The sequence below is a fragment of the Parabacteroides sp. AM17-47 genome, from assembly GCF_003434625.1.
GTDB lineage: Bacteria > Bacteroidota > Bacteroidia > Bacteroidales > Tannerellaceae > Parabacteroides > Parabacteroides distasonis.
The window spans coordinates 1-48,558 of sequence record NZ_QTLI01000028.1; the positions used below are offsets into that span (position 1 = coordinate 1).

44 protein-coding genes are annotated in these 48,558 nt (G+C 45.8%); 16 read left to right on the top strand and 28 right to left on the bottom strand.

What is annotated here, in order from left to right; translation table 11 throughout:
- Nucleotides 1-340: 340 nt before the first annotated feature.
- From DW205_RS19225 to DW205_RS19270, 10 genes are all read right to left on the bottom strand, one after another.
- Nucleotides 341-1,273 (bottom strand): site-specific integrase, encoded by a 933-nt coding sequence (locus DW205_RS19225; RefSeq protein ID WP_005857356.1) that lies wholly within the window; start codon nucleotides 1,271-1,273, stop codon nucleotides 341-343.
- A 107-nt stretch (nucleotides 1,274-1,380) separates the two neighbouring features.
- On the bottom strand, nucleotides 1,381-2,850 hold the full coding sequence (locus tag DW205_RS19230) for a M56 family metallopeptidase (RefSeq protein WP_005862761.1): 1,470 nt from the start codon (nucleotides 2,848-2,850) through the stop codon (nucleotides 1,381-1,383).
- 8 nt (nucleotides 2,851-2,858) lie between these two features.
- Complete coding sequence (locus tag DW205_RS19235) at nucleotides 2,859-3,224, bottom strand: BlaI/MecI/CopY family transcriptional regulator (protein ID WP_005862764.1); 366 nt, start codon at nucleotides 3,222-3,224, stop codon at nucleotides 2,859-2,861.
- Nucleotides 3,225-3,384: 160 nt separating this feature from the next.
- Complete coding sequence (locus DW205_RS19240; protein ID WP_005857362.1) at nucleotides 3,385-3,840, bottom strand: hypothetical protein; 456 nt, start codon at nucleotides 3,838-3,840, stop codon at nucleotides 3,385-3,387.
- Between the two features lie 54 nt (nucleotides 3,841-3,894).
- On the bottom strand, nucleotides 3,895-5,715 hold the full coding sequence (locus DW205_RS19245; protein WP_005862765.1) for a V-type ATP synthase subunit I: 1,821 nt from the start codon (nucleotides 5,713-5,715) through the stop codon (nucleotides 3,895-3,897).
- On the bottom strand, nucleotides 5,712-6,335 hold the full coding sequence (locus DW205_RS19250; RefSeq protein ID WP_005857366.1) for a V-type ATP synthase subunit D: 624 nt from the start codon (nucleotides 6,333-6,335) through the stop codon (nucleotides 5,712-5,714). The genes DW205_RS19245 and DW205_RS19250 overlap by 4 nt, the downstream gene beginning before the upstream one ends.
- A gap of 11 nt (nucleotides 6,336-6,346) precedes the next feature.
- On the bottom strand, nucleotides 6,347-7,663 hold the full coding sequence (locus DW205_RS19255; protein WP_005857368.1) for a V-type ATP synthase subunit B: 1,317 nt from the start codon (nucleotides 7,661-7,663) through the stop codon (nucleotides 6,347-6,349).
- A gap of 7 nt (nucleotides 7,664-7,670) precedes the next feature.
- Entirely contained in the window at nucleotides 7,671-9,428 is a 1,758-nt protein-coding gene (locus tag DW205_RS19260; protein ID WP_057328316.1) for a V-type ATP synthase subunit A, read from the bottom strand.
- 3 nt (nucleotides 9,429-9,431) lie between these two features.
- Nucleotides 9,432-10,310, bottom strand: coding sequence for a DUF2764 domain-containing protein (locus DW205_RS19265; RefSeq protein WP_005862767.1), 879 nt, complete (start codon nucleotides 10,308-10,310; stop codon nucleotides 9,432-9,434).
- A gap of 1 nt (nucleotide 10,311) precedes the next feature.
- The gene (locus tag DW205_RS19270; protein ID WP_005857375.1) at nucleotides 10,312-10,902 is read right to left on the bottom strand and encodes a hypothetical protein; all 591 of its coding nucleotides are present in this window, start codon (nucleotides 10,900-10,902) and stop codon (nucleotides 10,312-10,314) included.
- A gap of 196 nt (nucleotides 10,903-11,098) precedes the next feature.
- Here DW205_RS19270 and DW205_RS19275 point away from each other — a divergent pair, with 196 nt between their 5' ends.
- Nucleotides 11,099-11,605, top strand: coding sequence for a GNAT family N-acetyltransferase (locus DW205_RS19275; RefSeq protein WP_005862768.1), 507 nt, complete (start codon nucleotides 11,099-11,101; stop codon nucleotides 11,603-11,605).
- A 51-nt stretch (nucleotides 11,606-11,656) separates the two neighbouring features.
- On the opposite strand, the gene DW205_RS22380 is transcribed toward DW205_RS19275, so the two are convergent.
- The 3 genes from DW205_RS22380 to DW205_RS19285 are packed head-to-tail and all read right to left on the bottom strand — an operon-like array spanning nucleotide 11,657 to nucleotide 14,016.
- Entirely contained in the window at nucleotides 11,657-11,809 is a 153-nt protein-coding gene (locus tag DW205_RS22380) for a hypothetical protein (protein WP_005857379.1), read from the bottom strand.
- Between the two features lie 33 nt (nucleotides 11,810-11,842).
- Nucleotides 11,843-12,757 carry a DMT family transporter gene (locus tag DW205_RS19280; protein ID WP_005857381.1) on the bottom strand — a complete coding sequence of 305 codons (915 nt, stop codon included), beginning with the start codon at nucleotides 12,755-12,757 and terminating at the stop codon, nucleotides 11,843-11,845.
- A 32-nt stretch (nucleotides 12,758-12,789) separates the two neighbouring features.
- Nucleotides 12,790-14,016: an MFS transporter gene (locus DW205_RS19285; RefSeq protein WP_005862769.1), complete on the bottom strand. Its 1,227-nt coding sequence runs from the start codon at nucleotides 14,014-14,016 to the stop codon at nucleotides 12,790-12,792.
- 222 nt (nucleotides 14,017-14,238) lie between these two features.
- Here DW205_RS19285 and DW205_RS19290 point away from each other — a divergent pair, with 222 nt between their 5' ends.
- Together DW205_RS19290 and glsA are read left to right on the top strand one after the other, a co-directional pair.
- Nucleotides 14,239-15,678 (top strand): glutamate decarboxylase, encoded by a 1,440-nt coding sequence (locus DW205_RS19290; protein ID WP_005857385.1) that lies wholly within the window; start codon nucleotides 14,239-14,241, stop codon nucleotides 15,676-15,678.
- Nucleotides 15,679-15,753: 75 nt separating this feature from the next.
- Nucleotides 15,754-16,719: a glutaminase A gene (gene glsA, locus DW205_RS19295; RefSeq protein ID WP_005857387.1), complete on the top strand. Its 966-nt coding sequence runs from the start codon at nucleotides 15,754-15,756 to the stop codon at nucleotides 16,717-16,719.
- 110 nt (nucleotides 16,720-16,829) lie between these two features.
- On the opposite strand, the gene DW205_RS19300 is transcribed toward glsA, so the two are convergent.
- Together DW205_RS19300 and DW205_RS19305 are read right to left on the bottom strand one after the other, a co-directional pair.
- Nucleotides 16,830-17,813, bottom strand: a complete 984-nt coding sequence (locus tag DW205_RS19300) for a lytic transglycosylase domain-containing protein (protein WP_005857389.1) — start codon at nucleotides 17,811-17,813, stop codon at nucleotides 16,830-16,832.
- Nucleotides 17,788-19,131 carry a gliding motility-associated C-terminal domain-containing protein gene (locus DW205_RS19305; protein WP_005857391.1) on the bottom strand — a complete coding sequence of 448 codons (1,344 nt, stop codon included), beginning with the start codon at nucleotides 19,129-19,131 and terminating at the stop codon, nucleotides 17,788-17,790. The genes DW205_RS19300 and DW205_RS19305 overlap by 26 nt, the downstream gene beginning before the upstream one ends.
- Nucleotides 19,132-19,235: 104 nt before the next feature.
- On the opposite strand from DW205_RS19305, the gene DW205_RS19310 reads away from it, so the two are divergent.
- The 3 genes from DW205_RS19310 (at nucleotide 19,236) to udk (ending at nucleotide 22,961) form a co-directional block, all read left to right on the top strand.
- Entirely contained in the window at nucleotides 19,236-21,044 is a 1,809-nt protein-coding gene (locus DW205_RS19310; protein WP_005862770.1) for a LysM peptidoglycan-binding domain-containing protein, read from the top strand.
- Nucleotides 21,045-21,052: 8 nt separating this feature from the next.
- Nucleotides 21,053-21,727: a porin family protein gene (locus tag DW205_RS19315; RefSeq protein ID WP_005857395.1), complete on the top strand. Its 675-nt coding sequence runs from the start codon at nucleotides 21,053-21,055 to the stop codon at nucleotides 21,725-21,727.
- Between the two features lie 604 nt (nucleotides 21,728-22,331).
- Complete coding sequence (udk, locus tag DW205_RS19320; RefSeq protein ID WP_005862771.1) at nucleotides 22,332-22,961, top strand: uridine kinase; 630 nt, start codon at nucleotides 22,332-22,334, stop codon at nucleotides 22,959-22,961.
- Here the strand turns inward: udk and DW205_RS19325 are convergent.
- Entirely contained in the window at nucleotides 22,918-24,264 is a 1,347-nt protein-coding gene (locus DW205_RS19325) for a cobyrinate a,c-diamide synthase (RefSeq protein WP_005862772.1), read from the bottom strand. The genes udk and DW205_RS19325 overlap by 44 nt on opposite strands.
- A gap of 320 nt (nucleotides 24,265-24,584) precedes the next feature.
- Here DW205_RS19325 and DW205_RS19330 point away from each other — a divergent pair, with 320 nt between their 5' ends.
- Nucleotides 24,585-25,811 carry a phosphatase PAP2 family protein gene (locus DW205_RS19330; RefSeq protein ID WP_227793745.1) on the top strand — a complete coding sequence of 409 codons (1,227 nt, stop codon included), beginning with the start codon at nucleotides 24,585-24,587 and terminating at the stop codon, nucleotides 25,809-25,811.
- Nucleotides 25,812-25,820: 9 nt separating this feature from the next.
- Here the strand turns inward: DW205_RS19330 and panB are convergent, their stop codons facing one another.
- The gene (gene panB / locus DW205_RS19335; RefSeq protein WP_005862774.1) at nucleotides 25,821-26,642 is read right to left on the bottom strand and encodes a 3-methyl-2-oxobutanoate hydroxymethyltransferase; all 822 of its coding nucleotides are present in this window, start codon (nucleotides 26,640-26,642) and stop codon (nucleotides 25,821-25,823) included.
- Between the two features lie 43 nt (nucleotides 26,643-26,685).
- Nucleotides 26,686-27,132, bottom strand: a complete 447-nt coding sequence (locus DW205_RS19340; protein WP_005857403.1) for a cold-shock protein — start codon at nucleotides 27,130-27,132, stop codon at nucleotides 26,686-26,688.
- Nucleotides 27,133-27,377: 245 nt separating this feature from the next.
- On the opposite strand from DW205_RS19340, the gene DW205_RS19345 reads away from it, so the two are divergent.
- From DW205_RS19345 to DW205_RS19365, 5 genes are all read left to right on the top strand, one after another.
- Nucleotides 27,378-27,956, top strand: coding sequence for a 3'-5' exonuclease (locus tag DW205_RS19345; protein ID WP_005857406.1), 579 nt, complete (start codon nucleotides 27,378-27,380; stop codon nucleotides 27,954-27,956).
- 77 nt (nucleotides 27,957-28,033) lie between these two features.
- Nucleotides 28,034-29,023: an N-acetylmuramoyl-L-alanine amidase gene (locus tag DW205_RS19350; RefSeq protein WP_005862775.1), complete on the top strand. Its 990-nt coding sequence runs from the start codon at nucleotides 28,034-28,036 to the stop codon at nucleotides 29,021-29,023.
- 180 nt (nucleotides 29,024-29,203) lie between these two features.
- The gene (locus tag DW205_RS19355) at nucleotides 29,204-29,890 is read left to right on the top strand and encodes a response regulator transcription factor (protein ID WP_005862778.1); all 687 of its coding nucleotides are present in this window, start codon (nucleotides 29,204-29,206) and stop codon (nucleotides 29,888-29,890) included.
- A 14-nt stretch (nucleotides 29,891-29,904) separates the two neighbouring features.
- On the top strand, nucleotides 29,905-31,674 hold the full coding sequence (locus tag DW205_RS19360; RefSeq protein ID WP_005862780.1) for an ATP-binding protein: 1,770 nt from the start codon (nucleotides 29,905-29,907) through the stop codon (nucleotides 31,672-31,674).
- Nucleotides 31,675-31,754: 80 nt separating this feature from the next.
- Complete coding sequence (locus DW205_RS19365) at nucleotides 31,755-33,824, top strand: sensor histidine kinase (RefSeq protein WP_005862782.1); 2,070 nt, start codon at nucleotides 31,755-31,757, stop codon at nucleotides 33,822-33,824.
- Between the two features lie 294 nt (nucleotides 33,825-34,118).
- Here the strand turns inward: DW205_RS19365 and dapA are convergent, their stop codons facing one another.
- Genes dapA through DW205_RS19410 form a run of 9 tightly spaced genes read right to left on the bottom strand, consistent with a single transcriptional unit; the run spans nucleotide 34,119 to nucleotide 44,234 of the window.
- Nucleotides 34,119-35,012 carry a 4-hydroxy-tetrahydrodipicolinate synthase gene (gene dapA, locus DW205_RS19370; RefSeq protein WP_005857419.1) on the bottom strand — a complete coding sequence of 298 codons (894 nt, stop codon included), beginning with the start codon at nucleotides 35,010-35,012 and terminating at the stop codon, nucleotides 34,119-34,121.
- A gap of 52 nt (nucleotides 35,013-35,064) precedes the next feature.
- The gene (locus DW205_RS19375) at nucleotides 35,065-35,586 is read right to left on the bottom strand and encodes a hypothetical protein (RefSeq protein WP_005862785.1); all 522 of its coding nucleotides are present in this window, start codon (nucleotides 35,584-35,586) and stop codon (nucleotides 35,065-35,067) included.
- A complete protein-coding gene (gene ligA / locus DW205_RS19380) occupies nucleotides 35,587-37,581 on the bottom strand; it encodes an NAD-dependent DNA ligase LigA (RefSeq protein ID WP_005862787.1) in 1,995 nt (664 codons plus the stop codon).
- 1 nt (nucleotide 37,582) lies between these two features.
- Nucleotides 37,583-38,566, bottom strand: coding sequence for a PCMD domain-containing protein (locus tag DW205_RS19385; RefSeq protein ID WP_005857426.1), 984 nt, complete (start codon nucleotides 38,564-38,566; stop codon nucleotides 37,583-37,585).
- 36 nt (nucleotides 38,567-38,602) lie between these two features.
- Nucleotides 38,603-39,706, bottom strand: a complete 1,104-nt coding sequence (locus DW205_RS19390) for a sulfotransferase (RefSeq protein ID WP_005857428.1) — start codon at nucleotides 39,704-39,706, stop codon at nucleotides 38,603-38,605.
- Nucleotides 39,707-39,709: 3 nt separating this feature from the next.
- A complete protein-coding gene (gene cysN / locus DW205_RS19395) occupies nucleotides 39,710-41,152 on the bottom strand; it encodes a sulfate adenylyltransferase subunit CysN (RefSeq protein WP_005857430.1) in 1,443 nt (480 codons plus the stop codon).
- Between the two features lie 12 nt (nucleotides 41,153-41,164).
- On the bottom strand, nucleotides 41,165-42,073 hold the full coding sequence (cysD, locus tag DW205_RS19400) for a sulfate adenylyltransferase subunit CysD (protein WP_005857432.1): 909 nt from the start codon (nucleotides 42,071-42,073) through the stop codon (nucleotides 41,165-41,167).
- A gap of 8 nt (nucleotides 42,074-42,081) precedes the next feature.
- On the bottom strand, nucleotides 42,082-42,693 hold the full coding sequence (gene cysC, locus DW205_RS19405) for an adenylyl-sulfate kinase (protein WP_005862790.1): 612 nt from the start codon (nucleotides 42,691-42,693) through the stop codon (nucleotides 42,082-42,084).
- On the bottom strand, nucleotides 42,681-44,234 hold the full coding sequence (locus DW205_RS19410; protein WP_005862792.1) for an SLC13 family permease: 1,554 nt from the start codon (nucleotides 44,232-44,234) through the stop codon (nucleotides 42,681-42,683). Before DW205_RS19410 ends, cysC begins: the two co-directional genes overlap by 13 nt.
- Before the next feature lie 500 nt (nucleotides 44,235-44,734).
- Here DW205_RS19410 and DW205_RS19415 point away from each other — a divergent pair, with 500 nt between their 5' ends.
- From DW205_RS19415 to mobV, 4 genes are all read left to right on the top strand, one after another.
- Nucleotides 44,735-45,967 (top strand): site-specific integrase, encoded by a 1,233-nt coding sequence (locus DW205_RS19415; protein WP_005867000.1) that lies wholly within the window; start codon nucleotides 44,735-44,737, stop codon nucleotides 45,965-45,967.
- A 17-nt stretch (nucleotides 45,968-45,984) separates the two neighbouring features.
- Nucleotides 45,985-46,377: a hypothetical protein gene (locus DW205_RS19420; protein ID WP_005866999.1), complete on the top strand. Its 393-nt coding sequence runs from the start codon at nucleotides 45,985-45,987 to the stop codon at nucleotides 46,375-46,377.
- 76 nt (nucleotides 46,378-46,453) lie between these two features.
- The gene (locus tag DW205_RS19425) at nucleotides 46,454-46,822 is read left to right on the top strand and encodes a hypothetical protein (protein WP_195527776.1); all 369 of its coding nucleotides are present in this window, start codon (nucleotides 46,454-46,456) and stop codon (nucleotides 46,820-46,822) included.
- A gap of 162 nt (nucleotides 46,823-46,984) precedes the next feature.
- Complete coding sequence (gene mobV / locus DW205_RS19430) at nucleotides 46,985-48,352, top strand: MobV family relaxase (protein ID WP_117682424.1); 1,368 nt, start codon at nucleotides 46,985-46,987, stop codon at nucleotides 48,350-48,352.
- On the opposite strand, the gene DW205_RS22640 is transcribed toward mobV, so the two are convergent.
- The coding region (locus DW205_RS22640) for a hypothetical protein (protein ID WP_233523165.1) at nucleotides 48,342-48,558 on the bottom strand (217 nt) is incomplete at its 5' end. The genes mobV and DW205_RS22640 overlap by 11 nt on opposite strands.

Sequence of the window (48,558 nt, forward strand, 5' to 3'; positions counted from 1 at the left end):
AAGGTAGGAGAATGGTTATTACCCAGTTGTAGAGACGGAGCACGCTCCGTCTCCCACCGTCTGGGAGTAATTTTAAATACCATTTTGAAGGGATGAGACGGGGCACGCCCCATCTCTACAGGGATACACACAGATTATGAGACATGGCGGAATGATACCGAAAACAAGGAGTCGTTTCGCCCGCATCACCGTGTCTATACGTCTAGGAAAAAATGGAAAAATCAAAGAATAGAGAGGGTCAAACACCAATAATGAACAAACAAGCGGATCTATTCGCTTGTTTTTAGCTATTTTTTATTACATTTGCGCCGTGAAAGAATACGCTACTCTCCAAGTAGCCTCACCCCGCTTGAGATTCATAATTATAGACACCGCCAAAGCAGGCGCTATTAACCTCCGTCATTTTCCCTAAAGAGAAACTCCTTAAATAAATTTGTGTTGTCTTGATCGATTTATGCCCCAATAGTTCGCTGATCATTTCAATCGGGACATTTTGTTCTTTTAATGTCATGGCAAAAGAATGGCGAATCGTATAAGAGGTGACATCCGAGGTAATTCCCGCAAATTCTTTCAACGCTTTTAAATTCCGGTTAAATCGAAATAGTGCCGCATTGTATTCGAGGTATTCCTCACGCCCCTCTCTGGTGCCACTCAGAAAGGGAAATAAATATCCGGAATCTCGCACTTTCTCTCCTGACAATTCCTTATACATTGTCTCGGCTGTCTCCAAGATCTCCAGTCTCATCGGTGTCCCGGTCTTCTGACGGTTGTAATCTAATATACCGTTTTTGATATTACCGGTCTTCAAGTGGGCAAAGTCAACGAAAGACATACCCCCAAACAGAAACATCAAGCAAAGCGCCAACTGTGTCTTTCTCTGTTTCCCATCCTCCACCGGGACTGTCATCAGACGGTGTAAATCCTCGATAGGCAAGGACTTCTTACGCTTACTTTCCACACCCGTAAAAATCCCCTTGAATAAAGTGGGAATAAATTCCGCCTTACCGTTCTCCACCGCCTTGTTATAGATACAACGCAAACGCCGCATATAAGTGGAAATCGTATTGCGCATACAGCCGTTCTCCAATAAATAAGCCTCGTACCGGCGAAGATTATCCTTATTAATAGCCGAGTAAGCTATACAGTCGGTTCCGCTATACCTTATAAAGGAGTTTAATGCGTCTTGATAACTCTTAGCCGAGGAATATCGCTTTTCTCGATTCAACTGGGCTATATACTCCCTCATACCTTCTACAAATCCTTTCTCATCCATATCCCTATTTTAAATACTGTTTTGTAAATGAATGAACAAATGTATTTAAAAAGAGATCCCCTTTACCCTATCTCACGAATGAGAATAGTAAAGGGGGAAGACTAAAGTTATTTCTTCAATTTTATCTCGATAACACCATTACGACCTTTCTCTCCAAATTTAGCGATCGCCTCGTTTCCTTTGTACACATTCATAGACGCAATATGATCGGGATTCAAATTGTCCATCCTCTCTTTAGATGATTCCACTCCATCGATGTAAACAATACCGGAGAAAGAGGATTTTACCTTTGAAGCCTCCTTAACAGCCTTCTCATTGATATCTATGGCTTTCATGGCCTCCTCTATGGTTCGGTTGATCTCCGGTTGGATCTTCTCCATTTCGGCGGCAATAGTCTCATCTATCTTGGCTGCCTCTATCGCCGCTTGCACAGCCTTGTCGATCTCAACTTGGTGTTTCGCCATTTCCGCAGAAACGATCTCGTCGATATTCGCCGCTTTCACAGCCTCTTCGACCGCCTTGTCAATCTCCGGCTGGTATTTCTCCATCACGGCCGAGACCTTTTCCTGTATCGCTTGCATATCTTTTTCAGAAACGACCGAATCCCTCGCGAGGGTCTCAACCTCTACATTTCTTTTAGGCTCTTTTTTTTCCTGAACCGGAATAATTTCGCTAATTTTGACACTCGAAATCTTCTCCAATTCGTGAGAGATTTCCGGACGGGCAAAGGCTACCACCGTTAAGGCTGCCAACGGGAGTACATACAGATACTTCAACCGTGCCCATGGACTTGATTTTTGTTTTAACATCATAGCTATTCGCTTTTTAAGTGAACTGTGATTAAAGCTGTTGGCCATAGAAGTGAAGCGCTGTGCACCAACAGCTTTTTTGATTAATAATAATTGATATCTTTTTGCGTCGACGCCTTGATTTAATACGCTCTCGTCGGCCTCGTATTCATGGATATTTTGTAATTCCTGCCTCAACAACCAGACAGATGGGTTGAACCAATGGAACAGGATACAAATCTCGGAGATCAGCAGATCAATGGAATGACGGGCTTTTATATGCGCCATCTCATGCGTCATGATCTCTATCCCACTTTCCTCAAAATCCTTCCGGCTTATTACGATCGTTCGCATCCAACTAAACGGGACGACTGGTTGGTCCGTAAGAATCAGATGGATTCCGTCCACCAGCTTCGGTGTACCTTGTCTCATCAACCGAAACAAGGCATAAAATGAATATGCGAATTGACAAAGCGTTAATATCCCTCCGATTATATAGGCTATCACCATAACTCGTAACCATACAGGTTGGCTAGCGGATTCTGCCGACGTTCTCATGGAAACCGCCGCTAGCAAATTCTCCAAATCCATGACCGGACGCTGAATGGCCGTCGCTTCCTCCAAAGTAATCTCACAAAATGGGATGATAACCGAAAGCATGATCAAGCTTAATAAAGCGATCCGGTTGAAACGATGGAAGGTATCACGGCTCAACAATAGCTTATAAAACAGATAAAATATCGTCAAGCACACGGATGATTTAAGGATATATACAAAGAAGATTCCCATATTCGTTCTTATTTACGATTCCCTTGTTCTACATCATCTATTAGTTTTCGTAGATCATCCACAGAGATATCCTCTTCCTTGATCAGCGTAGAGACAACCCCCAGATAAGAATTATTGAAATACTTAGCGATCACATTTTTCAGCGTGCCGTTGCTATACTCCTTTTCTGTTAAGACCGCATAATATTGATAGCTATTCCCGAAATTCTTATGGGTGAGGAAACCTTTCTCCTCCAAGCCTCGGACAATCGTAGAAAGGGTATTGAAATGAGGTTTAGGCTCCTCGTAATATTCAAGTAACTCTTTCACGAACAATGGGCCTTTCTGCCAGAACCAGCCCATGATTTCTTCTTCTTTCGCCGTAAGTCGTTTCATAACCTTATCTTGTTTGCGACAAAGTAACTAAAACTTTTAGTTACCAAACTAATTCGTATAGTTAATAAACTAAAAGAGATAGTTTATTCATTGATCCAATCAAAAAAGCCGCCCCGGGAATGTCCGGGACGGCCTTTATTATATCCAGATGTTTGAATGATTAGGCGACAGGAATCGTTCCGCCAATCAAGATCACAACCAATAAGGCCAAGATAGCGTATAACTCAGGGAATACGGCCATTACCATCGTAGCACCGAATACGTTGTGTCCGGCACCAACACCAGCGATACCATTCGCGCAAACTTGAGCTTGGCGGATTGAAGAGTAAAAACCAGCGAAACCTAACACTAAACCAGCGCCGAAAACAGCCGTAGCGGCCAACATGGAAATATCAGCGACCAAGAACTTCTGCATCATAAAGTAGCCCACGAATCCATACAAACCCTGTGAAGAAGGCAACGCACTTAAAGCGATGTACGTACCCAGAGCATCCGGATTTTTCTTCATCGCACCTACCACCGCATTACCTGCGATCGTAACACCATAACTACTGCCGATAAAAGTTAAACCTGTCATCAACGCAATACCTACATAAGCTAATAAAATTGGTTCCATAATAAAATGTGTTTTTAAATTATTCTTTTATTGTTTTATTTTCTCGTTTAATTGTTATGCTTTTCTGAATGGCTCATAAGCCTTACCTCCACCTTCGAACTCTGCGTTCTTGTAATATTCCACGAAGATCAAACGAAGCGGGTGTACCAAGGAGCTGATCGTACAAAGAGCGATATTGATGGAGTGACCCACTAACAAGATCAACAACATACAGATCGCACGTGCCACGATATTCATACCGTCTGTCATCGTAACCGCCAACGTATTAAATACGCCACCCAAGATGGAACCGGTCAGACCGATAGCGAACAAACGAATGTATGATAACGTATCCCCCAGCAATCCGGAGGCCATATTGTACGTGTTCCAAAGTCCGGTACCAAAGTTCAAGAATACGTTCTTGCCCGGTGTATTGTACAAATAAGCGACAACCAGACCCAAGATGGCGATTCCGTAACATACCATAACGACAGCGTTCGGCAAGTGAACGTTTAACATCGGAAGTCCGAACGCCAATGCCAAGGATATGATCACGAACACCCAAGCGAACGGAGCGATACTGTGTTTCGTTCCTTTCTGTATCTTGATCTTGTAAGCAGCGACACATTTACCGAATATGATCTGTACCAAACCGATGACAATAGAGAATGTCATCAAGTTGTCGCTATTCACAAAGTAGTTCTTGATCTTTGACAAAGCCGGGATATCCGCCAAGGCCACTCCGAAGAAAGATCCCGTACAAGTACCCACCAATAAGGCGGCGAAACCTAAATACTGGAACAAGGTCAAATAAGGCTTGAAGTCCGGGTTCACCTTCTTCTTCAAGATCGTACAAGCGATCATGACCAGCAAACCGTATCCGCCATCGCCGAAACAAAGTCCGAAGAACAGCATAAAGAACGGGGCGAACAACGGGGTCGGATCAAGTTCTCCGTAATTAGGCAAGGAGAACATCTTCGTGATAGGCTCGTACAGCTTACTGAATTTATTATTCCGTAACTTGATAGGCACCTTATCCCCATCCTCGATCTCTAATTGCTGGAAGAAATAACCTTGCTTATCCAGCTCGTGCTCCAAGGCCGGAGCGTTTTCCGTCGGCACCCAACCTTCCAACAACATGAGCTTATCACCCGCTTGCCGATCTGTCTGCACTAACGCATTAGAAAGATTAAACTCGTCCTGCAGGTTCTTATCGAATTCCTCCAACGTTTTATAATCCTCCACGGCACGATGTTTCAGCTCATCCTCCACATTCTGGATATCCTTGGTACGTTGATCCAGACGGGCACGCAACTTCGCCAATCCTTGAACCGGCATCTTCGGACGTTCAGCGTCTATATCGATCAAGGTACCTTCCTTGGTAATCGTGATAAAATACGTTACCGATTGGAAGTTATTGATCAGAATGGCGTTATACAGCACACCCCATTCCGGCTCGTACTTAGCGGTAGGACAGGTAAAGAACGTAACATCGTATCCCGCTCTTTTCAGACGGTTGATATTCTGATAACTGAACTCACCCCATATTTCCATATAAGCCAGATCCTTCTCGATCGATTGCTTGGAAGCGATCAATTGCGCTTTCTTATCTTGCAATTCCTCTATCTTACGCACCAACTTCAAGCCTTCCTCTTTCGTCAACTCACGGGCCGGGGCAAACTTAACGTCTTTCTCCGCCGCATGGAGGTTCTTAAAGTAACGCATCAGCGTATTGATCTGTTTACGCTCAGCCAGAAGCTCTTGCAACTTCTCGTCATCCATCACGGAGTTTGTCTCCTTGATATGGACGACACCTAAGTCACGAAGCGTAGAAAGGAACGTATCATACTCCTTATGGTACACCATAAAGGCATATTTACTCATCTTTACTATCATACCTCGGCCTCCTCTTTTTCTTCTTTTGCCTTACGTTTCTCCTGATTGGCTCTCATGATCTTCTGTGAGGACTTAGAAAGACTCTCCTCGTCTTCCATAAACCGTTTCACCTTACGGATCGCATCCTTATAACCCGGAATCTGTACCTTCTCAAACAGGTTCACCTTCTGAGTGGTCTTTTTCCTAGCATGCTCCAACAACTCCAGCTTCATGCCCGAGAACTCCGCCTCGATACCGGTACGAGCCAGCTTTTTCAGCAACTCGATACCATCCGTATACCATGCGGGGGCATTAAAGAGACTATAGTGTCCGATCTCGAACTTGATCTCGTCCAATAACGGGACGATCACGCCGGCGATCTTCTTCGTGGAGAGCGTAACGTCCTTCACGGAGATCAGCTCCGGATTGAACTCGTTCCACAAAGCCACCATATTCTCATAACTCTGAATCTCTCGTTCTAGCTGAAGTTCCAATTTATTCACTTCGTCCTTGGTCCGCTTCACCTCGATACGCAGAGCGCTCTCCTTGCTCTTGATCGTAGGCAGGGAGCGTTCACGCATCTTCAGTTGCTTTTCCAATTGCTGAAGAGAGGTTTTATTATATTGAAACTTTATTGCCATGTTTATTTAATTTACTTCCAGTACTTATCAACCAATCCTTGTTTGATATTTACCTCCTCCGGGCTGAAATATCTAGCGAACAATCCCCAAGCTACGTCCAGCATCTCCGTCGTATCCAAGTTTACGTCGATAGCCAACAGCTTAGAAGAATAATCCTTGGCGAAAGACAAGGTACGGTTGTCGTAGTCGGTCAAGTCGAAACCGTTCTCCAGCTTGGTCTTAGCGTTGGCGGCATCGGCATACAAGCGTACGGCGGCGTTCATTACCTGTGGATGATCCTCACGGGTCTTCTTTCCGGTTACCAGCTGTTTCAAACGAGACAAGCTTCGGAACGGATCGACGATGACCTTACCCACATCGCTATCACGACGCAAATACAACTGACCTTCCGTGATATAACCCGTATTATCAGGTACGGCATGCGTGATATCACCACCGGATAAGGTCGTTACGGCGATAATCGTGATGGAACCTCCCGCCGGGAATTGAACGGCTTTCTCGTAAATCTTCGCCAAATCCGAATACAAGGAACCCGGCATAGAGTCCTTAGACGGGATCTGGTCCATACGGTTTGATACGATCGCCAAGGCATCGGCGTAGTTGGTCATATCGGTAAGCAATACCAAGACCTTCTCGTTCTTCTCCACGGCGAAATACTCAGCGGCGCTCAACGCCATATCCGGGATCAAGATACGCTCTACGGACGGGTCCTCGGTCGTGTTGATAAAACTAACGATACGGTCTAGGGCACCGGCGTTACTAAATGTATTCTTAAAGAACAGGTAGTCGTCGTTCGTCATACCCATACCTCCCAAGATAATCTTATCGGACTTTGCACGCAAGGCTACCATCGCCATAACTTGGTTGAAAGGCTGGTCGGGGTCGGCGAAGAACGGGATCTTCTGACCGGTTACCAAGGTATTATTCAAGTCGATACCGGCGATACCCGTAGCGATTAATTCAGAGGGTTGTTTACGACGTACCGGGTTCACGGACGGACCACCGATCTCGACCTCACGTCCCTCGGGGATCGGGCCGCCATCGATAGGCTCGCCATAAGCGTTGAAGAAACGTCCGGCTAACTGGTCACCTACTTTCAAGGAAGGGGCCTTCCCCATGAATACCACCTCGGCATTCGTACGGATACCTTCCGTTCCAGAGAATACCTGCAACGTCACCTCGTCGCCGATAATCTTTACCACCTGAGCCAGCTTTCCGTCTACAGAGGCCAACTCATCATACCCAACTCCCGTTGCTTTCAGCGAACAGGTAGCTTTTGTGATCTGGGTAATCTTCGTATATATTTTTTGAAATGCTTTTGTTGCCATAACTCTTTTAATTTTCGATTCTCTCCTTCAAAAGTTCATCCAGTTCCGTATTAAACTTCTTGAATTGGTCACTCTCATATTCCGAATAGTTCATCTGCTTAAAGATGTTGATCATCTTCTTAAAGTAGTCCATAACCTCTAGGAAGGTATCAAACTTAAACTCTGAACGGCAAACATTCACGACTCTATCCAGCATGAATTCCTGACGTTGCAACGGAGTAACCGCATCGATGGCATCGAAAGCATCCTGTTGCAAGATCACGAAGTCGATCAACTCGGACTTCCAGAATGTAACGTGATACTCGACAGGCACACCATCATCACCCAAGATATTGATTTGCTCGGAGATCTCCTTACCACGCAACATACGGGTCTTGATCTCGTTTACTTTCTCGATCCATTCCGGGGAGATATGTTTAGCGATGTATTCCTGAAACTCCGGATACTCGATATACTTGGAATAACTCTCGATCGGGTTTACGGCCGGATAACGTTTACGGTCGGCACGCTCCTGCTCCAAGGCATAGAAACAACGGGCCACCTTCTTCGTATTCTCGGTCACCGGCTCCTTCAAGTTACCACCGGCCGGCGATACCGTACCGATGAAAGTGACGGAACCTGTAGCGTTGTTTTTCAAATGGACGAATCCCGCACGAGCGTAGAAGTTCGCCACGATAGCGGACAAGTCCATCGGGAAGGCATCCGGTCCGGGCAACTCCTCCAAACGGTTGGACATCTCACGCAAAGCCTGTGCCCAGCGGGAAGTAGAGTCGGCCATCAACAGAACCTTCAAGCCCATGCTGCGATAATACTCGGCGATGGTCATCGCCGTATATACGGATGCCTCACGAGCGGCTACCGGCATGTTGGATGTATTGGCGATAATGATCGTACGTTCCATCAATTTACGTCCCGTATGCGGGTCTACCAATTCCGGAAACTCCGTAAAGACCTCCACTACTTCATTCGCACGCTCACCGCAGGCAGCGATAATCACGATATCCGCTTCCGCTTGTTTAGAGATAGCGTGCTGAAGCACCGTCTTACCCGTACCGAACGGACCGGGGATAAATCCGGTACCACCCTCAACGATCGGGTTCACGGTATCGATCGTACGAACGCCCGTCTCCAGCAATTTGAATGGACGGGGCTTTTCCTTATAACAAGTGATGGCTTTCTTTACCGGCCATTTCTGGATCATCGTCACGTTTACGTCCGTGCCATTTTCGTCCGTAAGGACAGCCATCGTATCATTGATGGTATATTGTCCGGCTGGAACCACCGATTTCACAGTATAAGATCCCTCGAACTTAAAGGGGACCATAATCTTATGAGGTTGGAAATTCTCGTCCACCTCTCCCAGCCAATCACCGGCGCTCACGGTATCGCCCGCTTTAGCCAGAGGCTTGAAGTCCCACTTCTTATCATTGTCCAACGCAAACGTATAATCGCCACGTTTCAAGAATACACCTTCCATCTTGTCCAAGTCATTCTGCAAACCGTCATAGTTGCGGGACAACATACCCGGACCCAGCGTAACTTCCAACATATGCCCTTGGAATTCAGCCTCGTCACCGACACGCATACCACGTGTGCTCTCAAATACTTGTACAAAGGCATTCTTACCTATCACCTTGATTACTTCCGACATCAGCTTCACGCCTCCGACAGAAATGTAACAGATCTCATTCTGAGAAACCGGACCATCCACCTCTACGGTTACTAGGTTGGATACGATTCCTTTTACAATTCCTTTCGTAGCCATAATTTATTTTATATTGTTTCTTTTAAATTCTTCCAACGCATTCTCACTACCCATCTTCATGGCGCCTACCAATTCACGGAAAGTCTTCTCGCCTCTCGCCTTATCCAAGGTTACCCAGCGCTCTATCATCTCCAATTTCAATAAATAAGCGAATACACTCTCTATGTCGAACGTCTTGAAGAAGGTATTATCGTCCAGCCATTTCCATTTCAAAAGATCGATTTTCTTCTCACGAACGATCAGATCGGTCTCTTCGGCGATGCGTTGTAACTCGGGCAAATATTCCACGGAATCGCCCAAGCCGAAATCACGGGCGTTCGACGTACGGATATTTTCCGCTATCTCATTATGCCCCACGATATAATTGGCCTTATCAAATCCATATTTACGGCAAGTGATCGCAGTAAGAACATTGTTGATATTCAAGTTAAGCTCGAACCAATCGGCCACGAACTTATTCCCACATTTCATGGCATATTCATAATATAACGCAGCCAAGCGGTCTTCCCATGATATATATTCTTTCTCACTTTTGGTGTCCTTAGCCTCTTCGGCTAGATACAGTTTAAAAAAGTCCACGAAATAAGGCGGGAGATTATCATTTTTGGGAATTTTTTCCTCATCCTTCAACGCTTTATATAAAGTATTGAACTCATCATACGTTATTCTTCCTCTTTGATCCGGATCGGAGTCCGGTCTTTTAGCGTGAGCCAGCAGATTTATATTATCATATTTCAAATAAAATAAATCAATCAGCTTTTTATCCTTAGAAGATAGCATATCCTCTATTTCCGTCCGGAACTCACAGACCGAATAGGCTAGTTTACTATCATCCAACGCTATGTTAGGAAGTCCGGAGATTAAGTAGTAATACTTACTCATATCAGAACAGCATTTCTACTAATTGCGGACGCAAGAACTCTTTAAAGAACTCGATGAACTCGTCTTCGCCAAACGTCACTTTATAAGACCCATCCGCCGGGATAATAGAGAAAGACGCTTTCTTTCCGCTTACCTTCTCGATCTTATACCCTTTCTCTAGCAAGCCTTTGGCATTGGCCTCAAAATACGCCTTCAAGCCATCGGAATCAGAAGCTTGGATAGTCAAGAACTCATTAGCGGGCCAGCTTTTCACAAGCTCAAGGATCACTTTCTGCATATAGGCGGGATCCATCAACGCCGCTTTCACATTCGAACTAGCGATATCACCAGTGATAAGGTTTGTCACCTCGCTCTTTAATGCCTCGACAGACTGGGTGGCGAACAATTTCAATTCGGCTTCCGTATTCTTCTTCAACTCGGCAGCTTGTTTCTCAGCAGCCGCTACGATACGTTTCGCTTCCGCTTCCGCATCTTTAAGAATCGTATCCTTTTGAGCATTGGCCTCGGCGATTATACGCCCCGCTTCTTCGTTCCCCTTCTCTACACCTTCCTTGTAGATCTTGTCTGTTAGTTCCTGAATCTTTGTATCCATTTCCTATTATGTATTTGAATTGTATTTTTCAATAGTAAACGCCCACAAAGTTATTATTTTTCGCGGATTAACATCAAAATAAGTGTGAAATCAAGCTAAAAAATAACACTAGTCAAGTAAAATTCTATTTACATTCGTCTATATTGTATTTTTGTTCGTCTATTTGTATCTTTGTGAGTCAAAATACAAAATTAACATGTTTACGATTAGAAAAGCGACTATTGATGATCGTTCTCTTATTCATGATCTTGCCTCACGCATTTGGGAGAACACGTATGGAAAGATACTTTCTAAAGAGCAATTGGATTATATGTTCGATATGATGTACGCTCCGGATAACATTCTTAAACAAATGGAAGAGTTACATCATCAATATTTTATTATATTGGCGGACGATATGCCGGCAGGCTATTTATCCATAGAGAAAACAGGTGAAAACACGTACAATTTTCAAAAGATCTATTCCCTACCGGAAATGCATGGCACGGGAATCGGGCGTTTTATCATCGAACAAGGTATTAATTATTTGAAGGAGGTACATACCGGGCCTTTCACTATAGAATTATACGTAAACCGTTACAATCCCGCCATAGGCTTCTACAGACATATGGGATTACGGGAAATAGGCACACGGGACCATCATATAGGAAACGGCTATTTCATGAACGATTATATCATGAGCATGGAAGTGGAGAATAAATAGACAGTCATCCCCTATTCATATATTTATATATAGAATAGGGGATGATGATTGTCAACGGGTCTTCCCTCTTTTCGGATTACGAGGTTTCTCTAGGATTCGTACACTACTAACTTTTACAGAGTAAATAACAGCGATCCTATCATTCTTCGGATTCTCAATCGCAAGTTGAGAGTTCCAGATTTTCTTTTCTTGTTTTTTATCCATAACGCTACAATTTAATAGTTCATATTTAATAAGTCAAACCTTGACTGTCTTTTTCTCTTTTCCTTCCGCTATCTCAACCAGATAAACCCCGGCGCAAATACAGATAATGGCGAACGTCTGTGTCCAACTGAAACGGTCTTGCCCGATCAATAGGGATGTAATCGTTGCCACGATCAAGATCAGATAGCCATAAATAGCCACCAACGTAGTTTTCAAATACTTCAATCCGATAGGAATCAACAGATAACTAATTACCGTAGGGAAAATAAGCACAAACATCAATACGGCAAAAGGCCACCAATGAAATGGCTCCGAGAATAAAGGAGCATGAAAGCCCTCTATCGGCAAAATCAATAGACTGGAAAAAGCGGCGCCCGTGAATGTATATCGAAGCATCGTCATCGTCCCTACTTTTTGTAAGATCCGCTGGCTTAATACCAGATACACGGCATAAAACACGGAGCTAGCCAGACATAGCATATTTCCATTAAAAGCGTCCGCCGCTAAATCGTCGCTTTGCTGGGTCAAGATGCAAACCAAGGCCCCAGATAAACCAATCAAGATACCGAGTATTTTCATCCAAGTAGCCTTTTCCTTATAAAAGAATACCATAATCAAAAATACCCAGATCGGTTGCAAGCTCGTGAAAATAGAACTCGAGACCGGCGTTGTCTTGCTAAGCCCCACTAAATAAAGAAACATAAAACCATAGATACCGATAGCGCCTAGTAAGAATAGCCACACCTTATCTTTCGTCGTAGAAACCTCCGGTTTCATAAACCAGCCGATCACCCAAAACGCCACGGCCGCAAACACGCATCGGAAAGAAGCGCCCGTCAACGGGCTCATCCATAAGGGAAGCAAGTATTTCAAGGCGTTCATATTCAATCCACTGAAAGTTTTTGAGACCACCATGCTAATATTAGCTTCTGTTTTCTTATTTTTCACTGTCTATCATTTTTTAGTTTTATATTCGTAAATCAAATTTTATCGTTGAAAAGGAACGAGTCTCGTTTTACATAAGCCCAGATCGTAGCGACCAGCGCAATACAGAGGTTAAAAATAAACGCGAATTGCTGGCTCTTGACATGGAGTATAGACTGGAAGAAATCGATAATAAACGGACAAAGTAATATCGCCAAATAATTCATCGCCATCACGAAAGCTAATGCCAATGTAACTTTCTCAGGAATGGCCGTACGAGTCGTTTTATCATAAGCGATTGGCTGGATAACACCATATCCAAAACCGATAAAAATACATCCCAATCCAATTAGCCATTCCGTACGAGATATCAAAATCAAGGCTATCCCTAAAGCGATCGCCAATAGACTGACAAATTTTGTCTTTTGCTTAAATAAATCAACGATCTGATTCAAGATAAAACCGGGAGCCATAATAGCCAAGAAAAACAATGAAATCATTAATCCGGAATTACCGCTTGTAAACTTATATTCCTTCATTAAAAACGGTAAGTTAAAGCTGACTATAATCACTAAATACGTAGCCAATCCATAAAAACACATGATTTGTACCAGATGCTTTATATCCACACCATATTTACCCGGAACCGTGACGGGATCTGCCGCAACAGGGGCTTTCACTTCTGATTTCGATACGATCGCCGGCTCATTCTCCATACTCCTTTTCAAGTATACGGAAAGTACGATGGAAATCAAGGGTAATAGATAAACGGCAAACGGTAAATGCCAATTCACCTCCGCCAGATATCCCGTTAAGATCGTGGCTAATACCAACGTTACATTTGTAATAGCAGAACTTAAACCAAATTGCTTCGTCCGGTATTTCCCGATAAAGAAACGAGAAATCAAACCGGTCGATAAGGGTACGATCAAGCCAGATCCGATTCCCATTAAGGCGCTCACCGCTATCAACTGCCACATCTTATTAGAGAGTAAGTATAGAATACCACTTAGGGCAAAGATCACCAAGCCTAATTGCAATAGACGTATCTCATTTACTTTCTCCGTTAATTTACCCGACAATATAATAAATGGAATTATCAATAACGATGGCAAAGAGGAAAGCATCTGAATATCCAGTTCCGTAGAATGAGGAAAAATAACGGAAAGTTTCCCTAATATCGGAGAAACCGCTAAACCCGGTAATGCATTTAAAGCGGAGATAGACCATATCCCTACCAGAGTTATAAGGGGAATTGTGCCCCGGCCTGTCTGTATTCTCATAAAGATTTAGTTTTACGTTTTTATCTAATCAAAACAAACATTTTATGTGAAAGTTCATCATTTTCGTTCTTTCCAAGAGGACTGGACTTGTATCGCTAATAAACCCCAAATAATGTAAATCCAAAAAACATTCCAATCCATAATCTGTTTTGGCATAAACGCTCAGTGGAAGCAGTATTCCATTGACTCAAATCATTTTATTAACAAAAAAACTAAAGAAAAATGAAAGACTCAAATTTCAGAAATGGCGATGCCAAAACAGCGATTTTTGGCTCAGAAGTGATGTTGACACCCTCTCCAGTAGATAAGATTCCTGATGGCCCTACAACCCCGGAGATCGCTTATCAAATGGTTAAAGACGAGACTTTCGCACAAACACAGCCTCGCTTGAACCTAGCTACATTCGTTACTACGTATATGGACGAGTACGCGACAAAATTGATGAACGAGGCTATCAACATCAACTATATTGACGAAACAGAGTATCCGAGAATCGCTGTTATGAACGCCAAATGTATTAATATCATGGCGAGTCTTTGGAATTCTCCCGAGCAAGAAAAATGGAAAACCGGAGCCTTGGCTATCGGTTCTTCAGAGGCTTGTATGCTAGGTGGTGTAGCCGCTTGGTTACGTTGGCGCAAAAAGAGACAAGCACAAGGTAAACCAACTGACAAGCCTAATTTCGTGATCTCTACTGGCTTCCAAGTCGTATGGGAGAAATTCGCCCAGCTATGGCAAATCGAAATGCGTGAAGTTCCCTTGACTTTAGACAAGACGACACTTGATCCGGAAGAAGCGCTTAAGATGTGTGACGAGAACACGATTTGTATCGTTCCTATCCAAGGTGTAACATGGACAGGACTGAACGATGACGTAGAAGCCTTGGACAAAGCGCTCGACGCATACAATGCCAAGACCGGTTATGATATACCTATCCACGTAGATGCCGCCAGCGGTGGTTTTATCCTTCCGTTCTTAAGCCCGGAGACAAAATGGGACTTCCGTTTGAAATGGGTTCTTTCTATCAGCACATCCGGACATAAATTCGGATTGGTTTACCCGGGATTGGGTTGGGTTGTTTGGAAAGACAAGAAATATTTGCCGGAAGAAATGGCATTCAGCGTAAACTATCTTGGAGCGAATATCACTCAGGTTGGTTTGAACTTCTCTCGTCCTGCCGCACAAATCCTCGGACAATACTATCAGTTTATCCGTCTCGGATTCGAGGGCTACAAACAAATCCAATATAACAGTATGGAAATCACGAAATACATCCACCAAGAAATCGGTAAGATGGCCCCATTCGTTAATTACAGCAACGAGGTTGTGAATCCATTGTTTATTTGGTACATGAAACCGGATTACGCTAAGAACGCCAAATGGACACTTTACGATTTGCAAGATAAATTGCAACAAAGCGGTTGGATGGTTCCAGCGTATACACTACCGAAGAAGCTGGATAACTACGTGGTTATGCGTGTCGTAGTTCGTCAAGGTTTCAGCCGTGATATGGCCGATATGTTATTAGGTGATATCAAGAACGCTGTAGAGGCATTGGAGAAACTTGAATATCCGACTCCTACTCGCATCGCTCAAGACAAAAACGTTCCGGTTAAGGGTAAGGTATTTACTCACACCGCAATGAGCAACGCTAAGAAATAAAAACAAAATTCATCAAGGCGTGCATGAAAGGACTATCAGTGTTTTCATACACGCCTTCTTTAATCCAATTCATATATGGACAAAAAAATAACGATCGCCCAAATAAAGGAAGTAGCTCAACAGGCTTACGATCTTTACAAGACAAATACGGATGGTAAGAATGCCGATTACATTCCTTATCTGGCGAATATCAATAAAAATCTATTCGGAATCAGTATTTGCCTTTTAAACGGACAAACCATCGAGGTGGGGGATTCCGAATATCGTTTCGGTATCGAATCCGTATCGAAAGTACACACCGCTATCTTGGTACTGCGCCAATACGGAGCGAAAGAATTATTGGAGAAAATTGGTGCCGACGCTACCGGATTGCCATTTAACTCCATCATCGCTATCCTATTGGAAAACGACCATCCTTCTACCCCATTGGTAAATGCCGGCGCTATCACGGCTTGTAGTATGGTGAAGCCTGTCGGTGATTCCAAACAGAAGTGGGATGCTATCGTAGCCAATATCACGGATTTATGCGGAAGCGCACCGCAGTTGATCGACGAACTCTACAAATCCGAGTCCGCAACGAACTTCAATAACCGCTCCATCGCTTGGTTGCTAAAGAATTACAATCGCATTTATGACGATCCGGATATGTCTTTGGATCTGTATACCCGCCAATGTTCTTTGGGTATCACGGCTAAGCAACTATCTGTCGCTGCCGCTACGGTCGCAAATTTAGGTCTTAATCCTGTGACAAAGAAACAAGTATTCGATGCAGAGTTATCTCCGAAGATCACTTCCATGATCTCTACCGTAGGTTTTTATGAACACACCGGTGATTGGTTGTACACTTCCGGTATTCCCGCAAAAACTGGTGTAGGCGGTGGTGTCATGGGTGTACTTCCCGGACAATTCGGTATTTCCGCATTCGCTCCTCCTATTGACCAAGCTGGTAACTCTGTAAAGGCACAGCTTGCTATTAAGTATGTAATGAATAAACTCGGATTGAACGTGTTCAACGGTCACCGTGTGACGATCGTTGACTAATAGACAGAATCAGTTTAAACGAGAAGTAGTATAGAAAAAGTGTTTCATTACGATGGGCTGTTATACCATCTAAATGAAACACTTTATTTTTTGTATCAATAAAAATCGGATCAATTCTCCGACACGACCCAAGCCGAATCGTATACTTCCGTATTCGGGGTCTTATAATACATATCCTTTTCTTGAGGAATGCTTAATTTATAGGTCTTCCCACCTGTCACCAACTTCCGATCACGGAGCCAAGGATTAAAACGTTTCAAGTCCGCATAAGTGATCCCATGCTCTTTAGCGAAGGCCGACAGATTCTGTATATCTTGGCTTACAGCCACGTCTACGGTAGGGATCGGCTTATACAGGTCACGGGCACGAAGCACAAAACCGTATTTCGACGGATTCTCGAAAATTTGCTTGATCGCCATGATTCGATAAATATAACGGGTAGTCTCCTCCACCAGCCAGAGATCAAAGGAGGAATCCGCATCTTGTTTGACCAGCTCACCGGATATACGTCCCATGCCGCCATTATAAGAAGCGGCTACCGCCGCCCAATCTCCATATTTCTTATAGGCGGCTTTCAAATAGCGGCAAGCGGCCCCAGTAGCTTTCTCCACATGGCAACGCTCGTCGACCGTCGGGGTGATTGTCAAACCATACTCCCTTGCCGTGCCCTCCAGTAATTGCCACATCCCGACAGCACGAGCCGGAGAGGATACACGGGGGTCCAAATGGCTTTCTATCACCGCTAGATATTTGAAATCATCGGGAATGCCGTTCGCCTTCAAGATCGGCTCGATCACCGGGAAATAACGGTTCGCCCGCTTGATCAGAAGCATCGTCGTAGAATGGAAATAAGTAAAGCTACTCAATTCACGGTCATAGGCTTCCCGCATATCATAGCGGGTAATATCGATTAGTTTCCCACAAAAAGGAACCGAGGACGGAACATCCGGAGACAGGGTCATGGACGAGACAACCGGACGGCTCTCTATCACTTTTTCCACGTCATTCGAACTCATCGAGATACATGCGGTCAAGCAAACGACGCCTCCACATAAAAAACTAGCTAAATTATTCTTGGATATTCTCATTTTCATCTTGAATTGTTTTAGGTCTAAGAATGTTTATATCGCCTTTTTCCTTGTACTTAATGCCATCGGAACCTTCGGCTTCTATCACATAAAAATACACACCCGGCTGAACGTATTTACCGCCCTTCTTTCCATCCCATCCTTGGGCCGGATCTGTCCAGTAATACATCTGTAGGCCCCAGCGATTAAATATCCATGCCTTAAATTTCACCAACGACTTATAGGCAACCCGGAACTCATCATTAATTCCGGGCGTGGTACCCGGGGAGAATGCGTTCGGTATCATCAGATAAGACTCCGAGATATCAATCTGAACCTCATCTTCCGTGCTGCAAGTAGTGCTTTGGTCGCTTACTTCCAACTTGATGATAAAAGTCCCGGATTGGTTGAACGTATAATCCACCTCCTCACCCGTAAAACGAACAACCGGATTATCTTCTTCCCCTTGCCGATAGATTTTCCAATTAAACAGGGCGGCTGTCGGCGTATTCGCGATAGCCGAAAATTGAACAGTGGCGGGAGCGCAATAACCGCTCTTCGTCGTATTCATATTCGGGGCCTCTTGCTCAATCAGCAACGTGTCTATATGAGCATCTACCGCAGCGGCCTGATATTCATCGATACAAAGCGTAACCTCCTTTCCAAAATGACGAGCGAAATAATCGCCTTTCACACAGATCTCCGTATCACACCAAGGAGCGGGAATGGATTTACCGAACAAATTGCCCTCGATGACCGCCGTCTCTTGTTTAGAGGTATATTCTTTTTTATCCGAATTATATTCCAATGTATTATAAATAACATCAAATTGGCGAGACAGTTCACGTCTTGTTCCCGTATTCGGCCAATAATAATAAATAGGTTGGATCGTACCTGTCCCAGCCAAGACCAATCCGCTACATGGATCGCTATTATCGGAGACATGCAGGTTGGATATGTTTAAGGTGTATTTGCTGTAATCAACGATCCAGACGTAACGAGATACGGCTCCTTCCTCGACAAAATAGCCATATCCCTCCTCTACATTCCGAATGGTGGAAGTAGTTCCATTTTGGGTGGAGGCCACCTTCTCGGCCTCCAATCGCTTGGTTTTATAACGATACCATTGATGCGAAGAAGAAGATGATGAGGTATAACTAATCGTCACGTTATCCATTCCATACACCAAGTAGACCTCAAGTCGCTCGGCGGAATCGCCGGAACTCTGCGTGGCTTTCATCGGGCTACCACTTCCTCCCGTCACCACATACTGGGCACACGAGACAGCCGCTACAAACACAAAACTTAGCGATAACAGTATCTTTCTTAATTCCTTCTTTAGCATATATAGTCTAAAAATTACGGTTCCAAAATTAGGGAAATAAAAGGACATACGTAGCATGATAAGCAAAATTCACTATCTTTGTCACAAAATACTCCGAACAGCAAATGAACAAGATTAGTATATACGCATTGACGTTCTTTTTAAGTTTATCGAGCGTAACCGTTTATTCCCAAAAGAATAATAAGCAAGTTATTTTTACTAACGAACAAGGGAGCGATATATTTTATCATACCATCGAACGCGGACAAACCGTATACGCCATAGCGACCATGTATGGCGTAAGCGTAGAGGATATTTATCGGTTGAATCCGGAAAGTAAAGAAGGGATCAAGGCCGGTTCTACGTTAAGAATCCCGCAGAAGGACTCCGCTATCGCACCTTCCGGCAAAGCAGATAACTATACATACCATACGATCCAGCCGAAAGAGACCTTGTACTCTTTATCCATTAAATATTCAGTGCCCGCTACGGATATTATCGCCGCCAATCCGGGTCTCTCCACATCGACCTTTACGATTGGTAAGAATATCCGGATCCCGCCGACACGACTGGAAACCTTGCCTACTACGGAAAAAAAGACCGTACAGAAGGAAATGGAATATACCATACAGAAAAAAGAGACCATGTACCGTATCTGCCGGAAGTTCGATATTTCCAGCGTGGAGCTTTTAAGACTCAACCCCGAGCTGAAAAACGGAGTGAAAGCGGGCATGGTTATCAAGATACCGGTAGCCAGTGAAGAAGTGATCACCCAAAACATAAGACAGCCGGAAGAGCGTGAGGTGAACGCCCTCCTCTCTACTCCTAAAGATATAAAGAAGGTGAACCGTATCCAAGTCGCCTTATTGTTGCCGTTCATGACGAACGAGACAACGCAATCATCTGCGACCTCCCGTTTCGTGGAATATTACGAGGGATTGCTATTGGCGGTCGACAGCTTGCGAAATATGGGAACCTCTATCGAGCTATCGGTATATGATACTGGAAACGGTACGAAGAAAGTCAAGGAGATATTGAAAGAAGATGCGTTATCAAACGCTAATTTGATCATTGGCGCCGTACAGAACGACCAAATCGGATTGATCGCTGATTTTGCCCAAAAGCATAATATCAAATACGTGATCCCTTTCACCTCCAAGAATGATGATGTCTTGTCAAACGCAAATGTTTATCAAGTAAACACACCTCATTCCTATTTATACTCCAAGGCGGCACAAGCCGGATGCGATTTATTCTCGGATTACAATATCATACTTGTCAATATAAAGGATAAAGAAGAAAAGCCGGAATTTATCAAAGCCTTCAAGACGGAGATGCAGCAACGCGATATCCCGTTCAAGGAAGTAACTTATAAAGGGGATACTTTCGCCACGGATATAGAGGCAGCCATGGTAAGGGACAAGCGGAATGTGGTATTGCCAACCTCCGCCTCCTTAGATGCGGTGAATAAGATCAAGGCACCGCTCCGTATGCTTTCCGAGTTGAAAGAGGAGGAGAAAGAGCCTTATATGGTCAACCTATTCGGTTATCCGGAATGGCAGACCTATACAAGAGAGTGTCTGGAGGACTTCTACGCATTGAACACCTATATCTATAGTAATTTCTATGCGGACAACTTATCTCCGGAAGTCCATAGCTTTTATTCCGATTATAAAAACTGGTATAGCAAGAATTTAATCAACACATTCCCGAAATATGGAATCCTAGGCTTTGACACGGGTATGTATTTCCTAGGCGCCATCAATAAATATGGCTCGAACTTCGAGAATAATTTAGACAAGATCCATTATAAGAGCATCCAGACCGGATTCGATTTCCATAGAGTGAATAATTGGGGCGGTTTTATCAATACGAACTTGTTTATTGTACATTACAAGAATGATTATACGGTAACCCGCAGTGAGGTAAGATAATTGATATGATGACGAAAAAGATATTTGTAGCGATATTTCTGTGCATGGCAAGCTTATCGATTTGCCATGCGCAGAAAAGTACTTTTAAGCAAGAGCTTGCGGTTGGAGCGTCCTTCGGATTAAATTTCTCTAGCGTAAGTTTTGCCCCAAAAGTCCCTACGAAGATGAAACTTGGGTTTAACGGGGGAGCGACGATACGTTGGAATACGGAACCCAATTTAGGCATACAGGCGGAATTGAACTTTACCCAACATGGATGGGAAGAGAAGTTTGAGGAGAAACCTCAATATAAATATAGCCGTACGGTAAACTATATGGAGCTTCCGTTCTTGACGCACATCCATTTCGGAAGCAAGCGAGTGCGTGTATTCGTCAATCTAGGGCCTAAAATCGGTTATGCGCTGAGCGAAAGCACGGAGTCGAACCTTAATGGCGAGAACCCGAACGCGAACCGTCCGGACGAACAACATACATTGGAAGTCCAAAAGAAGTTCGATTGGGGGCTTTGCGGCGGACCGGGAATCGAGCTCCGCACCGGAATAGGCTCTTTCCTGTTGGAAGGTCGTTATTACTATGCGCTGGGCGATATGTTCAATAGCCGTAAAGGAGACACATTCTCTAAATCTTCCAGCCAAATAATATCCGCGAAACTAACCTATCTGATTCCCATCTTTAGTAAATAAGGGGGATGGACTCGTGATATCGTAACAATCAATTGAAGATCTGTGCCGCAAGTAACCTCACACAAGGGATAAGAACGGTGGAAAGTATAGCCAAGCTCCGGACGATCTAATCTTTTAACACCTGTGAAGAGATCTTTTCACGCTCGTGATACGATCGTTTCACCCTTGTGAAAAGATCATTTCACATCCGTGAAAAGATCTTTGGATACAGGCGTACAAGCTACTTCCGATAATACCTTTATCCAACAGGAAGGTTCTACAGTAATAAATCATGAATACAATGGGGAACGCATCTAACGATCATTATTGTTGAGGTGACCTACGATAAAAGAAAAGGCCATCCGTCACGGACAGCCAATCTCATTGTTAACCTTAAATCTAATACCATGAAAAACACAGTGCAAATATAGAGACTTTATGTTATGCAGCATAATTTTCCAACAAGAAAAGCCTGATCATTAACTTTATTTAAGACAAACATGCTATACAACATAGAATTCAGCTCTTTTTATCTCGTTTTTTCTATTAATAGCGAAATACTACCACTATAAATATTTCTTACCTTTGCATTTATAAACATAAATATGGATTAATATAAGAAATCATGCTAATTATAGGTATAGCGGGCGGGACTGGTTCCGGGAAAACTACAGTGGTAAAAAAGATCATAGAAAGTTTACCTCCCGGTGAGGTCGTATTACTCCCTCAAGATTCTTATTACAAAGATAACAGCCATGTGCCGGTAGAGAAACGTCAATATATTAATTTCGACCATCCCGACGCATTTGATTGGCCGCTCCTCTCAGAGCAAGTCACCTTGCTGAAAGAGGGGAAATGCATCGAGCAGCCGACTTATTCTTATCTTACCTGCTGCCGATTGCCCGAGACCATTCATATCGAGCCTCGTGATGTTGTCATCATCGAAGGGATCCTCGCTTTATGCGACCCTCAATTACGAGACTTGATGGACTTGAAAGTATTTGTCGATACAGATTCGGACGAACGTCTTATCCGTGTGATCCAACGGGATATGATCGAGAGAGGACGCACGGCGGAAGCGGTAATGGAACGCTATACCCGGGTACTAAAGCCTATGCACCTGCAATTTATAGAGCCTAGCAAACGATATGCCGACCTAATTATACCCGAAGGAGGAAGCAACCAGATCGCCATCAATATATTGAAAATGTTTATCGAGAACAATCTGGGGCTTCCCCATACAGATAATCAATAAACCAATCGTTCCGACAGGGATCTCCCCAATATAAATGCGTGTACCCCGCCAATACGTTCTTGTAGCGATATAGCGGGGTATCCGTTTGACCTCCTTTCGCCGTAAAGGCTTTCGCTACCGAAGGCAGCGGACTTTCCATAGGCACGATCCGGGAATAATGGAACTCATGCCCTCGTAAGACATCATTCTTATAGCATAAAGTCCGATACCCTAAACGTAACTTCATGTTCTCCATCGTGGCGGATTGCGGTAATACACCGGCCATTGGATAGGCATTCCCATCCGTACCGATAATCTCTTTACAGAGATACATCATCCCCCCACATTCCGCCAGCAACTTGCCCCCCACTTCCACAAAGGAATGAATCGATTCACGCATCCCGGAATTCATGCTCAACTCCGATAAATATAACTCGGGATATCCACCCGGCAAATAGACAAAATCGGCCTCCGGTAAACAATCATCCCTCAATGGACTGAAATAGGTAATCTTGCCTAGAGTAGATAAGAAATGTATATTTTCCTCATATGAGAAATTAAAAGCGGGATCACGGGCGATGGCTATATTTAAGTTTGCCTTTGAAACAGTCCTCATGACTTCCTTAACCTGAGGAACTGGCTGTCGCTCTGGCAAAGCCGTGATTGCCAACAGGCGGTCTATATCCACATGCTCCTCCACCAAGCAAGCAACCCGGTCCGCAAACTCCTCAAAGCAAAAATCCTCATCCAACGACAACCCCAAATGCCGGCTCGGGATCTCTACATCCGCACACTTCGGTAGATAGCCTAACGCTTCCACACCCGCATCCTCACACGCTTGTCTCAAGAAAGAATAATGACTCTCCGACGCCACGAAATTAAATACCGCCCCCACGACATTCAGATCTTTCCGAAAATTCCGGAAGCCATAAAGCAAGGGAGCCACCGAATAAGCCGTACTTTTAGCGTTCACCACCAATACGATCGGTATCCGCAATAAACCGGAGATCTCCGCACTACTCCCTCGCATGGCATCGTAGCCATCGAACAGCCCCATCACCCCTTCGGTCACGGCTACATCCGCATTCGAGGTATACCGGGCATATAAATCCTTGATATGCCCTTCCGACATCATGAAACCATCCAAATTCACGGAAGCGCAACCAGCCGCCATTTTATGATGACGAGTATCTATATAATCCGGCCCACACTTAAAAGGCTGCACCCGTAAAGAACGATTTCTCAAGGCACGAAGCAATCCTAAGGTAAAAGTAGTCTTCCCGCTTCCCGACGAAGCGGCACCTATTAGCAAATGAGATCTCATGTATTCTGTTTCTAATATATCTGGGAAACAAAGATATGAAACCAACTCGTAAATGTAACATAGAAATAACATAAATTCTTGTTATACTATAAATCGATCCTATTATATTCGCTGCATGAAACAAAAAGAATAAGTAGTTAGTGAAAACAAGATTAACCATATTATATAGTATTTGTTGCATATCAATGTTTCAGGGCACGACTTTTTCCCAAACAAGCACTTTTACCCACCGGAACGACAGTTCCAGTCTAGCGCCTTTATCTACTTGGGGAAGAATCCAAAGACAAACCGACAAGATAATTACCAGCAATGTTTTCCAAATGACCTATATCGGGGTACCGTTGATCGTTAGCGGTTTGATTATCAAAAATGAGGACGATCATTTTCAGAGTTTGCGCAATACATATATTCCAAATTTCCGATACCATTACGACGATTACCTGCAATATCTACCTGCCGTAGCGATGCTTGGCTTAAAAATAGGCGGTGTACAAGGAAGAAGCTCTTGGTCCCGAATGCTCGTATCCGAAGCCATCACCGCCAGTATCATGGGAGCAACCATCAATACGGTGAAACATACGGCAAATGTCACCCGTCCGGATGGTTCGAACAATCATTCTTTCCCTTCCGGGCACACGGCCATGGCATTTATGGCCGCCACCATGTTGCATAAAGAATACGGGACGACCCGTAGCCCTTGGTATAGTATAGGAGGCTATACGGTAGCGACCGCCACGGCCGTATCCCGTATGCTCAATAACAAGCACTGGCTATCGGATGTAATGGTTGGTGCCGGAATCGGGATCTTATCGACCGAGGTCGGATATTTTCTAACGGATCTGATCTTCAAGGACAAAGGTATCACCCATAGCTATCTGGGATTCGAGACATTCAAATACCAGCGAAATCCCTCTTTTTTCGGAATCTATATGGGGTTTAGCTTGATGCCGACAAAGTTTAATCTGGCTCCGGATGTGCGATTAAAAGCATCGCCGGGAAGTACGGCCGGATTTGAAGGCGCTTGGTTCATGAATCGTTATATAGGCTTCGGCGGACGCATCTCGGCGACAAGCATGCCTTTATCCCTTACGAAACCCTTGGCGAATCCGACAGTTCCCGGTACGACCTATCAAGTGAACGCCCTAAAATCCGATCCTCTCGACATGATCGGCGGATACATCGGCTCCTACCTATCGTATCCGGTGACCAATCGATTTCTCTTGGGCACGAAACTGCTAATCGGATGTAATTACAGCCCAGCCTCCCGAATATCAGCATTGGGCGTGGAGGAAGGCAAACCGGAAACGATTGAGAAAGAGATCGTAAACACGAATAAAGCGTTTAATATAGGATATAGCACAAACGCCTCTTTCTCATACATATTGCATCCTAATCTAAATGTGCGGGTATTTCTCGATTATACTTTTATCCCCTCACGATTCGTATCATACATAGCCAACCCCCAAAAAGAAACCGATCGCTTCGAGCATCATAAGACCTTACAGACCTTGACGCTCGGAGCATCGGTAAATATCATGCTTTGGTAGATTTAAAAATCAATATTGCTCCTTCTCGTTCGGGAAGTCTTGAGATTTCACGTCCTCGATGTACGCTTGTACGGCACGGGTAATCTCCTCCCCTAAATTAGCGTAGCGACGTAAGAAACGAGGAGAAAAGCCTTGATTGATACCGAGCATATCATGCATAACCAACACTTGACCATCTACGCCTCCACCGGCGCCAATGCCGATAACCGGGATCGTAAGCTCCGAAGCGACACGAGCCGCCAACTCCGCCGGGATCTTTTCCAACACCAAGGCGAAACAACCTATCTCCTCTAGCAAATGGGCATCCTCAATCAGTTTCTTAGCCTCGGCCTCTTCACGGGCACGTACCGTATACGTACCGAATTTATTGATCGATTGCGGCGTCAATCCTAAATGTCCCATAATTGGAATACCGGCACACAAGATACGTTCGATAGATTCCCGAACCTCAGCCCCGCCTTCCAACTTGATACAATCGGCATGCGTCTCTTTCATCACCCGGATAGCGGAGGCCAAGGCTTCTTTAGAGTTTCCTTGGTACGTACCGAAAGGCAGGTCTACCACCACCAGCGCACGATTCACCGCTTTCATGACCGATTTACCATGGTAAATCATCTGGTCGAGCGTAATCGGCAAAGTGGTCACGTTTCCAGCCATTACGTTAGAAGCGGAGTCTCCCACCAAGATCACATCCATTCCTGCTTGATCGATCAATTTCGCCATCGAATAATCATAGGCGGTAAGCATGGATATTTTCTCGCCACGCTGCTTCATCTCTATCAGGCGATGTGTGGTCACCTTTCTATTATCATCTACTTTTGCGACAGACATATTATATTTTTATTAATTGTTTCGGCCGCAAAGGTAAGTATTATTATTTATTTTCAAGACAAACATTCACGGCACTTAAGCCTCTGTCGCCACGTTCAAGGTCGAACGTCACGATATCGTTCACGGAGATATCATCCACAACATTGTTCACGTGAAAGAAATACTTTTCCGTCCCCGACAAGTCACGGATAAACCCGAACCCTTTTGCCTCATTAAAATAGTCTACCCTGCCCCTTAAGATAACGGGAGCCACATCCTCTTTCTTAGGAGTCGAGATCAAGATATCTTCCTGATTTATCTCTTCTTTTTGACGAAGTTCGGGAGGGACAGAGGTGATCATCCCATTTTCATCCACATAAGCGATCATGTCCTCAAAGCTAGTCGCCTTGCCGGACGATTTTCTTTCCTCTTTCCTATTCTGTTTCTCTACTCGGCGGGCTTGTTTCTTTTTCTCGTTTTCACGTTTACCAAATGATGCGTATTTTGCCATACAGTCGATTTTAATTTATACTAGGGCCTCACGTTCCGTGAAGCGTTGTTTATACTAACTTAGCGTGAGAATTGATGATTAAAGGAGAGATCCGCTTAATAATAATATAAAAAGAAGAACTATGTCGATAATGATTCTAGACTCAAACTTTCGCAAAGATAATAAAATAAACGGAGAAAACCTTATAGATCCTCTCATTTAAGAATAAAAAAACTTACTTTTGCATCCTATACCAAAAAGCATTTATGAAACTACTTTTTTTTGATTTAGAGACTACCGGCATAAAATACTGGAGAAATGGCGTCCACCAAATAAGTGGGGAGATCGTAATTGATGGGGTTACGAAGGAATCTTTTAATTTCAATGTCTGCCCGCATCCCCAATGTGAGATAGAGGAAGAAGCGCTTCGTATTTGTAACGTGTCCAAGGAACAGATACAAGCTTATCCTCCCATGCGAGAGGTGTACGTTAAATTTGTGAACATGCTGTCCAAATACGTGGACAAATTTGATAAAAAAGACAAGTTCTTCCTCGTTGGATACAACAACGCCTCTTTCGATAATCACTTCTTGAAAGCCTTCTTCGTACAGAACGGAGATAATTATTTCTACTCATGGTTCTGGGTGAACTCGATCGACGTAATGGTATTGTCTACCCAGCATTTGATGCGCAAACGGCATGAGATGACAGATTTCAAGCAGGAAACGGTGGCAAGGGCTTTAGGCATACAAATAGATTCCGCGAAATTGCACGACGCATCCTATGATATTCAATTAACCAAAGAAATTTATAATAGGATATCCTCCCTCTCATTTATGGGTTGATTGATTCTTTTTATAAATTATCGTTTTTGACTATAGGTTGATTTAATTATCTTTACGGCGTAGAATCAATTTTTAAGATGTCTGTGAAACATAGTATCCGTATTTTCTTCTTTATTATCGCTCTCGTATATACAGGTTCCTTGACTGCCCAAGAAAAGGCGTATCCGAAAAACGGAGAGGGCATCACTCTTTTTCTCAAACGCTTCAACCGTACCGGCGGGACGTATCAGAAAGAGTTTATCGGGCTTAATAAAGGGAAGTTGGGTAAAAATAACACTCTGCGCATGGGCGTAAAATATACCTTGCCTCCGCTCGCCTCCGCCCCTCAGAAGAAGAATTATCAGCCCCTATTCGGCAAGTCGCTAGCCAGTTACAAAGTAACCTCTTCCGATTTAAAGGGAGCTTGCTTTTATCTGGTCAGCGGTCATGGCGGTCCGGACCCCGGGGCGATCGGTAAAATGGGCTCCCATGAATTGCATGAGGATGAATACGCTTACGACATCATGCTACGTCTGGCACGCAATCTTTTAACGCGAGGCGCAAAGGTACATATTATCATCCAAGACGCAAAGGACGGAATACGTGACCAGCAATTCCTCAATAACAGCAAACGGGAAACTTGTATGGGTAGTCCGATCCCCCTCAGCCAAGTAAGCCGTCTGGATCAGCGTTGCGCCAAGATAAACAGCTTGAGCCGGAAAGATAAAGAAACTTATAAGAGAGCGATATTCATCCATGTGGACAGCCGGAGCCGGCATCAAAGGACCGATGTCTTTTTCTATCATAAGCCCAAGGATCAAGCGAGCAAGCGCTTGGCTAAAACGATGAAATCCACTTTCTCGCGCAAATACAACCGCCACCAGCCGGGCCGGGGATTCTCGGGCACGGTAGACGATCGTAACTTATATGTATTACGTCACACGACCCCGACCTCCGTATTCGTCGAATTGGGCAACATACAAAACCAATACGACCAACAACGGATCATCCTCAGCAACAATCGGCAAGCCTTGGCCAACTGGCTTTGCGAGGGTTTTGTCACGGATTATAATTATTATAGGAAGTAGCATCCCTAATGATCTATTATACTAACACATATCCTGCGGCAGAAATGTTATATGAGCGATCTTAACAGCAATGTAACATATATTTCATTTCTCCGAAATAAGAATATCCGTTCTTTGCCAAAAATAATTATATTTGTATATGGAGAGCCGTAAGGCACTCTTTTAAAAACAGAACAGCTTATGGCAACAACTCGTATTCTTGTAGTGGATGATGAAGAGGATTTGTGTGAGATCCTTAAATTCAACTTAGAAATAGAAGGTTATGAAGTAGATACCGCCTATAGTGCGGAAGAGGCATTGAAAAAGGATCTGACCGTTTACAATTTATTATTGTTGGATGTCATGATGGGAGAAATCTCCGGTTTCAAGATGGCACGTATCCTGCGACAAGATGAGAAGACGGCCAATACCCCTATCATCTTCCTCACGGCCAAAGATACGGAGAACGATATGCTCACAGGGTTCAATCTCGGGGCGGACGACTATATCTCCAAGCCTTTCTCCATCCGCCAAGTGATAGCGCGTGTTAAGGCCGTACTAAGAAGAACTTCCGAGAAATCAAAAGATAAAGAGATTGAGAAACTCGAGTATGAGACATTAGCTCTTGATACGAAACGCATCAAGGCTACGGTAGACGGGGTGGAAGTTCCATTGACCAAAAAAGAGTTTGAGATACTAAAACTTCTATTGGAAAATAAAGGGAACGTCTTCTCCAGAGAGGAAATACTGTCTCGCATCTGGAAAGACGAGGTATATGTTCTAGACCGTACCATCGATGTCAACATCACCCGGTTACGTAAGAAAATAGGTCCTTATGGAAAGAACATCGTAACTCGCTTAGGTTTCGGTTATTGTTTTGAATGCTAATATTGTCGTGAATCATGGTAAAGATAGATGGTGAGAAAAGGCACCGGATACCGTTTAGCCAACGGCTTTTCTGGTCGGTCTTTTTTATGTTCTTGGGCTTTACGGTCTGTTTCCTGCTATTCCAATATCAGCGGGAAAGGGAGTTCGCACAAGAAAAGTTGAACAATGTGTTGAGTAACTATAATTACCAATTATTCCGCAAATGCCAACAAAGTACGGACATCAACAAGACCGTAATAAGTTTCATGGACGACATCCCTCAAAAGGATTTGCGGGTAACCATTATAGATCCATCCGGCGACGTATTGTTTGATAATAGCGGGACGGACGAGTTTAATAACCATAACGACCGGAGCGAGGTACGCAAAGCCCGATTATATAATGAAGGATTCGCTATCCGTTCCTCGGAATCTACGGGAAAAAGGTATTTCTATTCGGCATCAAATATAGGAGGTTATATTTACCGCTCAGCCCTGCCCTATGATCCATATGTAAGAGGGATATTGACGGTAAACAAGGACTTCATTTATTTCATGGCATTGATGACCTTGATTTTCTTCTTTGTCCTTTCCCGTTTTACTTTCAGCATAGGTAAAACGATATCCAAACTAAGGGATTTCGCCTTAAACGTAGAGAAAGATCGAATGCCTGCGGTCGATTATGTTTTCCCGAATGATGAGCTAGGTGATATCTCACAGAATATCGTAACCTTATACCATCGGCAACAGAAAGCGAAAAACGAGTTATCCATGGAACGGGAAAAGCTTATCAAACATTTCCAATATTCCAAGGAAGGCTTCGCTATGTTTACAAGTGAAGGGCGGGAGATTCTTTCTAACATCCTATTCATTCAATTCATAAATGTCATATCCGACACCCAGATCCACCAAGTGGAAGACGTTACTGATATAGCCGAATTAGAACCAATCCGTACCTTCTTGAATAAGAATATCCGGAATCTGAATCGGAAAAAGAAAGTATTAAGAGAGTCCGTGACTATTGACAAGAACGGTAAAATATTCTTGATCGAATGTATTTTATTCCTCGATAATAGTTATGAGATCTCTATTAATGATATATCCCGTCAAGAAGAAGAAAGCCGGATGAAACGACAGCTTACGCAGAACGTCTCTCACGAGCTAAAAACACCGGTCAGCAGCATTCAAGGGTATTTGGAAACAATCCTATCCAACCCAGATTTGAGTCCGGACAAACGTCAATTTTTCTTGGAACGTTGTTATTCCCAAAGTACCCGCCTTACAGGATTATTACGAGATATTTCCGTATTAAACAGACTTGACGAGGCATCCGAGATGTTCGACCTCACGGAAGTAAATATCACGAAGCTTATCGCCGAGATACAAAAAGAATGCTCCCAAGATATGGAAGAAAAACACATCACGTCGGAAATTATCCTCCCGGGAGATCCGACCGTGTTCGGGAATAACTCCCTACTCTATTCCATATTCCGGAATCTATATGACAATGCGATCGCTTATGCGGGAGAAAACATAAGGATTACCGTCAACTGCTATAAAGAAGATCCTAAATATTATTACTTTAGCTTCTCCGATAATGGAGTGGGTATCCCGGAAGAACATATCAATCGCATATTCGAGCGCTTCTACCGGGTAGACAAGGGACGCAGTCGTAAGATCGGAGGAACCGGATTAGGATTATCCATCGTTAAAAACGGGGTTAATTTTCATAAAGGACAAATATCGGCGAAGAGCAGTCCGGGAAAAGGGGTTACTTTTTTCTTCACTTTGAAAAAGAAACTATAAGGCAGACCTCTAAAATTCCATAACATACGCTTGATATTTAATATTAAAATGTATTTTTGTATTGAACATCATACAATATCATGAGAAATACCTATTTAGTATTATTTATCTATTTAATGATCCCAATGTTTTCTTTAGGGGAAAACACCTATACTACCCAACAAAGGGAAGACAGCCTTTTATCCCTATTAAAGTCCTCGCCAGCCATAAATGAACAGATCGAGTTATATAAGGATTTAGCGACAATGTACAGGCAAATGCCCAAGGAGATTGTTTACCTAAACAAAATGGCAGATGTGGCAAGCTCCACTTCGAAAGGTCATGCTTCCTTATATTACGCATGGGCCAACTTATCCCGCCATTATTACAATATACAAAACAGGGATAGCCTGATTTACTGGTCGCATAAGATAGATTCATTGGCCGCGGCCAAGAATGAGGTTCCGGACGCATTATTCGATGCGCGAGGATTCATTTGCCAAATGGATCTATGGGACGGCAATTATGAGTTAGCGATGAACGGGGCGATCAGCCTATACAACTATGCCCGTGATACAAAGAGTGAATATGGATTGATTTGTTGCAATGAGAACTTAGGTTTAATCTATCAAGAAATACATCGGGATAGTGATGCGATAGTAGCTTATCGGGAAGGTCTCGATTTATTACAGAAACGAGGTGACAATCCGAAATTCGAGATGCAATACATGGGAAACCTCATCGAATCTTATCTACGAACCGATCATTTCACCGAGGCCGAGGAATTATTAACCCGTTACGATGAAATGATCCAAGATAGGGAAAGAGAGAATGAAGAACAAGGCACCGCATTCCCCGTGGATCGTTGCCGTGCGCTAATGTATGTTTTTTATGCGGATATGTATGTCCTTCAAGACAAGCCCAAGAAAGCACTGGAGACCTTGTTGAAGGCGACACCGATCGTAGAGAAAACCGGAGATGATTATACGGAATTCTGCTACAACTTCGTTTTCGCCAAGTATTACTATTTAATAGGTAAGTATGGAAAGGCGCTGAATATCATAGACACAAATAAATTAACAGAAGAAGATATACGAACCTCGGAGCTGAAAGTCGAGATTCTCGAAGCATTGGGACGTTATAAAGAAGCGCTCGCATTTAGTAGAGAAGTTGTAGAACATACCAAGATGTTGCATGACGAGGCCTTCAACCGGCAGATCAATCAGCTCCGGACATTACATGATCTAAACAATCAAGAGATGCAGGCATATGAACTACAGCTACGTGAACAACAACTGCATACCCAAAGGTTGTTAATGATTATTCTACTCGTAGTATCGATCGTTCTTTTAGTGATGCTATACATCGTATACAAGTCCTATCGCTCCGCACGCCGCTACCAACGAGAACTTATGAAAGACAAGGAAGCCTTAGTAGAGTCCGAGCGTCAACTTCGTACAGCCAAAGAGATAGCGGAACACGCCAACCAGATGAAAAGCACGTTTATCGCCAATATCAGCCATGAGATCCGTACGCCACTTAACGCAATTGTCGGCTTTTCGGAATTAATATCCGATGAATCTATTTCCGCTGGCGAAAAGAAAGAGTTTTTCTCCATTATCAACAATAACTCTTATTTATTACTTAATCTGATAAATGACATTCTTGACCTTTCTCGCCTAGAATCCGGGAATATGAAGTTCATTATAGAGAAGACAAGCTTATCAGATTGTTGCCGGAACGCTTTGGCAAGTGTAGAGCACCGGGTCTTTCCGGGTGTTCAATTGACCTATACACCTTCTAAAGACCCCTTACATATCCAGACAGATTCGATACGTCTCCAACAATTATTGATAAACTTATTGACCAATGCCTGCAAGTTCACGAAAGAAGGAGAGATCAACCTATCTTATCAAATAGATGAGGACAAGCAGCATGTACGTATCACCGTAACCGATACCGGATGTGGAATACCGGAGGATAAGCAGAAAGTCATATTCGAGCGTTTCGAAAAGGTAGATGAATACGCGCAGGGTACAGGCTTAGGGTTATCCATCAGCCAAACGATTATCGAGCATTTAGGTGGCTCCATTCAATTAGACCCGACGTATAAGCATGGAGCCCGGTTCATCGTACTCCACCCCTATAATCCTCTTGATAATCCATCATGACGTAAACCACGTCTTGAAATCCGGCTACCAGCCCGGTCAAGAATACGGGGCGAAGTAGACGCGGACAGTCTCAATAAAACGAGGACGCTCCTATAGCCTTACTGTAGTACCATATAGGAAGTACTACAGTACTTCTTCGAAAGTACCGTAGTACTTTTATTATGATTACTTGAGTACTTCTTTAGGAGTACTGGAGCATATCTATAGAAAAAGGCTTCACATGCCCTCTATGACACATGAAGCCCCTTTTGTTATCCCATATAAATAATAAGAATCGTTGCCGTTAAAAGCAGATCAGCACTTAATGCTCAACTGCCGCAACACCTCACGGATCTTCTCATACGTGACGATACGTGTAGGAACCAAAGGCAAACGAAGCTTATTCTCGATAAAGCCCATCATATTTAACATACTCTTCGCTCCGGCAGGATTTCCATCCACGAACAACAGGCTGAACAGCTCCGTGAAGCTGTGATGGATCGTACGTGCGCTATCATAATCACCCGCCAAGGCCAGACGTACCATACGGCTAAACTCACGAGGGAAGGCGTTACCGATCACGGAGATCACTCCCACCGCACCTAATGTCATTAAAGGGAAAGTAATACCATCGTCACCGGAGATCACGTTGAAACGGGCCGGCTTGTTCTTGATGATATCATCCATCTGGGTGATATTGCCGGAAGCCTCTTTCACGGCGATCACGTTATCGAACTCACGGGCGATACGAAGCGTAGTCTCGGCCGTCATGTTCACGCCCGTACGCCCCGGTACGTTATAGAGTACGATCGGTAAATGAGTAGCGTTGGCGATCGCCTTGTAATGCTGGTAAATCCCTTCTTGGGAAGGCTTATTATAATAAGGTACGACCGAGAGGATAGCGTCGATACCCTCGAAATTATCGGTCTTCAACTTCTCGACAACCGACCGTGTACAATTACCTCCCACGCCTAATACGATAGGGATACGGCCCCGTACACGAGTCACTACCAAGCTTATAATGTTTTTCTTTTCTTCTTCCGTAAGTGTAGGGGTTTCCGCTGTAGTTCCCAGCACTACCAAATAATCCGTACCGTTCTGCACCTGATAATCCACCAGCTTGCCTAACGCCTCGTAATCTACACTCTCATCTTCCTTGAATGGCGTGATCAACGCCACACCCATTCCTTTTAAATTTATGTCTGCCATGGGGAAAATATTCCTTTTTGTTATTTAGCACTGCAAAAATAAGGAAATTATATCATTTAGCACGGATGGAACGCAAATAAAATAATATCTGTCCGAATAAATACTGAATATCGTCCTTATCTGTTACAGTCAAGCCTAAGTCGTACCATTCTTGGCCCGGATACTTAATCCCGACCTTGAAGGCGGATGGATGCCGGAGAGCGATGTATTGCAAGGCATAACAACCTGGCCGGGTGATATCGATCAGGATATCCGCCTTGAGAGCGCCCACCTTTTCCAAGACACTATCGGAAGGGAATCCCCACGCGTTGAGATCGTTCTTTATATGTACAGGAATATTGGAATCGTCGAAAGGAATATCCGCTCCTCCGGACGGCACATACACACACGTCTTGATGTCCTTCTTCGCCTTGCGCAAAGGCTCCAAGGCCCTCATGACGTCCTCGTGATCCTCTATATTATACAAGACCAAAAGCGAACGTGCCTCATCCAAGGAAAGGGAACGATGCGGACGTCCCCCGGCATCCGACACTAAAGCCTGTATCTTCTTCTTGATAAAATAATTCGTAAACATTTATTCCAGCATATTTAAGAACGCATCCTCGTTGATAATCTTCACACCCAGCTTCGCCGCTTTCTCCAGCTTGGCCGGTCCCATATTCTCGCCGGCAAGGATATAATCGGTCTTCCCCGAGACGGAGCCGCTATTCTTGCCGCCATGTTGCTCAATCATCGCCTTATACTCGTCACGTGAATGCTTGGAAAATGTCCCGCTGATCACGATCGTCAATCCTTTCAACTTCTCGGAACGGTTCGCCAATTGCTCCTCGGAAACCGCCATCCGCAAGCCCTGTTCCTTTAATCGGTTCACCAACGTACGGTTCTTCTCGTCCGAGAAATAACTCAATACACTCTGGGCGATCCGCTCGCCGATCTCGTCCACGGCTACCAAATCCTCTAAGGACGCCTGCTCCAATGCCTCGATCGAATGGAAAGCCGAGACCAAGCGTTTAGCGACCGTCTCTCCCACGAAACGAATCCCCAGACCGAACAAGACCCTCTCAAAAGGAACTTGCTTGGATTCCTCCAGACTCGACATCAGATTCCGGGCGCTCTTCTCCGCCCACCGTTCCAGACGCAATAAATCGGCAACCGTCAACGTATATAAGTCCGCCGAGTCTTTTACATAACCGGCGTTGTACAAATCCTCCACCGTTTCCGGGCCTATATTGATATTCATCGCCTTCCGGGTCACGAAATGCTCTATACGCCCCTTGATCTGAGGAGGACAGCCCGACTCGTTCGGACAGTAATGCGCCGCCTCTCCCTCCGGACGCACCAAAGGAGTCCCGCACTCCGGACACACACGGATAAAGCGGACCTTATCCCCCATCAGCATCGAACGAGCCTCCACGTTCACTCCCACGATCTTCGGGATGATCTCCCCGCCTTTCTCCACATACACTTGGTCGCCGATATGCAAGTCAAGCCCCTCGATAATATCGGCGTTATGCAGGGAAGCCCGCTTCACCACCGTCCCCGCCAACAATACGGGCTCGAGGTTCGCCACCGGAGTGACCGTCCCCGTCCGTCCCACTTGGAAAGAGACCGAGTTCAAGCGAGTCTCGGCACGCTCTGCCTGAAACTTATAAGCGATCGCCCAGCGAGGGCTTTTCGACGTAAAACCTAAGTTCCTCTGCTGACGAAGCGAGTTTACCTTCAACACGATTCCATCCGTCGCCACGGGCAGGTTCTTACGTTCCACATCCCAATAAGCGATATAATCGAATATATCCTGTAGGCTCTGGCATTTACGGATCACGTCCGGAATCTTAAAACCCCATGCGCGAGCCGCCTGCAAATTCTCATAATGCCCTTCGGCCGGCAGGTTCTCACCCAATAAATAATAGAAATAAGCATCCAGCTTACGGGAGGCCACGATAGCCGGATTCTGCTGTTTCAACGTACCGGAAGCGGCATTGCGAGGATTGGCGAACAAGGGTTCCTCCTGCTCCTCCCGTTCCTTATTCAAGCGATCAAACTCCGCCCAAGGCAGCAATACCTCGCCACGGATCTCGAACTCCTCCGGAAAATCAGAACCCCGGAGTCTTAATGGAACCGAACGGATGGTCTTGATATTCGCCGTCACGTCATCACCACGAGTACCGTCGCCACGGGTCACGGCACGCGTCAAGCGTCCTTTCTCATAGGTCAAAGAGATAGAAGTGCCATCATATTTAAGCTCCGCCACAATCTCGAAAGGCTCATTCAAGGAGCGGACCGTACGATCATAAAAATCTCGGATCTCATCCTCGGAGTACGTATTACCCAACGAAAGCATCGGATATTTATGTACCACTTGCTCAAACTCTTTCGAGAGGTCGCTCCCCACCCTCCGGGTCGGGGAATCCGGATCGGCGAACTCGGGATGCGCCGCCTCCAGTTCCTGCAACTCTTTCATCATCTTATCAAACTCAAAGTCTGATATTGTCGGTGCCGAAAGCACATAATAATTATAATTATGCCGCTCCAGCTCATCACGCAGGGCTTTTATCTTTGCTTCGACCATATTAGTATATTAATTCTACGTTGTCTATCCAAAACGTATTTCCCGGAGAGCCGATATAGGCCCCTCCGTGGCTGGAGGTGAACTGCAACACCATATGCGTAGGTGCCTCGCCCGGCTCCGCCCAGCCTACCTCTTGGATAGGAACGCTTTTTCCTTTACTATTTAACGTATAACGTTCCTCTACTTGTATACGCATATACGGTTTATATTCGGGCTTGGATGTTATATTTCCATAAAGGATCGGGTAAGTAGCGTCATTTACCCAATCAGGGGTAGATTCCGTATAGCGTTGCACCATCGTACCGACCCGCTTGGAATAAACATTCCCTTCCTCGTCTTCCCATCGTTTCTGCAACAACAAGATCACCGCCAAGGAATCCTGCCCGGCCACCGTACTCTTACGGCTGAACCCCGTACTACGTACCCGATTCTTCTCGGGAGCGGCTTTCACCTTATAATCAAACCGCAACGCTTTCGGCTTCTTGGAGAAAGGCACTCCTGATTGTAACATCGCTTGGGGGTTTTTTGTTCCCTTGATCGGCTCATGCACCGTACCCAAGAAAACGGAGCCGGCGGCGATCACCTCGATATCCACCAAACCGAAAACCTTCACGCTCTCATAACGGGTCTCCATGCGGGCGCACATCCCATCCCCCCGTTTCTCCGGGAAAACAGACGTATTGGTTTTCACCACTCCCGCCACTTTCGCCATCACGTTGGAAGTAGCCCACGGAGAACCGCCCATATTACGAAACGCCGTATTACCGACAATCGTATCCGAGGGCCCCAGCTCATAAAGCCATTTCGTATTTCCCCCGATAATGCCAGACTCATGAATCTCACGGACAATCCAATTATCCATGTCTCCATAAGCGAAGGGCACCACATTCTCCGATGTCACCCCATCCCCGTCCGCAAGAACCACGGACAAAGGCATACAAGCGATTGCCAAAAATAACGCTTTCTTTCTTAAACTCAAACCCATCCCTCTATCAATTTAATACCTATCTAACCCTTTTATTTATAAGCTATAGCCCCATTCCTTCAAGGCCATGCCCCAATTTTCCTCTACGAGCCGGACCGTACGATCCTCGTACTTGTATTGGTTCTTCTTGTAGCCCTTCTTCTTGCCCAGATACTTCTCTATATCCGCCTTAGACTCCTTAAAGCCGGGTAAGTTTAATGACCCGTAAATATTTTCCGTCATGGCGAAAGCGTCTTTCTCGAAATCCTCGAACTTCACTTCCACCAGATTGCCTTCCGGTATCAGGTGCTTCTCTTCCTCGTACTTGTAGAAAAGACGGCGATATACCTCGATGAAGTTCGCCTCGATCTGCTCGTTCGTGATATCCTGCAAACGCAATGGCTGGATCGTATTCGTAAAGAAACTGCGGGTACTCTCGAATACCGTATACGGATTTCGCTTCAAGTAGATGAACTTAGCGTTCGGGAACATCTCCAGCAATGTCTTCACACGCCCCGTATGCGGTGGGTTCTTGCTCAAATACTGCGTACCGTTCGTATTCCAGAGGGAAACCTTAACCAGACGCATGAAAGTATCCATGAAGATCCGCCGCTCCTCCTCCGTGATATCGTTAAACAATAAGTAACGATCGCAATACTCCATCCAGCGTTTCGGGAAGAACCAGAAATTATAATATGTATAAGGCATCATGTTCGACAAGGCGAACTCCTCCTCTTGCGGAAGATCCACCTTCAACTCCATATTATCGGTCGGACGCTTATCCGGCATCAAGAAAGCCATGTTCTTCTTGAAGAAAGGCTGCCCCCAGAGCATCAGGTGCGGGAATACCGTCTGGTACGTCGTGGTATAACCGAAATGCTTATCGCAGGCGAAGATGTTATGAACAAAAGTCGTACCACTCCGCCAATGCCCCAAGATAAACAAGGGGTCCATCTCGAGCGGCTTATCGGCCAATTTCTTGAACCGGCTATCCTCGATCGGCTTCAAGGCGCTCAACAGGCGGCAAACACCGGTCGTAAGGCGATACTTACCCTTAAAGCCCTTGTCTATCTGCTGCCGGGCCGTCACCTTCCTGAACGTATCCCAATCCGCCCCGACCAACGTATTGATCGGTAGCTTATCAAACTCCAACAATCCCATATCCTATCGTTTTTCCGTTATACATTTCACAGATACGCCCTGCCGGCCCAACTCCTCACAAACCTTACGGATCGCCTCATAATGCTCCTCTCCGATTCCCATCTCCGGGAGGTTCAAGGTAGCCAAAGCGTCTTCCGTCACCATATCTTTAGCGTCCACACGGTCGATGATCATACCCACGGCGGACGTATTATTCGTAATCGGATCGATCAAGATAAACGAGCCGGTCTGCTTATTCCTCCTATACGGATCGAAGAACAACTCCTTGCCGGTAGTAAATACCACACGGCCGATCTCGTTCAGCTCCAGATGATCCACGGAAGACTGCTCCATCGTGTTCACGTTCACCTTATAGCGGATACTATCCACACGGGCACGTGTCGTATGAGTGGTCTGCTTGATGTAGAACTGCTTGTTCACGTCCATGGCTTCCTCATCCATCCACACCAGCATGGCCTCGAAATTACGGTCGCGGATCGGCAAGTTATCCGGGTGCACCAGCATCTCCCCACGGGAGATATCGATCTCGTCCTCCAAGGTGATCGTAATACATTGAGGCGGGAAAGCCTGCTCCAACTCACCCTCGTAGGTGACGATGCTCTTTACCTTCGAGGTCTTCCCGGAAGGCAACGCCATCACCGTATCTCCCTTACGCACGATACCGCTAGCCACCTTGCCGCTAAACCCACGGAAATCCAGATTCGGGCGCAACACGTATTGCACCGGATAACGGAAGTCCTCGTAGTTACGATCCAAGTCGATAGGCACGTTCTCCAGATAATCCAATAAAGACGTACCCTCGTACCAAGGCGTACGATCACTCTTCTCCACCACGTTATCGCCATCCAAGGCCGATAAGGGGATATACGTGATATCCGGGATATCCAGCGGCTCCACGAAACGTTTATAATCCGCCACGATCCGGTCGAACGTATCCTTGTCGAAGTCCACCAAGTCCATCTTATTCACGGCCAGTACCACATGTTTGATCCCCAGCAAAGATACCAGATAGGTGTGACGGCAGGTTTGCGTGATCACGCCCGTGCGGGCATCCACCAAGATGATCGCCAGATTCGCCGTGGAACCACCCGTGATCATATTCCGGGTGTACTGCTCGTGCCCCGGGGTGTCGGCGATGATGAACTTACGGTTGTTCGTGCTGAAATAGCGGTAAGCCACATCGATCGTGATACCTTGCTCACGCTCGGCCTTCAAGCCATCCAGCAACAAAGCGTAGTCGATATGCTCGCCGGCGTTGCCCATACGCTTGCTGTCACGCTCCAAGGCATCCAACTGATCCTCGTATATTTTCTTACTATCAAACAGCAATCGGCCTATCAAGGTCGATTTGCCATCATCCACCGAGCCGGCGGTCAAGAATCTCAGCAGGTCCTTCTGCTCGTCCTTATCTAGGAATTCCTTTATATTTAATTTTGTATCTGCCATGTCTCTTCTGTGTTAAAAATACCCTTCCCGTTTCTTCTGCTCCATACTAGCGTCTTGATCGAAGTCGATCACACGGGTCGTACGCTCGCTCTTCGTCGTGGTCATCATCTCCTCCACGATTTTCTCGATCGTATCCGCCTCGCTCTCCACGGCGCCGGTCAGCGGCCAGCAGCCCAACGTACGGAAACGGACCATACGCATACGGATCTGGTCCCGGTATTGCTCCGGCAAGCGGTCGTCGTCCGCCATGATCAAATTACCGTCGATCTCCACGCACGGACGCTCCTTGGCGAAATACAGGGGAACGATCGGGATATTCTCCAGACGGATATATTGCCAGATATCCAGCTCCGTCCAGTTCGATAGCGGAAATACACGGATGCTCTCGCCCTTATGCACACGGGCGTTATAGATATCCCACAACTCCGGGCGCTGGTTCTTCGGGTCCCATTGATGGAACTTATCGCGGAACGAGAAGATACGTTCTTTCGCACGGCTCTTCTCCTCGTCACGGCGGGCGCCGCCGAAAGCGGCGTCGAACTTATATTTATCCAAGGCATGAAGCAAAGCCTGCGTCTTCATCAAGTCCGTATGCACCTTGCTTCCATGCGTGAACGGGCCCACGCCCGCGTGGAAAGCCTCCATATTAGACTCCACGATCAAGTTCCAGCCGAATTTCTTCGCATAAGAATCACGGAACTCTATCATCTCCTTAAACTTCCATTTCGAATCGATGTGCATCAACGGGAAAGGAACCTTACCCGGAGCGAAAGCCTTCTCGGCCAGACGGACCATCACGGAAGAATCCTTCCCGATGGAATAAAGCATAACAGGATTCTCGAACTCGGCGGCTACCTCACGGATGATGTGGATAGACTCGGCCTCCAGCTCCTGTAAATGACTTAACTTGTAATCAGACATATCTTTTTTCAGTGTTTAATTTCTACTTTCGGTATGATCAACTCCAACAACCGGCTCACGGATTGCTCCACGCTCAATACGGAGGTATCCAAGGACAGGTCCGGACGCTCCGGCGCCTCGAACGGGGCGGAAACCCCGGTAAACTCCTTGATCTCGCCTTTCCGGGCCTTGGCATACAGGCCTTTCACGTCACGGCGTTCGCACTCGGCGAGCGGCGTACTTACGTAAACCTCCAAGAAATCCGCTTTACCGATGATAGCGGACGCCATCTCTCTCAACTCGTTGTTCGGGCTGATAAAAGCCGCTATGGTTATAACACCCGTATCGACAAACAGTTTACCCACCTCGGCGATCCGGCGTATATTCTCCACCCGGTCCTCCGGCGAGAACCCGAGATTATTGTTGATACCACTACGGATATTATCCCCGTCGAGGATGCGGCAAAGCAATCCCCGTTTATGCAACTCACGCTCCAAGGCGATAGCGATCGTGCTTTTCCCCGAGCCACTCAAACCCGTGAACCACACCATCACTCCCCTTTGCCCCAGAAGCGCCTCTTTATCCTCACGACCCAGCATACGGTCGAAAATCGGATAGATATTATTTTCTAAAACTTCCATATCATAGGTATTACAAACACGGAGATCAAGAACGTGATCAAGTTCAAGGGCAGGCCCACCTTCACGAAATCCGTGAACTTATAGCCTCCCACGCCTTGTACGATCAGGTTGGTCTGGTAGCCGATCGGCGTACTGAAACTAGCCGACGCCGCCATACAGATCACGACAAAGAATGGGGTCGGATCAACGCCTAATTGCGTAGCCACCGACAAGGCGATCGGGAAACTCAATGCCGCCGCGGCGTTGTTCGTGATCAACTCCGTAAATATATTGGTAATAATAAATATAATCGCCAGCAACGCATACGGTCCTAAATCGTCGGCCATACTAATTATATGGCGGGCTATCATGGAGGCAAAGCCGGAATTCTCCATGGCCTTGCTGATAGCGAAGGCACAAGCGATCGTTATCAAGATATCCCAAGAGATGTATTTCGTGTATTTCTTCGGCGGGAAGATCTTAGTCCACGCCATGATGATTGTCGTAATGCAGACAAAGAAGAACATATCCAAGCGCATACTTGGAACGGCCTCTTTCACGACTGGCAACTCTCCTACCGTCGCCCCCGTAATCATAAAGATCAACAGTCCTAAAGCCAGCCAACGTTTCTTCCTCGATACCGGCTCCGTTGCCTCATTACCATTCGCCAACATCAAGAAGACACTAGACTCACCCCATGTAGGGATAAAAGAATCGTCCGCCCACAACACCAAGGTATCGCCCTCATGCAACACCACCGTATCCAGATTACGGGTAAAACGCTGTCCGCCGCTTTTCACCTCTTTCACGATCGCCCCGTAATGGCGGGTAAAGTTAAACTCTCCCAAGGTCTTGTTGATACCCGGGAAGCGTGCGCCCAGCACGGCCTCCACCCGGTGGAAATTCCCGGGATTCTCATCCTCCCCGTCTTCGGATACCGTATCCGTCCTCGAGTCCGGAAGCAGTTTATTCGAGAAAGCGAACAAATATAAAATACCGGCGATAGCGATAAAAATACCGACTTTCCCCAGCTCAAACATCGTAAAGCCCTCATATCCCGCCTCCAGAATCATGCCGTGCACCACCAGATTCGTAGAAGTACCGATCAAGGTACATATACCGCCCAATATCGTGACATACGAGAGAGGGATCAAGAATTTCGTGGCCGGAAGCCTCACCGCCTCCGCCCATCGCTTGATGATCGGGGCAAAAATAACCACCACCGGCGTATTATTCAGGAACGCCGACACGAAAGCCACGGGCGGGAGCATCCTCGCCTGCGCCTTGAAGACGGTGGTCTTCCCCTCGGGAAGCAGTTTCTTGATCAATTGGCCTAAAGCCCCGCTCTGCCGCACTCCCTCACTGACAAGGAAGAGCATGGCTACGGTTATCATCCCTTTATTGCTAAAGCCCTCCAGCATCTCCTTGGGAGTAAGAATGCCTACGCAGAGAAAAAACACGACCACTGTCAGAAGAACCATTCCCGGCCGCATCTTATCCCATACCAAGGCTGCGATCATGCCGATCAGGGCCAGCAACACAAACACTATATCAAAATTCATGTATTTACTTTTAAGAGCGCAAAAATAATAAGAATACTCAAGTGCGCACTCCTTTCGCTAACCTATTTTTAGGATTATATGGGATATAGACCAATAATGATTGATTCTGGGCCAACTTATATTCTTACAAGGTAGTCTTCTAAATTTCGTTCATAACCAAATAAACAAGAATGCATTGTACGGCTTGTAGAGACGGAGCATGCTCCGTCTCCCACCGCTGACAATAACTTAAAATAAACACATAGCGAAAAAGTAAATTTGGGCAAAGCGTAGCGAATTAGCTGATAGAGTGTTCGTTACGCTTTGTTTTTCTATGGGGCAGAGCCAACGAAATACCACCTCGAAGCCAAACAGCGCAAGAGTTCAGTTACCACCTCATTACCCCCGTAACGGGTGTGAATTTCTTGCTAAATGGTTCTGTTTCTGTGATTTGCGTAATTTTGCATAGCAGTCGGTAACTCACTAATAACTAATTTTGTAACCAAAAAAAGGAGTGAGTTATGCGAAGTACATTCAAGGTATTATTTTACGTGAAGAAAGGCAGCGAGAAGCCGAACGGCAACCTGCCTTTAATGTGCCGTATCACGGTGGACGGCGAGATTAAACAGTTCAGTTGCAAGATGGACGTTCCCCCACGGTTGTGGGACGTGAAAAACAGCCGTGCTTCGGGCAAGAGCGTCGAAGCGCAGAGAATCAACCTTGCGGTAGATAAAATCCGTGTGGAGGTAAACCGCCGCTATCAAGAGTTAATGCAGACGGACGGATATGTTACCGCCGCCAAACTCAAAGACGCCTATCTTGGTATCGGCATCAAGCAGGAAACCTTGCTGAAGCTGTTCGAGCAGCACAACGCCGAGTTTGAGAAGAAAGTCGGGCACAGCAGGGCGCAGGGTACATTTACCCGTTATCGGACGGTCTGCAACCATATTCGGGAGTTCCTGCCCCATACCTACAAGCGTGAGGACATCCCGTTAAAGGAACTCAACCTCACGTTCATCAACGATTTCGAGTATTTTCTGCGCACGGAGAAGAAATGCCGCACCAATACCGTGTGGGGCTACATGATTGCGTTGAAGCACATCGTTTCGATAGCGAGAAACGACGGACGTTTGCCGTTCAATCCCTTTGCCGGATATATCAACTCTCCCGAAAGCGTGGATAGGGGCTACCTCACCCAAACGGAGATACAGACGCTCATGGACGCACCCATGAAGAATGCCACCCATGAACTTGTACGGGACTTGTTCGTCTTTTCGGTGTTCACGGGTTTGGCGTATTCGGACGTGAAGAACCTCACCGCCGACCACCTGCAAACATTCTTCGACGGCAACCTTTGGATAATCACCCGAAGAAAGAAGACCAACACCGAATCGAACATCCGTCTTTTGGACGTTCCCAAGTGTATCATAGAGAAATACAAGGGACTGGCTCGGGACGGTCATGTTTTCCCCGTTCCGAGTAACGGCAGTTGCAACAAGATACTCAAAGAGATAGGCAGACAATGCGGCTTCAAGGTACGTTTGACCTACCATGTTGCAAGACACACGAACGCCACGACCGTGCTTCTGTCGCACGGCGTACCCATCGAAACGGTGAGCCGTCTTTTGGGGCATACCAACATAAAGACCACCCAAATTTACGCCAAAATCACCGCCCAGAAGATAAGCCAAGACATGGAAACCCTGTCGCACAAGTTGGAGGATATGGAGAAGAATATCTGCCGAGCCATCTAATTAAAAACAGAATCCCGATGAAAGAAGAAAGGAACATTATCACGATGGACGGGCAGGGCAATATCTCCCTGCCGAGCGATATAGGTGCAACCGCCATGACCGAGCGGGAAATCTGCGAACTGTTCGGGGTTATCGCCCCGACGGTTCGGGCAGGGATAAAGGCACTCTGCAAAAGCGGAGTTTTGAAAGAGTACGGCATAAAACGCCTTATCCGCTTACCGGAGAGAAGTTACATCGAGGTTTACAACCTCGAAACGATAGCCGCCCTCGCTTTCCGTATCGAGTCGTTCGGGGCGGCGAAAGTCCGCAGGGCATTATTAGAGAGGATTATACACGGGCGAAAAGAGAAAACGACGGTATTCGTGTCGGTTGTTTCGGACGGCAAGCCCAACAGCCGTTGGAAAGCATGATGATACACCAACATATCAACATACCAACATGCAAACGTACCAACATACCGGCATGCAAACATGCAAACCTATCACTATGGTGATATATATTGCAGGTTCTATTCCTCTTTTCAGAGGAAAGCGGAGCAATCATTTCCGTTTACAAAGGCAAAGCAAGCACGGGGCTTTATGTCGGCTAAAAGGTCAGGCGGCTGCGCCGTTTCCCGATAAATCTTCCTCTCGCTTCGCTGCGAGCGTATTTATCGGGAAAACCTTGTATCCGACCGCCCCGTGCAAAAGAGCCTTTGAAAACGGAAACGACCGCCCCGCCGCCCACCACCGACCGAAAGGGAAAAATAATAAGGTGGGGGTTACGGGCAAGCAGGCGGCAGGGACAGCCACCGCCGAAAGGCAGACGGGCAGACGGACGGCACGCCGCAGGGTATTTGCGGAGAAAATACCGTAGCTTATTAGGGAATTTTCCGAGCCGCAATACTACGTATCGCTGAAAATTCCCCAATAAGGCAAGGGGCAAGCCCCTCTGCACACCCCATCGGGGACGGCATTTGCCGCCCCCGAAGATACGGAAAATCATTGTTTCACAAGTCAAGGAAGAAAGGAAAAATATATGGGTTTCGTAGTTTTACACATGGAAAAGGCGCACGGCAGCGACAGCGGAACGACCGCACATATCGAGCGTTTCATCATACCGAAGAACGCCGACCCCACACGCACGCACCTGAACCGCAGGCTTATCGAATACCCCGACGGGGTGAAAGACCGTTCGGCGGCTATACAGCAGAGATTAGAAGAAGCGGGGCTGACACGCAAAATCGGAAGCAACCAAGTACGGGCAATCCGCATCAACGTGTCGGGAACGCACGAGGACATGAAGCGGATAGAGGAAGAGGGGCGTTTGGACGAGTGGTGCGCCGACAATCTGAAATACTTCGCCGACACGTTCGGAAAGGAGAACATCGTGGCGGCTCACCTGCACAGGGACGAGGAAACGCCGCACATACACGTTACACTCGTCCCCATCGTCAAGGGAGAGCGAAAGCGCAGGAAAAGGGAGGAACAGACGAAGAAGCGATACCGCAAGAAGCCGACCGACACCGTGAGGCTGTGCGCAGACGATATTATGACACGGCTGAAATTGAAGTCCTACCAAGATACCTATGCCGTGGCGATGGCGAAATACGGGCTGCAAAGGGGCATAGACGGCTCGAAAGCTCGTCACAAGTCCACGCAGCAGTATTATCGGGATATACAGAAACTCTCCGACGACCTCAAAGCGGAAGTGGTGGATTTGCAGCAGCAGAAAGAAACGGCACGGGAAGAACTAAGACGGGCGAAAAAAGAAATACAGACCGAGAAGCTGAAAGGGGCGGCAACCGTCGCAGCCGCCAACATCGCCGAGAGTGTCGGTTCTCTTTTCGGCAGTAACAAGGTCAAGACGCTGGAAAGGGAGAACACCGCCCTGCATAGGGAGGTAGCCGACCACGAGGAAACCATCGAAGCCCTGCAAGACAGAATACAGACCATGCAGGCAGACCACAGCCGACAGATGGCGGAAGTAGAACGGAAGCACCGCAGGGAGATAGCGGACAAGGAAACGAAGCACAAGGAGGAAATATCTTTCTTGAAAACGGTAATCGCAAAGGCTGCGGCATGGTTTCCCTATTTCCGTGAAATGCTCCGTATCGAAAACCTTTGCCGCCTTGTCGGGTTCGATGAAAGGCAGACCGCAACGCTCGTCAAGGGAAAACCGTTGGAGTATGCAGGGGAACTCTACTCGGAGGAACACGGACGGAAATTCACGACCGAAAGGGCAGGTTTCCAAGTGCTGAAAGACCCCACGGACGGGGCTAAATTGGTTCTTGCCATCGACCGAAAGCCCATTGCCGAGTGGTTTAAGGAACAGTTCGAGAAGTTAAGGCAGAACATACGCCGACCTATACAACCGCAAAGGAAAGGCAAGGGATTCAAGCTATAAATGTTAAATCCTGCCCGATTTGCCGAAAAAAGTGCGGTACGCCGTTCGTGGTGTACCGCACTTTTTTTATATTTGTTCGCAAGGTGATATACTTGAAGAAAATAACAGCTGATTTCGCTGTTAGCACAATGTTATGCGGCAGCTTAAAAGACGACACCAAACCAGAAAAATCATCTTGACAACCACCCGACTTTGAACTACGAAGG

Coding starts and splice junctions, on each gene's coding strand:
- DW205_RS19285 (WP_005862769.1), bottom strand. CDS start 14,016: ATGAGAATACAGACAGGCCGGGGCACAATTCCCCTTATAACTCTGGTA.
- DW205_RS19250 (WP_005857366.1), bottom strand. CDS start 6,335: ATGGCAATAAAGTTTCAATATAATAAAACCTCTCTTCAGCAATTGGAA.
- cysN (WP_005857430.1), bottom strand. CDS start 41,152: ATGGCAGATACAAAATTAAATATAAAGGAATTCCTAGATAAGGACGAG.
- DW205_RS19410 (WP_005862792.1), bottom strand. CDS start 44,234: ATGAATTTTGATATAGTGTTTGTGTTGCTGGCCCTGATCGGCATGATC.
- glsA (WP_005857387.1), top strand. CDS start 15,754: ATGGACAAAAAAATAACGATCGCCCAAATAAAGGAAGTAGCTCAACAG.
- DW205_RS19365 (WP_005862782.1), top strand. CDS start 31,755: ATGAGAAATACCTATTTAGTATTATTTATCTATTTAATGATCCCAATG.
- udk (WP_005862771.1), top strand. CDS start 22,332: ATGCTAATTATAGGTATAGCGGGCGGGACTGGTTCCGGGAAAACTACA.
- DW205_RS19265 (WP_005862767.1), bottom strand. CDS start 10,310: ATGAGTAAGTATTACTACTTAATCTCCGGACTTCCTAACATAGCGTTG.
- DW205_RS19240 (WP_005857362.1), bottom strand. CDS start 3,840: ATGGAACCAATTTTATTAGCTTATGTAGGTATTGCGTTGATGACAGGT.
- DW205_RS19355 (WP_005862778.1), top strand. CDS start 29,204: ATGGCAACAACTCGTATTCTTGTAGTGGATGATGAAGAGGATTTGTGT.
- DW205_RS22380 (WP_005857379.1), bottom strand. CDS start 11,809: ATGGATAAAAAACAAGAAAAGAAAATCTGGAACTCTCAACTTGCGATT.
- DW205_RS19330 (WP_227793745.1), top strand. CDS start 24,585: ATGACCTATATCGGGGTACCGTTGATCGTTAGCGGTTTGATTATCAAA.
- dapA (WP_005857419.1), bottom strand. CDS start 35,012: ATGGCAGACATAAATTTAAAAGGAATGGGTGTGGCGTTGATCACGCCA.
- DW205_RS19290 (WP_005857385.1), top strand. CDS start 14,239: ATGAAAGACTCAAATTTCAGAAATGGCGATGCCAAAACAGCGATTTTT.
- DW205_RS19345 (WP_005857406.1), top strand. CDS start 27,378: ATGAAACTACTTTTTTTTGATTTAGAGACTACCGGCATAAAATACTGG.
- panB (WP_005862774.1), bottom strand. CDS start 26,642: ATGTCTGTCGCAAAAGTAGATGATAATAGAAAGGTGACCACACATCGC.
- DW205_RS19230 (WP_005862761.1), bottom strand. CDS start 2,850: ATGGGAATCTTCTTTGTATATATCCTTAAATCATCCGTGTGCTTGACG.
- DW205_RS19310 (WP_005862770.1), top strand. CDS start 19,236: ATGAACAAGATTAGTATATACGCATTGACGTTCTTTTTAAGTTTATCG.
- DW205_RS19275 (WP_005862768.1), top strand. CDS start 11,099: ATGTTTACGATTAGAAAAGCGACTATTGATGATCGTTCTCTTATTCAT.
- DW205_RS19325 (WP_005862772.1), bottom strand. CDS start 24,264: ATGAGATCTCATTTGCTAATAGGTGCCGCTTCGTCGGGAAGCGGGAAG.
- DW205_RS19360 (WP_005862780.1), top strand. CDS start 29,905: ATGGTAAAGATAGATGGTGAGAAAAGGCACCGGATACCGTTTAGCCAA.
- DW205_RS19385 (WP_005857426.1), bottom strand. CDS start 38,566: ATGGGTTTGAGTTTAAGAAAGAAAGCGTTATTTTTGGCAATCGCTTGT.
- mobV (WP_117682424.1), top strand. CDS start 46,985: ATGGGTTTCGTAGTTTTACACATGGAAAAGGCGCACGGCAGCGACAGC.
- DW205_RS19260 (WP_057328316.1), bottom strand. CDS start 9,428: ATGGCTACGAAAGGAATTGTAAAAGGAATCGTATCCAACCTAGTAACC.
- DW205_RS19425 (WP_195527776.1), top strand. CDS start 46,454: ATGGTGATATATATTGCAGGTTCTATTCCTCTTTTCAGAGGAAAGCGG.
- cysD (WP_005857432.1), bottom strand. CDS start 42,073: ATGTCTGATTACAAGTTAAGTCATTTACAGGAGCTGGAGGCCGAGTCT.
- DW205_RS19420 (WP_005866999.1), top strand. CDS start 45,985: ATGAAAGAAGAAAGGAACATTATCACGATGGACGGGCAGGGCAATATC.
- DW205_RS19245 (WP_005862765.1), bottom strand. CDS start 5,715: ATGATAGTAAAGATGAGTAAATATGCCTTTATGGTGTACCATAAGGAG.
- DW205_RS19305 (WP_005857391.1), bottom strand. CDS start 19,131: ATGCTAAAGAAGGAATTAAGAAAGATACTGTTATCGCTAAGTTTTGTG.
- DW205_RS19350 (WP_005862775.1), top strand. CDS start 28,034: ATGTCTGTGAAACATAGTATCCGTATTTTCTTCTTTATTATCGCTCTC.
- DW205_RS19315 (WP_005857395.1), top strand. CDS start 21,053: ATGACGAAAAAGATATTTGTAGCGATATTTCTGTGCATGGCAAGCTTA.
- DW205_RS19270 (WP_005857375.1), bottom strand. CDS start 10,902: ATGGATACAAAGATTCAGGAACTAACAGACAAGATCTACAAGGAAGGT.
- cysC (WP_005862790.1), bottom strand. CDS start 42,693: ATGGAAGTTTTAGAAAATAATATCTATCCGATTTTCGACCGTATGCTG.
- DW205_RS19255 (WP_005857368.1), bottom strand. CDS start 7,663: ATGGCAACAAAAGCATTTCAAAAAATATATACGAAGATTACCCAGATC.
- DW205_RS19235 (WP_005862764.1), bottom strand. CDS start 3,224: ATGAAACGACTTACGGCGAAAGAAGAAGAAATCATGGGCTGGTTCTGG.
- DW205_RS19340 (WP_005857403.1), bottom strand. CDS start 27,132: ATGGCAAAATACGCATCATTTGGTAAACGTGAAAACGAGAAAAAGAAA.
- ligA (WP_005862787.1), bottom strand. CDS start 37,581: ATGGTCGAAGCAAAGATAAAAGCCCTGCGTGATGAGCTGGAGCGGCAT.
- DW205_RS19415 (WP_005867000.1), top strand. CDS start 44,735: ATGCGAAGTACATTCAAGGTATTATTTTACGTGAAGAAAGGCAGCGAG.
- DW205_RS19300 (WP_005857389.1), bottom strand. CDS start 17,813: ATGAAAATGAGAATATCCAAGAATAATTTAGCTAGTTTTTTATGTGGA.
- DW205_RS19390 (WP_005857428.1), bottom strand. CDS start 39,706: ATGGGATTGTTGGAGTTTGATAAGCTACCGATCAATACGTTGGTCGGG.
- DW205_RS19375 (WP_005862785.1), bottom strand. CDS start 35,586: ATGTTTACGAATTATTTTATCAAGAAGAAGATACAGGCTTTAGTGTCG.
- DW205_RS19225 (WP_005857356.1), bottom strand. CDS start 1,273: ATGGATGAGAAAGGATTTGTAGAAGGTATGAGGGAGTATATAGCCCAG.